The organism is Limobrevibacterium gyesilva (genome assembly GCF_025989185.1).
GTDB lineage: Bacteria > Pseudomonadota > Alphaproteobacteria > Acetobacterales > Acetobacteraceae > Limobrevibacterium > Limobrevibacterium gyesilva.
In genome coordinates this window covers 341,921-397,738 of record NZ_JAPDNT010000002.1, presented here as the reverse complement: position 1 = coordinate 397,738, position 55,818 = coordinate 341,921, and the positions used below count along the sequence as shown (strand labels likewise).

Annotated in this window: 52 protein-coding genes (1 of these 52 running past the window's edge); 30 read left to right on the top strand and 22 right to left on the bottom strand. The window is 68.9% G+C overall.

Translation table 11 applies throughout. The features are described 5' to 3' along the window. Positions 1-31: 31 nt before the first annotated feature. The 7 genes from OL599_RS05785 (at position 32) to OL599_RS05755 (ending at position 6,578) form a co-directional block, all read left to right on the top strand. Entirely contained in the window at positions 32-982 is a 951-nt protein-coding gene (locus OL599_RS05785; RefSeq protein WP_264712703.1) for an alpha/beta fold hydrolase, read from the top strand. A gap of 74 nt (positions 983-1,056) precedes the next feature. Continuing rightward, complete coding sequence (locus tag OL599_RS05780; RefSeq protein WP_264712702.1) at positions 1,057-1,689, top strand: GntR family transcriptional regulator; 633 nt, start codon at positions 1,057-1,059, stop codon at positions 1,687-1,689. A gap of 49 nt (positions 1,690-1,738) precedes the next feature. Further along, positions 1,739-2,953 carry an ABC transporter substrate-binding protein gene (locus OL599_RS05775; RefSeq protein WP_264712701.1) on the top strand — a complete coding sequence of 405 codons (1,215 nt, stop codon included), beginning with the start codon at positions 1,739-1,741 and terminating at the stop codon, positions 2,951-2,953. Positions 2,954-2,963: 10 nt separating this feature from the next. Beyond that, positions 2,964-3,842 carry a carbohydrate ABC transporter permease gene (locus tag OL599_RS05770; protein ID WP_264712700.1) on the top strand — a complete coding sequence of 293 codons (879 nt, stop codon included), beginning with the start codon at positions 2,964-2,966 and terminating at the stop codon, positions 3,840-3,842. Beyond that, on the top strand, positions 3,839-4,663 hold the full coding sequence (locus OL599_RS05765; protein WP_264712699.1) for a carbohydrate ABC transporter permease: 825 nt from the start codon (positions 3,839-3,841) through the stop codon (positions 4,661-4,663). The genes OL599_RS05770 and OL599_RS05765 overlap by 4 nt, the downstream gene beginning before the upstream one ends. Next, entirely contained in the window at positions 4,660-5,559 is a 900-nt protein-coding gene (locus OL599_RS05760; protein WP_264712698.1) for a sugar phosphate isomerase/epimerase family protein, read from the top strand. Before OL599_RS05765 ends, OL599_RS05760 begins: the two co-directional genes overlap by 4 nt. Next, positions 5,556-6,578 carry a Gfo/Idh/MocA family protein gene (locus OL599_RS05755; RefSeq protein ID WP_264712697.1) on the top strand — a complete coding sequence of 341 codons (1,023 nt, stop codon included), beginning with the start codon at positions 5,556-5,558 and terminating at the stop codon, positions 6,576-6,578. The genes OL599_RS05760 and OL599_RS05755 overlap by 4 nt, the downstream gene beginning before the upstream one ends. On the opposite strand, the gene OL599_RS05750 is transcribed toward OL599_RS05755, so the two are convergent. From OL599_RS05750 to OL599_RS05740, 3 genes are read right to left on the bottom strand one after another with little or no spacing between them, the layout of a single operon-like run. Continuing rightward, positions 6,562-7,332: an SDR family oxidoreductase gene (locus tag OL599_RS05750; RefSeq protein ID WP_264712696.1), complete on the bottom strand. Its 771-nt coding sequence runs from the start codon at positions 7,330-7,332 to the stop codon at positions 6,562-6,564. The two genes, OL599_RS05755 and OL599_RS05750, sit on opposite strands and share 17 nt — an antisense overlap. A 5-nt stretch (positions 7,333-7,337) precedes the next feature. Continuing rightward, positions 7,338-8,813, bottom strand: a complete 1,476-nt coding sequence (locus OL599_RS05745) for a M81 family metallopeptidase (RefSeq protein WP_264712695.1) — start codon at positions 8,811-8,813, stop codon at positions 7,338-7,340. 3 nt (positions 8,814-8,816) lie between these two features. Further along, positions 8,817-10,139 (bottom strand): aspartate aminotransferase family protein, encoded by a 1,323-nt coding sequence (locus tag OL599_RS05740; protein ID WP_264712694.1) that lies wholly within the window; start codon positions 10,137-10,139, stop codon positions 8,817-8,819. A gap of 84 nt (positions 10,140-10,223) precedes the next feature. On the opposite strand from OL599_RS05740, the gene OL599_RS05735 reads away from it, so the two are divergent. Next, positions 10,224-11,996: an adenine deaminase gene (locus OL599_RS05735; RefSeq protein ID WP_264712693.1), complete on the top strand. Its 1,773-nt coding sequence runs from the start codon at positions 10,224-10,226 to the stop codon at positions 11,994-11,996. Between the two features lie 9 nt (positions 11,997-12,005). On the opposite strand, the gene OL599_RS05730 is transcribed toward OL599_RS05735, so the two are convergent. From OL599_RS05730 to OL599_RS05720, 3 genes are all read right to left on the bottom strand, one after another. After that, a complete protein-coding gene (locus OL599_RS05730; protein ID WP_264712692.1) occupies positions 12,006-12,533 on the bottom strand; it encodes a GNAT family N-acetyltransferase in 528 nt (175 codons plus the stop codon). Between the two features lie 61 nt (positions 12,534-12,594). After that, positions 12,595-13,443, bottom strand: a complete 849-nt coding sequence (locus OL599_RS05725) for a DUF1217 domain-containing protein (RefSeq protein ID WP_264712691.1) — start codon at positions 13,441-13,443, stop codon at positions 12,595-12,597. Positions 13,444-13,541: 98 nt separating this feature from the next. After that, complete coding sequence (locus OL599_RS05720) at positions 13,542-13,778, bottom strand: hypothetical protein (protein WP_264712690.1); 237 nt, start codon at positions 13,776-13,778, stop codon at positions 13,542-13,544. Between OL599_RS05720 and OL599_RS05715 the strand changes: the two genes are divergently transcribed. Together OL599_RS05715 and OL599_RS05710 are read left to right on the top strand one after the other, a co-directional pair. Next, positions 13,777-14,133 carry a ComEA family DNA-binding protein gene (locus OL599_RS05715; RefSeq protein ID WP_264712689.1) on the top strand — a complete coding sequence of 119 codons (357 nt, stop codon included), beginning with the start codon at positions 13,777-13,779 and terminating at the stop codon, positions 14,131-14,133. The two genes, OL599_RS05720 and OL599_RS05715, sit on opposite strands and share 2 nt — an antisense overlap. Before the next feature lie 195 nt (positions 14,134-14,328). Beyond that, positions 14,329-15,654 carry an MFS transporter gene (locus tag OL599_RS05710; RefSeq protein ID WP_264712688.1) on the top strand — a complete coding sequence of 442 codons (1,326 nt, stop codon included), beginning with the start codon at positions 14,329-14,331 and terminating at the stop codon, positions 15,652-15,654. 36 nt (positions 15,655-15,690) lie between these two features. Here the strand turns inward: OL599_RS05710 and OL599_RS05705 are convergent, their stop codons facing one another. Beyond that, positions 15,691-16,554, bottom strand: a complete 864-nt coding sequence (locus OL599_RS05705) for an aldose 1-epimerase (protein WP_264712687.1) — start codon at positions 16,552-16,554, stop codon at positions 15,691-15,693. Between the two features lie 64 nt (positions 16,555-16,618). Beyond that, a complete protein-coding gene (locus OL599_RS05700; protein WP_264712686.1) occupies positions 16,619-18,952 on the bottom strand; it encodes a penicillin acylase family protein in 2,334 nt (777 codons plus the stop codon). Between the two features lie 112 nt (positions 18,953-19,064). Between OL599_RS05700 and OL599_RS05695 the strand changes: the two genes are divergently transcribed. The 7 genes from OL599_RS05695 (at position 19,065) to OL599_RS05665 (ending at position 27,054) form a co-directional block, all read left to right on the top strand. Next, complete coding sequence (locus OL599_RS05695) at positions 19,065-20,645, top strand: ABC transporter substrate-binding protein (protein WP_264712685.1); 1,581 nt, start codon at positions 19,065-19,067, stop codon at positions 20,643-20,645. Positions 20,646-20,652: 7 nt separating this feature from the next. Beyond that, entirely contained in the window at positions 20,653-21,654 is a 1,002-nt protein-coding gene (locus tag OL599_RS05690) for an ABC transporter permease (protein ID WP_264712684.1), read from the top strand. A 10-nt stretch (positions 21,655-21,664) separates the two neighbouring features. Next, positions 21,665-22,516 (top strand): ABC transporter permease, encoded by an 852-nt coding sequence (locus tag OL599_RS05685; protein WP_264712683.1) that lies wholly within the window; start codon positions 21,665-21,667, stop codon positions 22,514-22,516. Further along, complete coding sequence (locus tag OL599_RS05680; protein ID WP_264712682.1) at positions 22,506-23,504, top strand: ABC transporter ATP-binding protein; 999 nt, start codon at positions 22,506-22,508, stop codon at positions 23,502-23,504. Before OL599_RS05685 ends, OL599_RS05680 begins: the two co-directional genes overlap by 11 nt. A gap of 2 nt (positions 23,505-23,506) precedes the next feature. Then, positions 23,507-24,487, top strand: coding sequence for an ABC transporter ATP-binding protein (locus OL599_RS05675; protein WP_264712680.1), 981 nt, complete (start codon positions 23,507-23,509; stop codon positions 24,485-24,487). Beyond that, the gene (locus OL599_RS05670; RefSeq protein ID WP_264712679.1) at positions 24,484-25,227 is read left to right on the top strand and encodes an SDR family NAD(P)-dependent oxidoreductase; all 744 of its coding nucleotides are present in this window, start codon (positions 24,484-24,486) and stop codon (positions 25,225-25,227) included. Before OL599_RS05675 ends, OL599_RS05670 begins: the two co-directional genes overlap by 4 nt. A gap of 243 nt (positions 25,228-25,470) precedes the next feature. After that, positions 25,471-27,054, top strand: coding sequence for an ABC transporter substrate-binding protein (locus OL599_RS05665; protein WP_264712678.1), 1,584 nt, complete (start codon positions 25,471-25,473; stop codon positions 27,052-27,054). A gap of 103 nt (positions 27,055-27,157) precedes the next feature. Here OL599_RS05665 and OL599_RS05660 read toward each other — a convergent pair whose 3' ends face one another. From OL599_RS05660 to OL599_RS05640, 5 genes are read right to left on the bottom strand one after another with little or no spacing between them, the layout of a single operon-like run. Then, positions 27,158-28,639 (bottom strand): M81 family metallopeptidase, encoded by a 1,482-nt coding sequence (locus OL599_RS05660; protein ID WP_264712677.1) that lies wholly within the window; start codon positions 28,637-28,639, stop codon positions 27,158-27,160. Continuing rightward, positions 28,602-29,300 (bottom strand): DUF2161 domain-containing phosphodiesterase, encoded by a 699-nt coding sequence (locus tag OL599_RS05655; RefSeq protein WP_264712676.1) that lies wholly within the window; start codon positions 29,298-29,300, stop codon positions 28,602-28,604. The genes OL599_RS05660 and OL599_RS05655 overlap by 38 nt, the downstream gene beginning before the upstream one ends. Next, complete coding sequence (locus OL599_RS05650; RefSeq protein ID WP_264712675.1) at positions 29,301-30,806, bottom strand: ABC transporter substrate-binding protein; 1,506 nt, start codon at positions 30,804-30,806, stop codon at positions 29,301-29,303. 13 nt (positions 30,807-30,819) lie between these two features. Next, positions 30,820-31,635 carry an ABC transporter permease gene (locus OL599_RS05645; RefSeq protein WP_264712674.1) on the bottom strand — a complete coding sequence of 272 codons (816 nt, stop codon included), beginning with the start codon at positions 31,633-31,635 and terminating at the stop codon, positions 30,820-30,822. Beyond that, the gene (locus tag OL599_RS05640; protein WP_264712673.1) at positions 31,635-32,576 is read right to left on the bottom strand and encodes an ABC transporter permease; all 942 of its coding nucleotides are present in this window, start codon (positions 32,574-32,576) and stop codon (positions 31,635-31,637) included. Before OL599_RS05640 ends, OL599_RS05645 begins: the two co-directional genes overlap by 1 nt. Positions 32,577-32,671: 95 nt before the next feature. On the opposite strand from OL599_RS05640, the gene OL599_RS05635 reads away from it, so the two are divergent. The 9 genes from OL599_RS05635 (at position 32,672) to OL599_RS05595 (ending at position 43,242) form a co-directional block, all read left to right on the top strand. Continuing rightward, on the top strand, positions 32,672-33,517 hold the full coding sequence (locus tag OL599_RS05635; protein WP_264712672.1) for a BtpA/SgcQ family protein: 846 nt from the start codon (positions 32,672-32,674) through the stop codon (positions 33,515-33,517). Continuing rightward, positions 33,514-34,392, top strand: a complete 879-nt coding sequence (locus tag OL599_RS05630; RefSeq protein WP_264712671.1) for a PfkB family carbohydrate kinase — start codon at positions 33,514-33,516, stop codon at positions 34,390-34,392. Before OL599_RS05635 ends, OL599_RS05630 begins: the two co-directional genes overlap by 4 nt. 190 nt (positions 34,393-34,582) lie before the next feature. Beyond that, positions 34,583-35,332 (top strand): IclR family transcriptional regulator, encoded by a 750-nt coding sequence (locus OL599_RS05625; RefSeq protein WP_264712670.1) that lies wholly within the window; start codon positions 34,583-34,585, stop codon positions 35,330-35,332. 33 nt (positions 35,333-35,365) lie between these two features. Continuing rightward, positions 35,366-37,681, top strand: a complete 2,316-nt coding sequence (locus OL599_RS05620) for a xanthine dehydrogenase family protein molybdopterin-binding subunit (RefSeq protein WP_264712669.1) — start codon at positions 35,366-35,368, stop codon at positions 37,679-37,681. A 106-nt stretch (positions 37,682-37,787) separates the two neighbouring features. Further along, on the top strand, positions 37,788-39,401 hold the full coding sequence (locus OL599_RS05615; protein ID WP_264712668.1) for an ABC transporter substrate-binding protein: 1,614 nt from the start codon (positions 37,788-37,790) through the stop codon (positions 39,399-39,401). Positions 39,402-39,492: 91 nt separating this feature from the next. After that, entirely contained in the window at positions 39,493-40,431 is a 939-nt protein-coding gene (locus tag OL599_RS05610) for an ABC transporter permease (protein ID WP_264712667.1), read from the top strand. Continuing rightward, complete coding sequence (locus OL599_RS05605) at positions 40,431-41,264, top strand: ABC transporter permease (RefSeq protein WP_264712666.1); 834 nt, start codon at positions 40,431-40,433, stop codon at positions 41,262-41,264. Before OL599_RS05610 ends, OL599_RS05605 begins: the two co-directional genes overlap by 1 nt. Beyond that, positions 41,261-42,256: an ABC transporter ATP-binding protein gene (locus OL599_RS05600; protein WP_264712665.1), complete on the top strand. Its 996-nt coding sequence runs from the start codon at positions 41,261-41,263 to the stop codon at positions 42,254-42,256. The genes OL599_RS05605 and OL599_RS05600 overlap by 4 nt, the downstream gene beginning before the upstream one ends. Then, a complete protein-coding gene (locus OL599_RS05595; RefSeq protein WP_264712664.1) occupies positions 42,253-43,242 on the top strand; it encodes an ABC transporter ATP-binding protein in 990 nt (329 codons plus the stop codon). The genes OL599_RS05600 and OL599_RS05595 overlap by 4 nt, the downstream gene beginning before the upstream one ends. Before the next feature lie 29 nt (positions 43,243-43,271). Here the strand turns inward: OL599_RS05595 and OL599_RS05590 are convergent, their stop codons facing one another. From OL599_RS05590 to OL599_RS05580, 3 genes are all read right to left on the bottom strand, one after another. Next, positions 43,272-43,625 (bottom strand): YidB family protein, encoded by a 354-nt coding sequence (locus OL599_RS05590; protein ID WP_264712663.1) that lies wholly within the window; start codon positions 43,623-43,625, stop codon positions 43,272-43,274. Positions 43,626-43,765: 140 nt separating this feature from the next. Then, positions 43,766-44,899, bottom strand: a complete 1,134-nt coding sequence (locus tag OL599_RS05585) for a CaiB/BaiF CoA transferase family protein (RefSeq protein WP_264712662.1) — start codon at positions 44,897-44,899, stop codon at positions 43,766-43,768. A 24-nt stretch (positions 44,900-44,923) separates the two neighbouring features. Further along, complete coding sequence (locus tag OL599_RS05580) at positions 44,924-45,946, bottom strand: LacI family DNA-binding transcriptional regulator (protein ID WP_264712661.1); 1,023 nt, start codon at positions 45,944-45,946, stop codon at positions 44,924-44,926. A gap of 78 nt (positions 45,947-46,024) precedes the next feature. On the opposite strand from OL599_RS05580, the gene OL599_RS05575 reads away from it, so the two are divergent. Beyond that, a complete protein-coding gene (locus OL599_RS05575; RefSeq protein ID WP_264712660.1) occupies positions 46,025-47,203 on the top strand; it encodes an acyl-CoA dehydrogenase family protein in 1,179 nt (392 codons plus the stop codon). Between the two features lie 23 nt (positions 47,204-47,226). Here the strand turns inward: OL599_RS05575 and OL599_RS05570 are convergent, their stop codons facing one another. From OL599_RS05570 to OL599_RS05560, 3 genes are read right to left on the bottom strand one after another with little or no spacing between them, the layout of a single operon-like run. After that, positions 47,227-48,606 (bottom strand): MmgE/PrpD family protein, encoded by a 1,380-nt coding sequence (locus tag OL599_RS05570; RefSeq protein WP_264712659.1) that lies wholly within the window; start codon positions 48,604-48,606, stop codon positions 47,227-47,229. Then, positions 48,603-49,547, bottom strand: a complete 945-nt coding sequence (locus tag OL599_RS05565) for a hydroxymethylglutaryl-CoA lyase (RefSeq protein WP_264712658.1) — start codon at positions 49,545-49,547, stop codon at positions 48,603-48,605. Before OL599_RS05565 ends, OL599_RS05570 begins: the two co-directional genes overlap by 4 nt. Positions 49,548-49,549: 2 nt before the next feature. Further along, positions 49,550-50,353 carry an enoyl-CoA hydratase/isomerase family protein gene (locus tag OL599_RS05560; protein ID WP_264712657.1) on the bottom strand — a complete coding sequence of 268 codons (804 nt, stop codon included), beginning with the start codon at positions 50,351-50,353 and terminating at the stop codon, positions 49,550-49,552. Between the two features lie 80 nt (positions 50,354-50,433). On the opposite strand from OL599_RS05560, the gene OL599_RS05555 reads away from it, so the two are divergent. After that, on the top strand, positions 50,434-51,933 hold the full coding sequence (locus tag OL599_RS05555; RefSeq protein WP_264712656.1) for a class I adenylate-forming enzyme family protein: 1,500 nt from the start codon (positions 50,434-50,436) through the stop codon (positions 51,931-51,933). Further along, positions 51,933-53,153, top strand: coding sequence for a CaiB/BaiF CoA transferase family protein (locus OL599_RS05550; protein ID WP_264712655.1), 1,221 nt, complete (start codon positions 51,933-51,935; stop codon positions 53,151-53,153). Before OL599_RS05555 ends, OL599_RS05550 begins: the two co-directional genes overlap by 1 nt. A 29-nt stretch (positions 53,154-53,182) precedes the next feature. On the opposite strand, the gene msrA is transcribed toward OL599_RS05550, so the two are convergent. Continuing rightward, positions 53,183-53,731 carry a peptide-methionine (S)-S-oxide reductase MsrA gene (gene msrA / locus OL599_RS05545; protein WP_264712654.1) on the bottom strand — a complete coding sequence of 183 codons (549 nt, stop codon included), beginning with the start codon at positions 53,729-53,731 and terminating at the stop codon, positions 53,183-53,185. Between the two features lie 75 nt (positions 53,732-53,806). Between msrA and OL599_RS05540 the strand changes: the two genes are divergently transcribed. Beyond that, positions 53,807-54,598: an enoyl-CoA hydratase gene (locus OL599_RS05540; RefSeq protein ID WP_264712653.1), complete on the top strand. Its 792-nt coding sequence runs from the start codon at positions 53,807-53,809 to the stop codon at positions 54,596-54,598. Positions 54,599-54,677: 79 nt separating this feature from the next. Here OL599_RS05540 and OL599_RS05535 read toward each other — a convergent pair whose 3' ends face one another. Beyond that, positions 54,678-55,421: a hypothetical protein gene (locus tag OL599_RS05535; RefSeq protein ID WP_264712652.1), complete on the bottom strand. Its 744-nt coding sequence runs from the start codon at positions 55,419-55,421 to the stop codon at positions 54,678-54,680. A 62-nt stretch (positions 55,422-55,483) separates the two neighbouring features. Continuing rightward, positions 55,484-55,818 carry the 3' portion of a DUF350 domain-containing protein gene (locus OL599_RS05530; RefSeq protein ID WP_264712651.1) on the bottom strand. 106 nt of this gene lie beyond the right edge of the window, so the window shows 335 of its 441 coding nt (coding positions 107-441); the start codon falls outside the window, past its right edge — the gene reads right to left on this strand; the stop codon is at positions 55,484-55,486.

Here is a 55,818-nt window from a genome sequence, read left to right as displayed (position 1 = left end):
GGCCAGTCTGGCAGGCTTGGTCGATTCGGAGATGGTCCGAACCGGAGTGAAGGGTGGTTTGCCGGCCGGGCGCCTGCAGATCGGCGTGGCTTGGGAGGGCTGCATGGCGTTGTTCGAGGGATTTGCCGAACGCCGGATCGATACCGGCGAGGCCGTGATCAATTTGCGTATGGCCGGGAATGGCCCGCCGCTGCTGCTTTTGCATGGCTACCCGCAGACCCATGCGATGTGGCATAGGCTGGCGCCCGCACTGGCGCGGCGCTTCACCGTGGTGCTGCCGGACTTGCGCGGCTACGGCGATTCGTCGAAGCCGCCGGGCGGCGATGATCACGCGGGCTATGGCAAGCGCGCCATGGCGGACGATCAGGTGCGGGTGATGGAGGAGCTGGGCTTCACCCGGTTCCAGGCGGTGGGCCATGATCGCGGCGCCCGTGTTCTGCACCGCATGTGTCTGGATTATCCGGATCAGGTGACCCGCGCGGCGCTGCTGGACATCGTGCCCACCGCGTTGGCGTATGGGACCGCCGACCAGGCCTTCGCGACGGCGTATTTCCATTGGTTCTTCCTGATCCAGCGCCACGACCTGCCGGAGCGGCTGCTGGCGGCGGCGCCGGATGCGTGGATCGAGCGCATGCTCGGCCTTTCCGGGGCGGGATCGGAGGTGTTCGCGCCGGAAGCCGTGGCCGAATACAAGCGCTGCTTCCGCAATCCCGCGACCATCCACGCCAGCTGCGAGGATTACCGCGCCGCCGCGAGCACCGACCTCGCCGACGACGAGGAGGACGCCGATACCCGGATTGCCTGCCCGCTGCTGGTGCTGTGGGGCGGGAAAAGCGTGGTGGGGCGGCTGTACGACCCGCTCGCGATCTGGAAGGAGAAGGCCGCGGATGTGCGCGGGCAGGCGTTGCCGTGCGGGCATTTCCTGCCCGAGGAGGCGCCGGAGGAGACGCTGGCGGCGCTGGGGGCGTTCCTGGAGGGTTGATCGCGGGCTTGCTGGCTGGGAGGCATTGCGGTTAGCCTCGATTGGATATCGATAATAAATCGAGGAAGCCTCCCATGGCCGAAGGGCCGGCCTCCCGCGCAGTGGCGGAACTGCGGCGTCGCATCGTGATGAACGAGCTGACGCCCGGCACGTTGCTGACCGAGCTCGGCCTGGCGGGGGATCTTGCCTGCAGCCAGGCGGCGGTGCGCGAAGCGTTGCTGCGGCTGGAAGGCGAGGGGCTGGTGCTGCGGTCCGGCCGCCAGGGCACCACCGTGACCGACCTCGACGCCGATACCGCTGCGGAGATCCTGGACCTGCGCCGGCGGATCGAACTGCGCGGGGCGCGGCGCGGCGCCCGGCGGGCCGGCGCGGGCGACATCCTCGCGCTGCGCCGCATCCAGGCGGCGATGGAGCAGGCGGCGGCAGCGGGCGATGCCTGGGCGGTGCTGGAACGCGACATGGACCTGCATCTGGCGTTGTTCCGGCTGTCTGGCCTGCACGCCATGGGGCCGATCCTGGCGCGCTGCATATTGCACACGCATCGCTTCCGCCTGTGGGCGCCGTGGCATCGCCGTCCGCTGGGCGAGACGGCGCGGCGGCACGTGCCCATCCTGGAGGCGCTGGAGGCCGGGGATGCCGCGGCATTGGCGCGCGAACTGGCGGGTCATCTCGACACCATGGTCGATCGGGGGGTCGCTGCCGCCTGATGCTGCGTTCGCAACAAGAACAAGACAGGGAACGGGAGGAACGAACAAGATGAAACGTCGCACGCTGTTGGCTGGTGCCACGGTACTGGCCGCAACACCGCTGGCGCGGCCGCATGCGCAGAAGCCGGTGACGATCCGCTGGTGGTATCATTTCGATGACCCGAAGATGTCGCCGGCCGGACTGGTGGAGCAGTTCGAGAAGCAGAACCCCGGCATCAAGGTGCAGGCGGAGAACATCCCCTGGGGCGGCGGCGCCGATTACGACACGCGGCTGTACACGTCGATCATCGCCGGCATCGCGCCGGACGCGGCGATGGTGAAGTTCAACAACCTGCCGCGGCTGATGGAGATGGACGCGCTGGCGCCGCTGGACAAGCAGATCGACGCGTGGCCCGGCCGCAGCGACATCTCCGAAGATCTGTGGAAGCTGCATCGCGCGCCGGACGGCAAGCGCTACTACCTGCCGGTGCAGTTCGTGGTGCTCTACCTGTATGCCCGACAGGACTGGTTCGCGCAAAAGAACCTGAAGCTGCCTGCAACGTTCGCCGACTTCGAGGGCGCGGCCCAGGCGCTGACCGGCGGCGAACGCTGGGGCTTCGGGCTGCGCGGCGGCGCCGGCGGGCACGACCATTGGTGCAGCTTCGTGCTGGGCGGCGGCGCGCGCCTGGAGAAAGGCGGCCTGGTGTCGCCTGAGGCGCTGGCCGCCAATCGCTGGTTCATCGGCTTGTACACGCAGAAGCACCTGTTCCCGCCATCGGCGCCGAATGACGGATTCCAGCAGGTGATCGGCAACATGAAGGCCGGGCGCACGGCAATGACGATCCACCATATCGGCTCGGCCAACGAGATGACGGCCGCACTCGGTGACGCGATCACCGCGGTGCCGGTGCCGCGCGGGCCGCAGGGACGGGGATGGACCACCTTCGGCGACGGCTCCAACGCCATCCTGGCGCAGGGCAGCAACCAGGAGGCAGCGTGGAAGTGGATCTCGTTCCTGTCCACCGGCGAGGCCAATGTGGCGTTCAACAAGCTGTCGGGCCAGGTGACGGTCACGACCTCCGGCGCCCAACACTGGGCGTTCCAGCCGCAGCGCTTCATGGATGCCACCACGGCGTCGCTGCCGATCGCCGCGACGCTGCCGCCGACGCCGCAGACGGCCGACTTCACCCGCACGGTGTGGCCACAGACCACGCAGAAGGCGCTGCTGGGGCAGATCACGCCGGATGACATGATGCGCGTGTTCGAGAAACATTTCTTCGGATGACGCGCGCCCGATGAAGGTCGAAGGCCGCGCATTGCCGTGGCTGCTGCTGGCGCCGGCATTGGCAGCGACGGTGCTGCTGGTGCTGGCGCCGGTGATGGAGACGCTGTGGCTGTCGCTGCACGATGTCATCCTGTACCGGCCGCGGTCGCGCCCGTTCGTGGGGCTGGCGAATTACCTGGCCCTGTTGGACGACCCGGCGTTCTGGGAGAGCCTGGGCAACTCGGTGATCTGGGTGATCGCGGCGGTGTCGCTGCAGTTCCTGCTGGGGCTGGGGGCCGCGCTGCTGCTGAACCGGCAATTCGCGTGGCGCGGCATCGCGCGGGCGCTGGTGATCGTGCCCTGGGCGCTGCCCAGCGTAATCATCGGCCTGGTGTGGACGTGGATGCTGGACTTCAACCTGGGCATCCTCAACCAGGTGGGCGTGCGGCTCGGCCTGCTGGATGCGCCCGTGGCGTGGCTGGCGCGGCCGGATACCGCCATGGCGGCGGTCATCCTGGCGGTGGTGTGGCAGGGGTTTCCGTTCTTCACGGTGACGCTGCTCGCCGGATTGCAGGGGATTCCGCGCGAGCATTACGAGGCGGCGGCGATCGATGGCGCCGGGCGTTTCGCGAGCTTCAGGCATGTGACGCTGCCCGGGCTGGCGCCGGTGATCGCGACGGCGCTGCTGCTGCGCATGATCTGGGTGGCGAACTCGCTGGACCTGATCCTGGTGATGACCGGCGGCGGGCCCGGCACGGCCACGCAGACATTGCCGCTGTATGCGTTCCTGCGGGCGTGGTCGGGGGCCAATTACGGCTATGGCTCGGCGCTGGCGGTGGTGCTGACGCTGATGCTGCTGTCGGTGGTGGTGACCTATGCGGTGCGCAGCGCGCGGGAGCGGTCGGCATGAAGCGCCTGCGCCTGCTGCTGGGCACCGAGGTTCCGGTGGCCTGCATCCTGGCCTTCGCGTTGTTCCCATGGCTGTGGATGATGCTGTCCTCGTTCCGGCCGGATGAGGACCTGACCCGCTCGCCCGTGCGCATCATCCCCGGGGCGCTGACGCTGGTGCACCATATCGAGCTGCTGCAGCGCACGTCGTTCCTGGACAATCTGCGCGACAGCTTCGTGGTCGCGACCGGCGCCGTCATGCTGGGGCTGCTGCTGGCGCTGCCGGCGGCCTATGCGTTCTCGCGGTTCCGTTTCCCCGGACGGCGGGCGCTGCGCGTGCAGTTCCTGGTGGTGAACATGTTCCCGGTGGTGCTGCTGGTGCTGCCGCTGTTCATCGTGATGCGCACGCTCGGGCTGCTGGACACCTATCTGGCGCTGATCATGGGGCACGCGACCTTCACGCTGCCGTTCGCGATCTGGTTGATGACCAGCTATATCGACGGGATTCCCGGCGACCTCGACGAGGCCGCGATGATCGATGGCGCGACGCGCATGCAGGTGCTGCGCATGGTCATCCTGCCGCTCGTCGTGCCGGGCCTTGTGGCGGTGGGCATCTATCTGTTCATCGCGTCGTGGAACGAATACCTGTTCGCGCTGATGCTGGCCGGCCGCAACGTGCGTACCGTGACCGTGGCGCTGCAGATGTTCATTGGTGAGAACGAGATTCATTGGGGCCTGCTGACGGCGGGCGGAACGGTCGTGGCCCTGCCGGCCACGGTATTGTTCCTGCTGGTGCAACGGCGTCTGGTCGGCGGACTGACAGGAGGAGCGGTGAAGGGATGAGCACCATGGTCTGGACGCGGCCGCCGGTCGGCGTGATATCGATGGCGTATGCACGGCCGTTCACGGCGGAGCATGTTCCGCTGTTCGCGCGCATGCGCAAGGCCGGCATGGATTTCGTGGAGCTGCTGGTGCCGGAGGAAGGGGAGATCGACCCCGCACGGGCTGGCACCGCGGCACGCGAGGCCGGGCTGTTCGTGGCGCTGGCGGCGAGGGTGAACCTGCAGCGCGACCTGTCGTCTGACGATCCATCGTGCCACGCCGATGGCGTCGCCTATCTCAAGCGCTGCGTGGATGTTGCGGTGGCCATGGGGGCACGGATCGTCGGCGGGCCGCTTTATGGCGCGCCGCTGGTGTTCGCCGGACGCGCGCCGGCGCCGATCGACGAGGCGCGGCGCCAGGCGCGGGTGGAGCGCGTGGTGCGCGGGCTGAAGGAGGCGGGGGCGCATGCGGCGGCGCATGGCGTGGTGCTGGCAGTCGAGCCGCTCAACCGCTTCGAGACGGATTTCTGCAACACCGCGCGCCAGGCAGTGGAGCTGGCCCAGCTGGTCGGCAGCGCCGGCGTGGGCGTGATGCTGGATACGTTCCACATGAACATGGAGGAAGACGACCTGCCGCAGGCGATCCGCCAGACCGGCGCGCATCTGGTGCATTTCCAGGCGAACGAGAACCACCGTGGGTTCCTGGGCACCGGGCATGTCGACTGGCCGGCGATCTGCCGGGCGCTGTCGGACGTGTCCTATGCCGGGCCGATCACGCTGGAACCGTTCCGGCGCACGGACGACCGCTTGTCGGTGCCCCTGGCGCAATGGCGGCCGCCGGCGCATGACGAGGACGAGGACCTGGCGCATTCCGGCGCGTTCCTGCGCGCCTGCCTGCACACGGCGCACCGGTCATGATGCGGATCGGCTGGATCGGCTGCGGCACGCATGCCGGCGAGATGCTGCTGCCGCAACTGGTGCGCCTGCCGGTGCGGCTGGCAGCACTCGCGGATATCGACGCGCAGCGGCTGGCGACGATCGCCGACCGCTATGGCGTGGCGGCCCGTTTCGCCGACGGGCACGCCATGATCGAGGCCGGCGGGCTTGATGCCGTCGGCATCGCCGTCGGGCCGAAGCAGCACGCCGAGCTGGCGGCGGCGGCGCTGCGGCGTGGGCTGCCGGTGTTCATCGAGAAGCCGCCGGCGGCCACGTCGGCCGATGCGCAGGCGCTGGCGGATCTCGCCGCCCAGGTCGGCAAACCCTGCGTCGTCGGCTTCATGAAACGCTATTCCACGGCCAACCGCATCGCCGGGAACATCCTGCGCGACGCCGCGTTCGGTCCGCGCGCCAGCCTGTTGGGCGAGTACATGACCGCGCCCACCTATTTCGTCGGCAATCCCGATTATACCGGCTTCCTGCTGCATCACTGCGTGCATGCCATGGACCTGGTGCCCTGGCTGATGCGCGAGGACGTGGCGACGGTGCATGCCCGCAGCCATCAGATCGAGCCGGGCAAGCTGCTGCTGCATGTGGGGTTCGGCTTCGCCTCCGGCGCGCTGGCGACGGTGGTGATGGGAACGCACCAGTCGCGCGGCACGCCGATGGAGTGGTGGCAGGTGATGGGCGACCACAAGCGCGTGGAGGTGCGCAACGTGCATGAGGTGCGCTTCTATCGCGCGCCGCCGTTCAAGGCCGCCGATCCGGCGGCGACGCTGGACCCGACCACGGACACGCTGGTGTGGGAGCCGAACCTGACCGCGGCGGCGAACGAGGACCACAAAGGGTATCATGGCCTGCTGGCCGCGTTCGTCCGCGCCGTGCAGGGCGAACCGAACGATGCGCCGGACATTGCCGACGGCGCGCGGGCCATGCGTGTGCTGGAGGCGATGATGCGCTCGATGGAGTCGGGCGCGGTGGAGCCTATAGCGACGCGGTGAAGCCACCATCGACGGTAATGACCGTGCCTGTGACGTAGGAGGACGCCTCGCCGGCGAGGAACACCACCGCGCCGCCGAGCTCCGCGGGTTCGCCCCAGCGGCCCATGGGGGTCGAGGACACGACCCAGTCGTTGAGGGTGGGGTCGTCGCGCACGGGCTGGTTGGCTTCGGTGGGGAAATAGCCGGGGGCGATGGCGTTCACGGTGATGCCGTGTTTTGCGAACTCCACCGCGAGCGCGCGCACCAGTCCGTGCAGGCCGGTCTTGGCCGCGATGTAGGCGGGGATGGTCGGGCGGGCGAGATGGCCCATGATGGATGAGATCATGATGATCCGCCCGCGCCGCTGCGGCACCATCAGGCGGAGCGCCTCGCGCGACAGGCGGAAGCAGGCGGTGAGGTCGGCATCGATGACGCGCTGCCAGTCGTCGTCGGTGGTTTCCAGCACCGGCTTGCGCACGGTGGTGCCGGCGTTGTTGACGAGGATGTCCAGCCGGCCATGGGCTTCGCGCAGTTGCGCGAAAGCTTTGGCGACGGCAGGGCCGTCGGTGACGTCGAAGCGGAGCGTGCCGGCGGCCGGCGTTCCGCGTTCGGCAAGGCTGCGTGCTCGCGCTTCCAGGGCGGCGGCGTCGCGGCCGTGCAGGATCACGCTGGCGCCCGCCTCCGCCAGCGCCTGGGCGAATCCCCAGCCGAGGCCGCGCGACGACCCGGTGACGAGGGCAAGGCGGCCGGAAAGGTCGAAGCCGGGCGCTGGCATCCGCGTCAATCCGCGGCGGCGTCGAGCGGATAGAGCGGCCGGGTGACGTTCTTGAACACCAGCCGGTGCATGTTGCCGGTTGTGGTGTCAGGCGTGTCGGCGGCCAGCACGCGGTCGGCGTGCGGGGCGTAGGAGACGCGGAAATGCGAGGGCGATTTCACGAACACCAGCGCCGCGTGCCGCAGCGGCAGCCCCGCCGAGGTGAACAGGCCGGTGTCCCATTCCAGGAAACGCCGGGAGCGGATGGCGAGCCGGATGTCGCCGATCGCGATCACGGCGGTCAGGCCCATATCTGCCTCGGTGCCGTCGGCGCCCGCGTCGTGCATGGTGAACACGCCATCGGTGAGCGTGCGGACGCAGCCGGTGATGTCCAGCGGTTCGCCGTCGCGGCTCATCTTGTGGCCGACGCGCAGCGTGACGGTGGCGCCGACGCCGGCCGCCGCCGCCTGCCGGGCGGCGTCGGCGTCGCAGAGCGTGAGGTAGGTCAGCCGCCCGGCGCGATCCGCACCGGCAGCGAGCAGCGCGCGCAGCACGGCGGTGTTGTCGGCGGCCGCCCCGCTGCTGGGGGCGTCGCCGCCGTCGCCGACCACGGTGGTGCCGGGGCTGGTGAGGCCGATGCGGATGGCGTCGTCCAGCGGCGTGAGGTCGGGGGTGAATTCGTCGCGGGCCTGCCACGCCATGGCGGCGAGTTCGTCGGCGGCTGCTTGCGCCGCGCGCGCATCGCCGTCGGCGCAGACAAGGGCGCAGAAGCCGAGATCCGGCACGTCGATCCAGGGCTGCACGGGGAACAGCGAGGCGTGCAGCACGCGGCCGTCCTGCTCCATGCGGCGCGCCGCGGCGACGATGCGCGACAGTGGCGGCGTGTCGGTGCGGGCGTTGATGGGGCTCACCAGCAGGTGCTTCTTCGCCAGCGCCATTACCGGGCGGCGGCGTCCGGCCAGCACGTCGAGCATCAGCTGCGCGGTGCGTTCGCCGGCTTCGTACATGTCGATATGCGGGTATTCGCGGTAGCCGATCAGGAACGTGTTCGGCTGCAGCATGCGCGGCGTGATGTGTCCGTGCAGGTCGAGCGAGACGCCGATGGGGACATGCGCGGGAAGCTCGGCGCGCACGCGTTCCAGCAACTCGCCTTCGGCGTCGGGCTGGTCCTCCAGCACCATGGCGCCGTGCAAGGCCAGCAGCACGCCGTCCACAGGGCCGGCGTCGCGCAGGCGTTGCAGCAAGTCGCCCAGCAGCGCCTCGAAGGCGGCCCGCGAGACGGCGCCGGCGGCGCCGGCCATAGTGGCGAGCAGCGGCACCGGCTCCACGCCGGCGGCGCGCAGCACCGCGAGCATGCCCGGCACCTCCACCCGCGCCGCGCCATATCCGGTCAGCATCGCCTCGCCGCGGCGCAGATAGACGGATTCGAAGGTCGCGACCTCGGTCGGCACCGGCAGGAACGTGTTGGTCTCCTGCATGATGCCGCCGATGGCGATACGCATGCCTCAGATCTCCTGCACGGCCCGGCCCACGGCATCAAGGGTGGCGTCGATGACGGCGTCGTCGTGCTCGGTGGAGAGGAACCAGGCGCCGCGTTCCAGCGCGCGCACGCCGTGGCGCAGCAGCGCGGTGGTGAAGGCGATGTAGCGGGGACGGTCCATCCGGCGCAGCTCGGCCCAGTTCCGTGCGGGCTCGGTGAGGCCGATGGCGACGTGGAAGATCTCGGGGAAGCCGGTGACGGTGGCGACGATGCCGGCGCGGTCGAAGGCGGCCTGGATGCCCTGCATCAGCCGCGTCCCGCGCGTCTCCAGCGCGGCGAAGGTCGCGGGGTCCTGCAGGCGGCGCAAGGTGGCGACCGTGGCGGCCATCGCCACGGCCTGGCCGTTATAGGTGCCGCCATGCATCACGCCGTTCGCCATCAGCTCCATCAGGTCGGCGCGCCCGGCGATGGCGGCGACGGGGAAGCCGTTGGCGATGGCCTTGGCGAAGGTGGCGAGATCGGGCGTGACGCCGAGCCGCTTCTGGATGCCGCCGGGGCTGACGCGGAACCCGGTGATGACCTCGTCGAACACCAGGATGGTGCCGGTCTTGGTGCAGGCCTCGCGCACGCCTTCGAGGTAGCCGGGCAGCGGATGGATGGCGCCCTGGTTGCACATCGCCGCTTCCATGATGACCATGGCGACGTCGCCCTGCGCCAGCCGCTCGCGCAGCACGGCGAGGTCGTTCCAGGGCAGGACCGCGATGTCGATCCCGTTGTCGAGGATCTGGCCGCGGCTGCCGGGGACCGGGCCGGTGGCGTCGGCGGGCGGGGTGGTGGACCACAGGATGTTGTCGAACCAGCCGTGGTAGTGGCCCTCGAACTTCACCACCACGCGCCGTCCGGTGGCGGCGCGCGCCAGGCGCAGGGCGGTCTGCACCGCCTCGCTGCCGGAGGAGTTGAAGCGGATGCGTTCCGCGCAGGGAACCATCTCGCAGACCAGGCGGGCGGCCTCGGCCTCGATCGCGCTCTGGCCGCCGAACAGGATGCCCTTGGCGAGCTGCGCCTCGACCGCCGTGCGCACGTCCTGCGGCGTGTGGCCCAAAATCATCGGGCCCATGCCGAGATAGTAGTCGATCAGGCGGTTGCCGTCGGCGTCGAACAGATAGGCGCCGTCGCCGTGGTCGAGCACCAGCGGGGTGGGGGAGATGCCGAGGCGGAAATTGCTGGAGACGCCGCCGGCGAGCCACTGCGACGCTTCGGCGATGCGGCGGCGGGATTCGTCGAAGGACAGGGTGCCGTCACGCCAGTTGCGGCGATCCGCGGCGGTGACGTCGGACGATCCGGCCATGAGTTTCTCCCGTGCTCCTGCTTTCGCGGTAGGCTCCGGGATCGTGCCTTGCCTGTCAACGCGACATTGCCGACGGACCCTGCCATGAACGAGCCACAAGACCTGAACGATCCTGCCCTTCGCGACCGTGCGGTGCGCGCGGCACGGGGGCTCGCGCCCTTCGACGTGCTGATTACCGGCGCCATGCTGGTGGATGTCGCCACCAGCGAGACGCGGCCGGCCGATATCGGGCTGGTGGGCAAGCTGATCGCCAGCGTGCACGCGCCGGGTGCGCGGACGGACGCCGCCGAGACGGTCGATGCCAGCGGCTGCTTCATCGCGCCCGGGCTGATCGACACGCATATGCACATCGAAAGCTCGATGGTCACGCCCCGGCGCTATGCCGAGACGGTGGTGCCGCAGGGTACGACGACGTTGTGCTGGGACCCGCACGAGGTCGGCAACGTGCTGGGGCTCGACGGCGTGCGCTGGGCGGTGGCGGCGTCGCGCGACCTGCCGCTGCGCATCCTGGTGCTGGCGCCATCCTGCGTGCCCTCGGCCCCCGGGCTGGAGCTGGCGGGGGCGGCGTTCGAAGCAGCAGAGATGCGCGCCATGCTCGCCTGGCCGGACGTGGCGGGGGTGGCGGAGGTGATGGACATGCGCGGGGTGCTGGAGCGCAGCGCCCATATGCGGGGCATCGTCGGCGAGGGGCTGGCCAGCGGCAAACTGGTCTGCGGGCATGGGCGCGGCCTTGCCGGGGCCGAGCTGCAGGGGTTCGCCGCGGCCGGCATCCAGTCCGACCACGAGATCACCTCGGGCGAGGATCTGCTGGCGAAGCTGCGGGCCGGGTTCACGGTGGAGCTGCGGGGCTCGCACGACTACGTGCTGCCGGGAGCGGTGGCGGCGCTGCGCACGCTGTCGCAGGTGCCGCAGACATTGACGATCTGCACCGACGACATCTTCCCCGACGACCTCGTGCGCGTGGGCGGCATGATCGACGTGCTGCGCCGGCTGGTGCGCCACGGGATGCCGGCGATCGACGCGCTGCGGTGCGCCACGCTGAACGCGGCGATGCGGCTGGGGCGGCGTGATCTCGGCCTGGTGGCGCCGGGGCGGCGGGCGGACCTGGTGGTGCTGTCGGATCTGGCGGAGATGCGGGTGACGCAGGTGTTCGCGTCCGGCCGGCTGGTGGCGCGGGACGGACGCCTGACCGGCGCGCTGCGGCCCGACCCGGTGGGCCTGCCGCGGGGGACGATGAAGCTGGGGCCGGTGACGCCGGAGCAGTTCCGCCTGACAGTTGCAGGCACGCAGGCGCAGCTGCGCACAGTGGCTAAGCCGCGCTTCACCGAATGGGGCGAGATCACAGTGCCCGTGCGCGACAGTGCCGCGGTGCTGCCGGACGGCGCCATCCTGATGGCGGTGATCCATCGCCATGGCCGGGCGCCGGCCACGCCCGTGCTGGGCGTGCTGGACCAATGGAGCACGTGGCGCGGAGCGATCGCGACGACGGTCGCGCATGACAGCCACAATCTGGTGGTGTTCGGGCGCGAGGCGGAGGACATGGCGGCCGCCGCGAACGCGCTGATCGCCGCCGGCGGCGGCATGGCGGTCGCGGCCGGGGGGCAGGTGCAGGCGGTGCTGCCGCTGCCGGTGTGCGGGCTGCTGTCCGACGCGCCGGCCGAGGAGGTTGGCGCGGCCTTCGGTGCGCTGAAGCAGGCGGCGGACGGGATCGTGGACTGGCAGCCGCCGATCCTGACCTTCAAGGCGATCGTCGGCGCCAGCCTCGCTTGCAACCCCGGCCCGCACGTGACCGACCGTGGCATCGCCGACGGGACGACTGGCGAGGTGTTCGACACTGCATTGATCGCGGCGGGATGACACACCCGCTCAGGCCAGGGAGACGTCTTTGCGTCGTGGCCTCGCCTGAAGCCGGCACGTGTAGAGATGCCTGTTCATCGCGGGCACGAAGCGCTCTTGCACGAATCCCGCCTTTTCGAGGACGCGGCGCGACGCCGTGTTCTCGGGGTGCGCGAACGCGCTGACCGCAGTGAGCCCGAGCTGATGGCGCGCCATCCCCAGGCAGAAGCGCGTCAGTTCGCTCGCATATCCTTGGCCCCAGGCCGCCGGCGCGAAGAAGTAGCCGACCTCGACGCCCCAGCCAGGGTCGAACGGGTCCACATACAGGCCGCCGAACCCGATGACGGACTGGTCGGTCTTGCGGAGGATGACCCAGGGCGCGCACCCGATTTTCGCGCGCTGCCGCTCATGCGCCGCCAGGAAACGGCGGCACGCGCGAAGATCGGCGAGGCGATGCGTGAAACGCATGGCCTCGGCATCCCCGAGAAACGCGAATACGGCCGGCGCATCGCTCGGGCGTGGGGTGCGGAGGAGCAGACGGTCGGTTTGCAGGGCCATTTCTGCGGCAGTCTATCACCGCCGGCGGGTGGTTTGCCCGCGTGTCCGAATCCCGCGCCGTTCAGACCACCAGCCCGCGGGCCTGGCTGATCAGATCGTCCAGGCTGGGCATGGCGTTGGTGCTCGCCGCGGCACTGGCCTTGTTGAGCAGGTATTGCTGCGTCAGCGTGTCGACGAAATGGGCGTTCTTGAGCTTGCCAAGGTCGAGCCGTGTGCTGATCGCCCTTTCCTGTGCCGCGAGCGGCTGGAAGGCAATCTGCTGGGGGATGTTGAGGGCGGTGGTGACGACGTCGCGCAGCATGGGGTCGCCGAGGATCTGGTCGACGGAGGTGACGGTGCCGGCCTGCTGGCGGAACGACAGGGCGTTGGACAGGCCAGGCGTGGTCGCGTCCAGCGATTTGCGCCAGGTGACTTCGGCATAGGCGTTGGCGAGGGTGGACTGCACCTGGGGATTCTGCAGCACCGACAGGCCTTTGTTGGCGAAGTCGTAGGTCTGCGCGACCGATTTCCAGCGCGTGTCGGTCAGCTTATTGACCAGCGCATTGGAATCGGCGGCATTGGACAACAGCGCCTTCTGCGCCAGAGCGGGGTAGGTCGCCTGGTCGCCCAGGCCGTTCGCGGTGAGCAGCACTCTCAGCACGACGGGGTTCTTGAGCAGGCTCGCGGGGTCCTTCGCGGCGGTGACCGCGGACTGGAAGGCGGCGATGTCGCGAGCCACGTCCGGCTGCCTGGCGGTGGTGGCGATGCTTCTGGTCTGGGTCTTCTCGGCCAGTTGCAGGGCCTGCAGCGGGTTGCCGGATGTACCCGCCGCGGCACCGCTTCTGCCGCCGTACAAGGCGGTCAGCAGGTCGCTGCTCCCGCCGGCCGGGGGCGCGCCGAACAGAAGGCTGAAATTGATCGAGCCGCTCATCGCGCCGGGTCCTTCCAGGCGCAGACTGACGGTGCGGAATGAACGGGCGGTTAATCGCCGCGCCCGTCGAAAGAGGGGCGATAACGATTTCGTGCGATTCATATCCTTGCCTGTAAAAACATGGACTTCATGAAATAGAGGCGCAGGCACAGCGGGTCTGTGCCCGGCGCAGGGATTGATAACAATTGGGTTGGGTGGAGCTTTTTCGCTTCTAGGCGGCTGTGATTGCGCTCTATGCGATCACGCCAGCGGTTTTCGCAACGGGCAGCGGGATCTTTGGTTTCGCCTGCCCGCTCCGGCAGGGGATTGGTGCTTCCACACAGGAGATGCTCCATGTTCGCACGACGCTTCGTCATCGCCGCCGCGATTCTCGCCGTGTCGGCAATGCCCGCTTTGGCGCAGGGCACCGGTGCCGCGCCCAAACCCGCGGCGCCGGCGGCCACGGCGCCTCCCATGGCGCACCCAGCGACACCCGCCCCCGCCGCAGCCGCCAAGAAGGTGGATCTCAATACCGCGACAGCCGCCGAGCTCGACGCGCTGCCGGATGTCGGCAAGGCGCGCTCCAAGGCGATTCTGGACGAGCGGGCGAAAGGCAAGTTCAAGGATTGGGCCGATTTCGACCATCGCATGACCGGCACTTCGGTGAATGCCGGCGTGAAGGCGAAGATCAAGGATCACGTGACGTTCTGAGCCACGCCGGATTTCCAGCCTGCCCCGGCGCGGCCCCGGCAGCGGCGCGAGCGATGCCGGGGCCAGGGTCGACGGTGAGCGCGCCACAGCCGCCTTGCACCGGCGCGCGTGCCACCCGACACTGGCGGCAGGGGGACGGGCGGCACAGTGACGGAAATGATGGACGGGCTGCCTTTGGCGCAGCGACGGCGCGCCATGTTGACTTTGGCCTTGGCCATCAGCGTGTCCGTGCTCGGCAGTGCCGTGGCGAACATCGCGTTGCCGACCATCGCGCGCGACCTGGATGTGACTCCGGCCGCGTCGATCTGGGTGGTGAACGCCTTTCAGATCGCGGTGATGGTGACGCTGCTGCCCTGTTCCTCGCTGGGTGACATCTACGGCTACCGCCGCGTCTACGGCATCGGCCTCGCAGTGTTCACCGTGGCGTCGCTGGCCTGCGCTCTGGCGACGACGTTGCCGCTGCTGACGGCAGCGCGGATCCTGCAGGGGCTGGGCGGCGCCGGGTTGATGAGCGTGAACACGGCGCTGGTCCGCTACATCTTTCCGCGCGCGCAACTCGGCCGCGGGCTCGGGTTCAATGCGCTGGTGGTGGCGACCTCCTCGGCGGTCGGACCGTCGGTCGCGGCTGCGATCCTGTCGGTCGGAAGCTGGCCATGGCTGTTCGCGGTGAACGTGCCGGTGGGCGTGGTGGCGTTGCTGCTGCTCCGCTCGCTGCCGCGCACGCCGCTGTCCGACCATGGCTTCGATCTGCCGAGCGCGTTGCTGAACGCGGCCACGTTCGGGTTGTTCATCGCGGCACTGGATGCGCTGAGCCACGGCCGGGGCAGCATGCTGCCGATGCTGGAATTTGCCGGCGCATTGGCCGTCGGCGTGGTGTTCGTCCAGCGCCAGCTGACCTTGCCGGCGCCGATGCTGCCCGTGGACCTGTTCCGGCGCCCGATCTTCGCGCTGTCGGTCGCCACGTCGATCTGTTCGTTCGTGGCCCAGTCCTCCGCCTATGTCGCGCTGCCGTTCCTGTTGCAGAGCGTGGGCGGCATTTCCGAAATCGGCACCGGTCTGCTGATGACCCCGTGGCCGGCGACGGTGGCGGTGGTGGCGCCGCTGTCCGGCCGGCTGTCGGACCGGTTCCCGGCGGGACTGCTGGGCGGGATCGGCCTCGCGATCATGACCCTGGGGCTGCTGCTGGTGGGACTCCTGCCGGCACATCCAGCGTGGTGGGACGTGGCCTGGCGCATGGCGATGGCAGGGGCCGGGTTCTCGCTGTTCCAGGCGCCGAACAACCGCCTGTTGCTGAGCAGCGTTCCGCGTGAGCGCAGCGGTGCCGGCAGCGGCATGCTGTCGACATCGCGGCTGCTGGGACAGACCATCGGCGCCGCGCTTGTGGCCGTCTGCTTCGGGTTGACCGAGATCGATGGCGTGGGGCGCGGGGCAACGGTGGCGCTGCTGACCGGAACGGCGTTTGCCGCCGTCGCGGCAGTGCTGAGTTCATTGCGTCTGGTGCGCGCGGCCGCGTCGGACTGAGGCCCGCGCGCGGCGGTGGCTTTCCAGTGATGCGCGTCAGGCCGGCTCCACGCGGAACGTGATGCGGCCGGTACGGGCTTCGCCTGGGGCAAGGACGAACACGCCGTGATCGGTGACGCCGTCCATGCGGTTCAGTCCGTCGTTCATGTTGGAGACGGGCTCGACCGCAAGGAACGATTCTCCTGGCGGCACATACACCACGAGATGGCGGAACACCGGGTCGGCGGCGATGGACAGGGCGAAGCCGCGATCGGGATACAGCAGCCTGGCGTGGCCGCTCCATCCGGCGAAGCAGTTGTCCAGCGTGACGCTGCCCACCGGGCGGCCGTCGCGGTGGTCCCAGGCCGGCGGCACCGGCGTGAGCTCGGTGGGGATCATGTCGGCGCCGTTGTGCCAGACATGGGTGGCTGTGAATTGCAGGCTGGCCCGTGGGCTGCGCGGGAAATACGGGTGGAGGCCGAAACCGGCAGGCGCTGGCACGGTGTCGCGGTTCTCGACGCGCAGGTCGCAGACCAGCGCGTCCCCCAGCAGGGTGAAGCGCTGCTCCGCGTGGAAGGCGAACGGCCAGAGCGGGCCGGGTTGGTGGTCGAGCGTGAGGGTGGCCATGTTGCGGTCTTGTGCGGCCGTCCAGGGCCGTTGCCAACCGGCGCCGTGGATGGCGAAGCCGTTCATCAGGTCGGGCAGGTCATGCGTCACGCCGGCGAAAGTGAAGCGTCGCCCGGCCACGCGGTTGGAGTAGGGGAACAGCGGGTAGCTGGCGAGGCCACGCGGCGAGGCCTCGTCGAGCGCGCCGGGCAGGCTGGGACGGAACAGGGGCTCAGCGCCGCGCGTCCATGCGGCGATCGAGCCGCCGATTTCCGGCGCCAGCACCAGGTGCATGTCGCCGGAGGTCAGTATCATCAATGCTGTCATGGCCTGCACCGCCCTGGTTGCCTGCCGCCGATGGCTGAAACGCCGCCCCGCTTCAGCGCGGTGACAGGCGGATGCGCAGCCGCGCCGCCGCATCGACGGCGTCACGCGAATACAGCAGCGGCACATAATCCCCCGCCGCCCAGAGCGGCGCGAGATCGTCGTAATGCGGCGAGCGTGGGTCGCCGGATTGGCCGGGTGCATTGATGGCGCGGCTGTTGTCCCAGTTGCCGACATCCACGACCATGCGGAAGGACGCGCCGGTGGTGACACGGAAGTCCGACAGGCGATAGGACGCGGCCATCGGCGTGGAGCCCGATCCGCCCTTGGGCAGCGGCCCGACATCACGCATGCCCGGCGCCACGGGCGACAGTGGCGCCACGGGCGCCAGGGGATGCGGGAAATAGCCGTGATGCAGCCGGCCCCATGCCCAGCCGGACGCATCCGGCCCGAGCCGCTCCCGGCAATCCGCCACCGCTGCCACCAGCGTCCGCGCGAGCAGGGCGTCGCGATCGGGCAGCCGGTGGTCCGGCTGCTCCAGCAGCGCCAACAGCGTCTCCGTATCGCCGGGCACGAGCAGCGCGCGCACGACGGGGTCGGGCGCCAGCATGTCCAGCAGCGCCGGCCTCAGGTGCTTCGACCACCAGACTTCCTGCAGCGCGGCCGCCGCACTGTCACGGGCGAGATGGTGGTCCCAACCCAGCAGCAGGTCGCGGCCGAACGCTAGGTCGCCGTCGCTGGGCAGGGCGGCGAGCAGGGCGCCGAGCCGGCGCGCGGGGATGGACAGGTCGTCGGTCTGCAGCGCCATGGACTGTTCGACCGTGTGTGCGGGCTGCGCGTCCAGCACCGCGTGGATGCGCTCGGTGCGCGAGTGTTCAGCCCATTCGAAGCCGAGCTTGCGGTCCTGATAGGGGTAGTCGGGCGGCAGGTTCATCTCGTTTGCGGTGGCGACGAAGCCGCGTGCGGGATTGACGCTGCGCGGCAGGTCTTCCAGCGGATGGAAGCCGGCCCATTCATAGCGCCCGTCGCCGGGCACCGGCAGCAGCCCGTCCCAGTTCGGCCGGATCGGCGTCCGGCCGGCGGTGAACCAGGCGATGTTGCCGTCGCGATCGGCATAGACCTGGTTCACGGATGGCGCCGACCAGTGCTGCAGGGCCGCCGCGAACGCGTCGGGCGATGTGGCGTTCAGATAGGCGAGGCTGGTGAAATAGGCGGACGATCCCGGCTCGAACCACACCGAGCGGACCGCGAAGGCGCGCCGCGCCGTGGCGTCCTCGTGGATCACCGGGCCGTGGCGGGTGAATTTCAACACCACTTCCTGCGCTGGCGCGCCCTTCACCGCGACAAGCTCGCGCACGGTGCGCATGCGCTCCCAACCGTCACCGTAACGATACAGATCCGGGTCGTCAGGGTGCGTCTCGTAGACATACAGATCTTCCTGATCCATCGGGAAGATGGTCAGGCCGAACGCGGCGTGGCCGTTATGGCCGATGGAGACGCCGGGCAGGGCCGGTTCGCCGGCGCCGATGGCGTCGATGCCGGGGCCGGTCAGGTGCACGATGCGGCGCAGCGAGGGCAGGGCGTGGGCGCGATGCGGATCGCTCGCCAGGATCGGCCGCCCGGTGGCGGTGCGGCTGCCGGCGACGGCCCAGTTGTTCGAGCCCTCGGCGGTGACGTCGCCGAGATCGGAAACCTTGGTCCAGCGCCACGCATCGTCAAGTGTGGCGGCCAGCCGGTCCGGGCTGAAATCGAGCCGCACCGTCGCCAGCTTGAAGACGTCCAGCGCCGCGGCCGGAATGTCCCGCATATCAAGGCCTTCGGGCAGGATCGGGGTCCATGGCGGCTCGATCGAACGGCGCGCGAGATCGGTCTCCATGTCGGCACGCGCGATGACCTGGGCGCGGGTGGCTTCGGACAGCACGTTGCGCACCAGCCCGTGGCTGCGGATGCGCACGACATCAGCGGCGTCCCAGCGCTCCGGCCGCGTGCCCATGGCGGCGAATTCCGGCGCCAGCAGGTCCGGCTGCTCTTGCGTGAGCGCGATCCAGGCATTGATGCCCTGCACGAAGGCTTCGGTGATCGACTGTGCCTCCGGCGTGCCATAGGCACCCCATTCGGCCGCCATGTCGCCGCGATACAGGAACAAACGTGCGGCCCGGTCCTGCGCCAGGAAGCCCGGGCCGAAATCGGCGGCGAGGCGGCCGAGGCCGCGTTTGCGCCAGAGGTCGAGCTGCCACAGCCGGTCGCGCGCCGCGGCGAAGCCCTGAACGAAGAACACGTCGTGGCGCGTGTTCGCGCGGATATGCGGGATGCCCCAGTTGTCCACGACGATGTCGGCGGGTTGCTCCAGGCCGGGCACGCCGTGGTCGATCGTCTGAGAGTCGGGCATGAACGCATCCTCCGTGAAATTGCGCAGAGCCTTCCACGCCGATCTGCCATGGACAAGCGTGCAGGAAGAATGCCAACTAATCAGCTGGGAAGACTTCAGGTGGGAGTTCAGAATGCTGAACAAATTCGGACCGGCCGTCGGACGGCGCGCGATGATGGCGGGTGGTGCCGCGCTGGGCGTGTCCGCGGGTCTTCCGGACGCATGGGCGGCGGGGCGCACGCGTTTCGTGACCGCCAACAACAATCCCTATGACATTCTCGATCCGCACCAGGTCTTCGATATTGGCCGCATCGCCATCCGGCTGAACATGTACGACGCGCTGGTGCGCTGGGTGGACAATCCGCCGAAGCTCGACATGTGGCTGGCCGAGAAGGTGGATATCGCGCCGGACGGCAAGGTCTATACCTTCACGCTCAAGCCCGGCGTGAAATTCCACGATGGCAGCGCGCTGACGTCCGAGGACGTCGTGTACTCGATGGAACGCATCCTGGGGATGAAGAAGGGTGCGTACGGCCTGTTTTCCGATGTGGTGAAGCCGGGCACGACGAAGGCGCTGGATGCGCGCACCGTGCAGTTCAACCTCGCCAAGCCCTTCGCCGTGTTCATGGCGGTGCTGTCGGAGTTGTGGGTCGTCAATTCGAAAGTCGTGAAGCAGCACGAGAAGAACGGCGACTGGGGCGCGGAGTGGCTGACCCGCAACGAGGCGGGATCGGGCGGCTATCGCCTGCGCCGCTTCGATCCGGCCGTCGGGTTCCAGGCCGAGCGCTTCCAGGATCATTTCGCCGGCTGGAAGCCCGGCGCCGTCGACGACGCCGATTTCCGCGTTGCGATGGAGACGGCCACGCGCGTGCTCGGCGTGATCAAGGGCGAGTTCAATACCACCGACGGCTTCCTGCCGGCCGAGCAGGTGGCGCGCATGCGCGAATCCGGCAAGGTCAATTTCGTCGAGGCGGAGAGCATCCGCACCTTCTACTTCATCATCAACAACGCCAAGGCGCCGCTGAACGACGTGAACATGCGTCGCGCGCTGTGCTGCATGTTCGACTATGACGGCTTCATCAACAACATCCTGGGCGGCACGGTGGTGCGCAACACCGGCATCATTCCCAATCCGATGTGGGGCGCGCCGAAGGACCTCAAGGGCTATACCTATGACCTCGACAAGGCGAAATGGTACCTGAGCCAGGTGAAGGAGAAGCTGCGTCCGCTGCAGATCGGCGCGATGTCGGGATATCCGCAGAGCGAGCAGGGCGCGCAGATGTTGCAGGCGGGCGCCGCCAAGATCGGGTTCGATATCAAGGTGGTCACCGAGCCCTACACCACGATCTCGCCGAAGCTGGACGACCCCGACCGCGCCCATGACCTGGTGCCGTTGTGGCGCAGCGCCTACTTCGCGGATCCGCACAACTGGACCGGCTACATCTATAACAGCCGCAACTTCAAGTCGGGCAACTCCAGCTTCTACAAGAACGAGCGGGTGGACGAGCTGACCGACAAGGCGCTGCTGCTGACCGACCAGGAGCAGCGGCGGCCGCTTTACGAGGAGGCCTCGCGCATCCTGTCGGAAGATGCCGCAGGGCTGTTCGTCTACAACACCAAGTACTACGGCCCGTTCACCAAGAACGTGAAGTCCGTGCGCTTCTGCCCGATCGGCGATGCGCAGGACCTGCGATGGATCGCCATGGAATCGTGATCCGCTGATGCGTCTGTTGGCCCTGGCGGCGCGGCGGTGCCTGTGGATGCCGCCGACGCTGCTGGGATTGACCCTGATCGTCTTCTCCATCTCGCATATCATCCCGTCCGATCCGGCGCGGGTGCTGGCGGGCGAGAACGCGCCGATCGAACAGGTGGAGGCGCTGCGCCGCAAGTTCGGGCTCGACCTGCCGCTGCCGCAGCAGTTCTTCCGCTACGTTACCGACGTGGTGTCCGGCAACATGGGGATCAGCCTCTACACCCAGCGGCCGGTGGCCGACGACCTGCTGGAGCGGCTGCCGGCGACGTTCGAGCTGGCAATCTATGCGATGATCCTGGCGGTGCTGCTGGGGCTGCCGCTGGGCGTGGTGTCGGCGCTGCGCCGCAACTCGCTGCTGGACCATGCCGTGCGGGTGGTGACGATCTCGGGCCTGGCCATGGCCGCGTTCTGGCTGGCGATTCTGCTGCAGTTGCTGTTCTCGATGAAACTGAACCTGACGCCGGTGCAGGGCCGCATCGATGGCTGGGGCCCTGATCCGATCACCGGGTTCTACACCCTGGACGCCGTGTTGCGCGGTGATTGGGAGATGCTCGGCAGTTCGTTGCGGTATCTCGCTCTGCCGGTGATGCCGCTGGCCATTCCCGCAATGGCCACCATCGTGCGCTTCACCCGAGCCGGGGTGCTGAACGTGATGTCCAGCAATTTCGTGTTCTACCAGAACGCGATGGGTCTGCCGCGGCGGGTGGTGATCTGGAAATACATCCTGCGCAGCGCCCTGATCGGCACGTTGACGCAGATCGGCCTCGTGTTCGGCAACCTGCTGGCGGGTGCGGTGGTGGTGGAGGCGGTGTTCTCCTGGCCGGGGCTGGGCACCTACGCCTACAACTCGATCCTGCAATCCGACTATAACGCCATCATGGGATTCACGTTGTTCACCGGCACGGTCTTCATCTGCGTCAACCTGCTGGTCGATATCGCCCAGGCCGTTCTGGATCCGCGTGGACGATGAGGGGCCGGCGATGAAAAGCCTGCGCCGCATGCTGCGTGACCGGGCGCTGCTGACCGGGCTCGTCATCGTGACGCTGCTGGTGCTGGCGGCCGTGTTCGCGTCACCGCTGTCCACCTTCCCCGAGCACGTCACGAGCTTCGATCCCAGCCAGCGGCTGAAGCCGCCGGGCGAGCGGTTCTGGCTCGGCACCGACCGCATGGGTGCGGACATCTATAGCCGGCTGCTGTTCGGCGCGCGCCTGACCATTCTCGTGGCCGTGGTGGCAACGACATTTGCCGTGGTGATCGGCGTGCCGATCGGCCTGGTCGCCGGCTATTACCGCAACTGGTTCAGCGACCTGCTGATGCGCGTGTCAGACGTGTTCCTGGCGGTGCCGCAGATCGTGCTGGCCATTGCTATCGCGCAGACGCTGGGCCCGGCGATCCAGAACGTGATCCTGGCGCTGTCGGTGACCTACTGGCCGTTCTGGGCGCGACTGGTCTATGCGGAGACGCGCAGCCTGCGCAACGAGGTGTTCATCGAGGCCGCGATCGCCATGGGAGCATCGCCGCTGCGGGTGATGGTGCTGCATGTCGTGCCGTCCATTGCTTCCTCCATCATCGTGCGCACCACGATCGGCATGGGCGCCACCATTCTGGCGGCTGCGTCGCTGGGCTTCCTCGGCCTCGGCGCACCGCCGCCGGCGCCGGAATGGGGCCGCATGATCGCGGAAAGCCGGGAGTTCCTGCCGGATGCCTGGTGGTACGCGACGGCGCCGGGCGTCGCCATCCTGCTGGTGGTGATGGGGTTCAACCTGCTGGGCGACGGGCTGCGCGACGTGCTCGACCCGCGCATCCGCCGGGGAGGCCAGCGTGGCGGATGAGTTCCTGTCTGTCCACGACCTGTCGGTGTCGTTCGGCACCGAAGGCGGCGTGGCGCGCGTGCTGGACCAGGTGAGTCTGTCGATGCGCGCCGGCGAGATCATGGGGCTGGTGGGCGAATCGGGTTGCGGCAAGACGACGCTTGCGCGTGCCATCCTGGGCGTTCTGCCGGACAATGCGCTGATCGACAGCGGCACGCTGACATTCGACGGCGCCGATCTCCTGCACGCCGGCGCCACCGAGCACATTCGTGGCCGCGCGATCACGTTCGTGCCACAGGACCCGTTCGGCTCGTTCAGCCCGCTGTTCACCGTGGGCGACCAGATTGCCGAGCTGATGCGCTGGAAGTCGCCGGATCGCTCGCCGGGGGAACGCTTCTACGCGCGTGCCCGCCGGAGCGCGGACATGGAGCGGACGCTGGCACTGCTGCGCGCCGTGCAACTGCCGGAGCCCGAACGGCTGCTGCGCAAATACCCGCACGAACTCTCAGGCGGGCAGCGCCAGCGGGTGATGATCGCGATGGCCTTGCTGCCGGAACCCAAGCTCGTGATCGCCGACGAGCCGACCACCGCGCTCGACGTCACCATCCAGGCGCAGATCCTGAAGCTGCTTCGCCGCCTGGCGACCGAGCGCGGCGCCTCCGTGCTGTTCACCACGCATGATCTCGGAACCGCCTGGGAGATCTGTGATCGCGTCACCGTGATGTATGCCGGCCAGGAAGCCGAGACGGCGGAGGTCGTGGATTTTTTCGGCCGCCCCCGCCATCCCTACACCCGCATGCTGCTGGACAGCCTGCCGACGCAGGGTGCGGCCTTGCGCGGCATCCCCGGCGAGGTTCCCAGCCCCTACGCACCGCCGCCCGGCTGCCGGTTCCACCCGCGTTGCCCCCGGGCGACCGCGATCTGTCAGGACAGCCACAACGCGGCGGTCGAGCCTGTCGCGGGGCATTCGGTGCGGTGCCACCATCCGCATGAGTGGGCGGCGACATGACGATGACCGGCCCCATCCTCGAACTGCGTGATCTGCACTGTCATTTCCCCGTCCGCAATGTCTGGGGCCGCCGCACCGGCTGGCTGCGCGCGCTGGACGGCGTGTCGCTCTCGATGGCACGCGGCGAGATCCTCGGCGTGGTCGGCGAGTCCGGTTGCGGCAAATCAACGCTGGGCAAGACCATCGCCGGCATCAATCCGCCGAGTTCCGGCGAGGTGCTGTTCGAAGGCAATGCAATCGGCGCGTTGTCTCCCAGTGCCGGGCGCGTGGTGCGGCGCAACCTGCAATACTGCTATCAGGATCCTGGCGCTTCGCTGGATCCGCGCTGGAAGATCGCCACCTCGCTCGCCGAGCCGCTGATCGTGCACACCGCCATGAGCCGGGGCGAACGCGCGGCGCGGGTGCAGGAGGTGTTGCACGCGGTCGGGCTGCCGGAGCGGCATCTGGACTTGTATCCGCACGAGATCAGCGGGGGCCAGCAGCGCCGCGTCGGGCTCGCGCGCATTCTCATGCTGCGGCCCAGCCTGGTGATTCTGGACGAACCGACCTCCGGCCTCGACGTTTCCGTGCAGGCCACGGTGCTGAACCTGTTTCTGGAGCTGCGTGCGCAGTTCGATCTGACCTACATGTTCATCAGCCACGACCTTTCTGTCGTGCGCCTGTTCAGCCAGCGCATCGCGGTGATGTACCTGGGCCGCGTGGTCGAGATCGGCGCCACCGCGGATGTGTTCGCGGCGCCCAAGCATCCCTACACCCAGTCGCTGCTGGCCGCCGTTCCGGTGATCGGCGGGCGGCGGGTGACGCAGGATTTCTGGCTGGAAGGCGAGCCGCCGAGCCCAGGCCAGTTGCCCGGCGGCTGCCGCTTCCGCCCACGTTGCCCGCGCGCCGATGCGCGCTGCGCCGCCGAGGATCCCACGCCGCGGCCGCTGCCTGACGGGCGCCTGGTCGCCTGTCATCACGTCGAGCATGAGGAAGTCGCATGACCAGGACTGCTATCGTCACCGGCGGCGCACGCGGCATTGGCCGCGGCTGCGCCCATGCGTTGGCCGAGAAGGGCCTGGACATCGCGCTGGTGGACATGCTGGTGCCGGAGATGGAGCGCACCGCCGGCGAACTGCGGGACATGGGCCGGCAGGTGCGGATCTACCAGGCGGATGTGGCGCAGTTCAGCCGCGCCGCCGAAGTGGTGGCGCAGGTGCGCGACGATTTCGGCCGCATCGACGTATTGGTGAACAATGCCGGCCGCGGCAACCCCAAGGGCATCACCGAGATCACCGAGGACGAGTTCGACCGCACCATGGCGGTGAACCTCAAGAGCTGCTTCAACTTCATCCACGCCGCCGTGCCGGTCATGCTGGCGGGCGGGGGCGGGCGCATCGTGTCGATGTCCTCGCTCAACGCGCTTTCGGGCGGGGTGACCAGCGCCGTTTCCAAATTCTCCTATGCTGCGGCGAAAGCCGGGATTCTCGGCATGACCCGGGCGTTGGCGAAGGAGCTCGGCCCGAGCATCGCCATCAATGCGATCTGCCCCGGCGTGATCGAGACGGAACTCGGCAACTCGCTGACCAAGGCGCGCGGGCCGGAGCTGATGAAGGGAATTGCCCTGGGCCGGTTGGGCACGCCGCAGGACGTGGCCCAGCTTGTGGCATTCCTGGCAACGGTGGAACCGAACTTCATCACCGGCCAGCACTTCGTGATCGACGGCTTCCAGTGGGTGTGCTGACCGACGGCCGCCAGCCGGTGTGGGCAGTTGCTTGATCCATCGGATTGTCGCGACAACGCCGTGACGACGCCGGGGCGGCAGGCGTGAAGCCGGGCTGCCGCCTGCAGTGCGTCGTCACGGTGGCCTGCGGCCAGGATAATCCGCTCCAAAGGCAGTCGAGATGGTCCTTCGACCTTCAGAGATGGACGGATGAGCCATCTATATGGGAGATATTAGCTAATATACATACGAAGGAGAAGAGGAATGATTGGGCGTAGGAACATTCTACTTGGCGGAGGCGCGGCGCTGGCCGCGGGAAGCCAGCTTGCGCGCCCGGCACTGGCGCAGGCCGCAAGGGTGCTGAAGTTCGTGCCGCAGGCCAACCTCGCCAATCCGGATCCGATCTGGACATCGGCGACTGTTGCCCACATTCATGGCCATATGGTCTGGGAGATGCTCTATGGCATCGATGACCAACTGATCCCTCGGCCGCAGATGGTGGCGGGCCACGAGCTTTCATCGGACAGCCTCACCTGGCGCCTCACGTTGCGCGACGGGTTGAAATTCCACGACAATGAGCCGGTTCGTGCGATCGACTGCATCACGTCGATCAATCGCTGGAGCAAGCGCAACGGCTTCGGCCAGCAGCTGGCGTCGCAGCTGGCGGAAATGAAGGTGCTGGACGACAAGCGCTTCGAGATCCGCCTGACCAGTCCGTTCCCGCATCTTCCCTACGCGCTCGGTGCGGCGGCCTGCTTCATCATGCCCGAACGCATCGCCAAGACCGACGCGTTTACCCAGATCCCTGACTATGTGGGCAGCGGGCCGTTCCGGTTCCTGCGCAACGAATGGGTGGCGGGCGCGTCGGCTGCCTATGCGAGATTCGAGGGTTACGTGCCGCGGCAGGAGCCCCCGAGCTTCTGGTCTGGCGGCAAGGTCGCGCATTTCGACCGTGTGGAATGGCAGGTGCTGCCCGACCCGTCGACGGCCGCAGCCGCCCTGCAGCGCGGTGAGGTCGACTGGGTGGAGCAGCCACTGTTCGATCTCGTTCCCACGCTGCGCAAGTCGCCCGGAATAAAGATCGATGCGCTGGACAGGCTTGGCAACGTTGCGATGATCGTACCCAACCACGTCCAGCCGCCCTTCGATAACCCCAAGCTGCTGCGGGCGCTGCTGCCGATCGTAAACCAGGAAGACTTCGTGCAGGCCGTGGTGGGCGACCAGGCCGATCTCGGCGCCACCGGCGTGGGTGTGTTCACGCCCCGCACGCCGTCCGCCAACACGGCCGGAATGGAAGTGCTGACCAGCAAGCGGGACCTCGCCCTGGCCAAGAAGCTGATTGCTGAATCCGGCTACAAGGGCGAGCCGATCCTGTTGATGTCGCCGTCCGATCAACCGGCGCTTGCAACCATGGCGCAGGTGACGGAGGCGCTGTTCAAGTCCGTGGGCCTGAACGTGCAGTTTGCCAGCATGGACTGGGGCACACTGGTGCAACGCCGTACTAGCAAAGAGCTTCCTGAGAAGGGCGGCTGGAGCTGCTATTGCACGACATGGGCCGGGCTTTCGGTGTCCAACCCCGGCAGCCACACGCCGCTGCGAGGCAACGGGCTGGGTGGTCATTTCGGCTGGCCGACCGACCCGAAGATGGAAGAAATGCGCAGCGCGTGGTTCCAGGCCCCTGACGCGGCGGCCCAGAAGAAGCTGTGCGAAGAGATGCAGCTTCAGGTATTCAAGAACGTGCCGTTCATTCCGGTAGGGCAGTGGTTCTATCCCACCGCATACCGCTCGAACCTCAGTGGCTTCGTGCGCACGTCCTCTCCGGTATTCTGGAACGTGCGCCGCACCTGACGGATGGCGGGGCGTCGCATCGCGCGGCGCCCCTACGGCCTGATCGGTGCTGGCAGCAGCACCGATCCGGGTCAGGCTTATTGTTGCGGATGCCGCAATTGCTCTAATCCAGCGGATCGAGCGGCCAGATCGGCCGGCGCACCTTGGTGAAGCCGGCTTTCCGCCAGATCACCGACCCCAGTCCGCCGCCATCGACGGTGATGACCTCGCGCCCGATCGGCTGGAAGGCCGCGCGGAAATGGTGGTTGGATTTCACCGCAACGGTGTTCTTGCGCGTGGGGTCCACGCCCAGCGAGGTGAGTTGCGCGGTGTCAACTGCCTGGCCGTTGTTCGAGATCACCACGATGTCGATGCCGCCGACACGCAGCAGCATGGACAGGCCGTAATCGCGCCAGACGCCACCGCCCATCGGGCCGAATGTCTGGAAGTGCCCGTCGGTGAGAGCGACGACGTGCCCCGTCAGAGTCAGCGGTTCTCCGCCGGCTTGCGGGTCGTGCTTGCCGCCAAGTGTGATCGCGCCGCTGTTGCCGACGCCGATCCGCGCCCCCTCGCGCGCGGCCTGCGGGTCGTAGATGGCGTAGAATGCCGTGTTCTGCAGGTCGGCTGCGATCATGGCGCGCAGCAGGTTGGTGGCGTCGCCGTAATGGCCGCTGCCGGGGTTGTCGGTCACGTCGGCCATGATCAACGGCCGGTCGTGCTTGCCTTCGCCTTCCTTGGCGTGGCGCACCGCGTCGTCGATCGACCAGTGGGTGACGCTGGCGAAGTCGCGCGTCTTCCAGGCGTAATCCATGAACTCCTCGGCGATGGCGCGGCCGGCTGCGTCGTCGCCATCGGTCGTCACGGTCACGCTCGGGCCGATATCGTGGATGTCGGCAGCGGTGAAGCCGGAGCAGATGCTGACGACCAGGGCGCGGCCATCGCGCTCCAGCTGTTCGCCGCGGTCGATCAGCTCGCGCATCGGTCCCGTCTGCGTGCGGCCGCCATCGAGGCCGCGCAGCATCGGCCGCCGGGCGATGACGGTGCGCGGGCGAATTTCGCCCTTCATGGCGCGTTGCAGAAGCTCCGCGCCCTGCCAGGCACGTTCGTAGTAGTCGACATGCGGATAGGTGCGCACCGCGATCAGCGCATTGGCGCAGGTGGCCATCAGCTCGGTGATGTTGCCGTGCAGATCCAGCGTCACGACGACCGGCACGTCCGGGCCGACCTTCGCGCGCAGCCGCCGCAGCAGCTCGCCTTCGCCGTCCTCGTGGCTGTCGGTCACCATGGCGCCGTGCAGATGCAGCAATGCGCCATCGATGCCGCCATCGGCGCCTGACAGCAGCATGTCCGCCAGTGTTTCGAATGCCTCGTCCGTCACCCGGCCGGAGGGGTTGGCCGAGGCGGCGACGGGGTAGGACAGCGTCCAGCCGAATTTCTCGGCCGCCTCGAACGTGGCGCCGAGATCGGAGCGCGTCCCGCGCCGTGCGCCGGGGATCTCGTTCGCGGTCAGGAACACGCGGCGCCGGAACGCCTCCAGCCCCGTGGGCACCTTGCTGAACGTGTTGGTCTCATGCGCGATTTCGGCGGTCAGGACCCGGTAGCTCATCTGCGTCTCCTCGTATATGCGCCGCCCAGGTTTTCAGCGCGTCCTGGCCGAGCGGTCCAAGACTGTAGACGCCGTATTGCACCCGTTCAAACCAGCCATAGACGTTCCGCAGCAGGATCTTCGGCGCCTCCGGCGCGATCGGGCGCAGATCGCGCGGACGCTTCGGCCCGTCTTGCAGCGCGACGGCGCAGGCTAATGCCTGCTGACGGTACGCCGTCATGATCGGCCGGCGGGTGGAGCCGCCCTGCGCGGGGTCGCCCCGGCGGCGCGTGAATTCCCGCAGCAGCAGGCCGCGCTTGCGCCGGTTGGTCCGCGGCCGGTAGGGCGCGGGCTCCACCAGGATCTCGACGTTGTCGCGCGCGGCATTGACCGCCAGCAGGCCGATGCCGAGCAGCCGGCACAGCCGGTGCGCGCGGCGATCGCGGTCGCGCCCGCGGCGCGTCGCCGGCACCGCGAGCCACACCTCGTCCGCCGTCTGCATGCGGTCCACCGCCTGCAGCAGAAGCTCCAGGGAGAATCCCAGCTTCAGCTCGGCGATCACCACCAGCGGCGGCTCGCCGTCGCGCACCGCCACCACGTCGCACCCGCGCAGCTCGCCCTTCACCGCGAAGCCCAGGCGTTCCAGGAACGCCTTGACCGGGCGGTAGAGCGAAACCTCCATCTATCCGATCCGGGCGTCGTACAGCCGCCAGGCGGCGTCGGGGTACTGCGTCCATTTCAGGTTCGCCGCCGACGCCTGCAGGATCGCGTCGAAATGCAGGAACAGCATGGGCGCGTCCTCGGCCAGCAGGTTCTGGGCTTCGTGGTACAGGCGCACCCGCTCGGCGCGGTCGGTGGCGGAGCGTGCCTGGGTCAGCAACCCGGTCATGCGGTCGCTGTCGTAGCCCGGGAAATTGTTCGGCCCGCCCTTGGTGAAATAGAAGAACATGTTGCCGTCGGGATCGTAGCGGCCGCTCCAGGGCGACATGCAGACGTCGAAATCGCGCTGGCGTAGCACGGTGATCAGGCTGGTGGGGTCGATCTGCTTCACCGTCACCTGGAACCCGGCGTCGGCCGCCTGCGCCTGGATGATCTGGGCGATGCGGACCATCTGCGGCGAGTTGGTCACGGTGATCGTCACCGGCAGCGGCGACGGCGCGCCCGCCTCGGCCAGAAGCTGCCTGGCGCGCTTCGGATTGTGGCCGGGCGGATTGAAATCCGGATCGAACGCCCAGGCGACTGCCGGCGACAGCGGCCCACGGCCGACGCGGCCGGTGCCGAAATACACCACGCGGTGGATCACCTCGGGATCGACCGCGGCCAGGAAGGCGCGCCGCACCCGGGCATCGCTGAACGGTGCGCGGGTGCAGTTCAGCGACCAGCCGTTGAAGCCCAGGCTTGGCATCTGCGCCACCTTCACCGCCGGCTCGCGCCCAAGCTGCCCGACGGCTTGCGGCGGCACGCTGTCGATCAGTTGCAGCGTGCCGCTGCGCAGATTGGCCAGGCGCACGGTCTCGTCGGGGATCGGGCGATACACCAGGTGGTCGAAGCCGTGGTCGGCGCCGCGCCAGTAGCCCGCGAACTTCTCCAGCACCAGCTCGGCATTCTTGGTCCAGGACGCGAGCTTGTAGGGGCCTGCGCCCACGGCCCTTGTCGCGAAATCGGCGCCCATCGTGGCGACGGCCTTGGGTGAGACCAGCATGCCGGCACGATTGGTCAGCACCAGCGGCAGCGGCGCATACGGCGCGGACAGCTTGATGGTGAAGACCAGCTTGTCCGTGACCTCCACGCCGGAGGTGGGCCCGTAATCGGCGCGGCGAATGGAGCCCACGGCGGGATCGAGGTAGCGGTCGATATTCGCCTTGGCCGCGGCGGCGTCGATCGGCGTGCCGTCGTGAAAGGTGAGGTTCGGCTTCAGCGTGAAGACGTAGGTCAGCGCATTCTTCATTTCGCAACTGGCGAGGCCGGGCACCACCTGGCCGTCGGGCTGCGCCACCAGCAGCGTCTCGTGCAGGTTGTAGAACACCTGGTTCTCGAAAAAGCTGCCGGAGAAGGCCGGGTCCAGCGTCACCGGGTCCGACACCACGCCGAGTGTCAAGGTGCGCGGCTGCGCCAGGGCGTTGCGGGCCGGAAGCAGCGCGGGTGCCGCGAGGCCGGCGGCCAGCAGGGTGCGGCGGCGAAGGGTCATGGGCGTCTCCTCATCATGCTGTCTTTGCGCTTCGGGGATCGAGACGGTCGCGCAGCCCGTCGCCGAGCAGGTTGAAGCCGAGAACGGTCAGGAAGATCGCGATCCCCGGAAACCAGGCGAGCCAGCTTGCCTGGTCGAGGAAGCCGACGGCGTCGTGCAGCATGTTGCCCCAGGTGGGTGTGGGGGGCTGCACGCCGAGGCCGAGGAAGGACAGGTAGGATTCGGTGATGATGGACGACGCCAGCAGCAGCGACGCCTGCACCAGGATCGGCGAAAGCGCGTTCGGCGCGATGCAGGTGAGCAGGATCGCACGCTCGGACAGGCCGACGGCACGCCCCGCCGCTACGTAGTCCATCGCGGCGACAAGCTGCGCCTGCGCCCGCGCGATGCGTGCGAACACCGGCAGGTTGACCAGCGCGATTGCCAGCGCCGCGTTCGTCGCCGAAGCGCCCAATGCCGCGGTCACACCCAGGGCGAGCAGGATGCCGGGGAAGGCCAGCAGCACGTCCATGCAGCGCATGAGCACACGGTCGAGCCAGCCGCCGAACGCACCGCATACCAGGCCGACCGGGGCGCCGATGGCGCAGGCGCCCGCGACGCTGCCAAAGCCCACCAGCAGCGACACCCGCGCGCCGGTGAGGATGCGCGACAACACGTCGCGGCCCAGATCGTCGGTGCCGAGCGGATGCAACGACGATGGCGGCGACAGCGTGGCCGCGAAATCCGGCTGCTCCGGCCCGAACGGCGTCAGCGCCGGGCCGGCGAGCGCCGCCGCCACCACGATCGCCACCAGCGCCACGCCCAGCGCGTTGCGGGGATCCCGCCGCATCAGCCGGCCCGCTGGCGCGGATCGAGGGCCACGCAGACGATGTCGGTGGCGAGGTTGATCAGCACGAACAATGTGGCGGTGACCAGGATCGCACCCTGCACCACCGGGTAGTCGCGGGCGAAGATGGCGTCCACCGTCAGCTTGCCGATCCCCGGCCAGGAGAACACCGTCTCGGTGACGACCACGCCGCCCAGCAACTGGCCGAGCTGGATGCCCACGAGTGTCACGATCGGGATCAGCGCATTGCGCAGCGCATGCCGCCACACCACCCGGCGCGGTGTCAGGCCCTTGGCTTCGGCGGTGCGGATGTAGTCGGCCGGCAGCACTTCCAGCATTGCCGCCCGCGTCATGCGCATGGTCGCGGCAGCCAGCGCCACGCCCAGGGTCGCGGCCGGCAAAGCGAGATGATGCAGTGCCTGCAGGGGATCGGCGGTGAACGCGGCGTAGCCGGAGGAGGGGAACAACGGCACGCCGATCGACAGGCCCAGGATCAGCAGGATCGCCAGCCAGAAGCTTGGCAGCGACAGGCCGCATAGGGCGGCGATGGACACGGCGAAATCCGCCGCCCGGTTGCGCCGCGTGGCGGCGACGATGCCGGCCGGCAGGGCGATGCACAGCGACACCACCAGCGCGGCGGCGGCCAGCTCCAGCGTCGGCCCGAGCGCCACGGCAACCATGCCCAGCACCGGGCGTCCGGTCTGGATGGAACGGCCGAGATCGCCCTGCAGCACGTGCAGCATCCAGGCGCCGAAGCGCACGGGGAAGGGCTGGTCCAGCGCGAACTTGGCCCGCAACGTGGCAACGGCGGCAGGGTCGGCCTCCAGGCCCAGCATGGCGGTCACGGGATCGCCAGGCACCAGGGCCAGCAGCGTGAAGGACAGCAGCGACAGGCCGAACAGGATCGGCAACAGCGCCAGCACGCGGCCCACGAGTGCGCGCATCAGGCTGGGCCGCTCCAGAACCGATTGCAGGACATGCGATTGAGCATCTTCCGGGGGCGGGATAGCGTCAACCAGCCCTAACCGAGCGAGATCCCATGGCCGCCAAGCCCGTCTTCCGTTCCAAGCCCAACGCCGTGCAGGCATTGTTCGGCCGCCGCCGTGCGGTGATCGGCGTGATCCATTCCCGGCCGTTGCCGGGCTCGCCCGACTATGACGGCGAGGACATGGAGGACATCATCGGATTCGCGCTCGCCGAAGCCGAGCGCTATCGCGCCGGCGGGGTCGACGGGCTGATCGTGGAGAACCACGGCGACATCCCGTTCGCCAAGCCCGAGCGGCTGGGCCCGGAGACCGCTGCCTGCATGGCCGTGATGACGCGGGCCGTGCGCCAGTCGAGCGGGCTGCCGGTCGGCGTGAACGTGCTGGCCAACGGCGCGATCTCCGCGCTGGCGGTGGCCAAGGCGGCCGGCGCCGCGTTCGTGCGGGTGAACCAGTGGGCCAATGCCTATGTCGCCAACGAAGGCATCATCGAAGGGCCGGCCGGCGAGGCCGCGCGCTACCGGGCTTGGCTGCGCGCGCGCAACGTGCGCATCTTCGCCGACGTGCATGTGAAGCACGGCGCGCACGCCATCGTCGCCGACCGCGCCATCGACGAGATGGCCCGCGATGCCGAATTCTTCGATGCCGACGTGGCCATCGCGACCGGCCAGCGCACCGGCGACGCCGCGACCATGGACGAGCTGCGCCACATCGCCCAGGGCACGTCGCTGCCGGTGGTGGTGGGCAGCGGCGTCAATCCCGACAATGTCGGCGACATCTTCTCGGTGGCCGACGGCGTGATCGTGGCGAGCTGGCTGAAGGTGGACGGCGTGTGGTGGAACCAGGTGGATCCCGACCGCCTCAGCGTGTTCATGCAGGCGGTGGAACGCGCGCGCGGATGAGCCGCGTCTTCGTTCTCGGCAACGCCTCGATCGACGTGACGCTGCCGGTGCCGCGGTTGCCGGCGCCGGGCGAAACGCTGATGGCCAGCGGCATCGCGCGCGCGCCGGGCGGCAAGGGGCTGAACCAGGCGGTGGTGGCGGCGCGCGCCGGCGTTGCGGTGCATTTCTGCGCGCCGCTGGGGCGCGAGCCGGAAACGGCGATGATCCGGACCGCGCTGGCGGCGGAGCGGTTCGCGGACCTCGTGCTGCCGGATGTCGGCCAGCCCACCGACCTCTCGACGCTGCTGGTCGCCGATGACGCCGAGAACTGCATCGTCAGCACGGGCGCCTGTGCCGAGGCGCTGCCGGTGTCAGTCGCCGAGGCGTTCGTCGTGGCGATGGCGCCGGACGACATCCTGCTGCTGCAGGGCAACCTGTCGGAGGCCGCCACCCGCGCAGCGGCCGCCCGTGCAGCGCACGTGGTGGTCAACACCGCGCCGATCCGCTGGCCGATGCGCGATGTGCTGCGGCATGCCACGGTGGCCGTGGCGAATCGCTCCGAGGCCGAACAGGTCACCGGCCGTGCCGACCCGGAACGGGCGGCGCTGGATCTTTGCCGCGGCGTGAGCATCGTCACGCTGGGTGGCGAAGGCTGCGTCGTCGCTGCGGCCGGGAGCGTGGTCCGCCATCCGGCGCCGCGCGTGCAGGCGGTGGACACGACCGGCGCCGGCGACACCTTCTGCGGCATGCTGGCCGCGTCGCTGGCGCGGGGCATGACGCTCGCCGCCGCGGTGGCGGTCGCGCAACAGGCCGCCGCCTTGGCGGTCAGCCGCCGCGGTTGTTTCACGGCATTGCCGACGCGCGTAGAGCTGGCATCGCTGCTCGGCTCGTCCTGAAGTGCCGTCTCGGCCCCATCGGGCTTCATGCCGCAGATCGGGGGGCGAGGCGGCAACCTTGTCATTGCGGTTTGGCTCATGCGTATGATGCGCGAACAGCACTGGCCGAAAACCACGGCCGGACCGGAACGGAGCGCGATGAAAGCAACACGGAGTTCAGGATGTTGAACAAGACCCGTCTGGCCCGCGCGTGAGCGAGGTCCGGTCGGCGGCCCGGGTCCTGGATCTGCTGGAGCATTTGCAGGCGCATCCCGAGCCGCAAACGCTGAGCACCATCGCCGCCGCCTTGCTGCTGCCGAAGAGCAGCACGCTGCTGCTGCTGCGCACACTGGTCGGCCGGGGCTATGCCGCCCGCACCGAGGACGACCGCTACCGTCTGTGCGACCGCGCCGGCGCTGGCCCGGACATGGCGACGCGGCTGCGCGAGGCGGCGCTGCCGGTGATGCAGGACCTGCGTGCCAGGGTGAAGGAGACCATCCTTCTGGGTGTGCTGGCCCAAGGCAGCCGCGTCCGCGCGCTGGCCAAGGAGGTGAGCCCGCTGGAGCTGCGCTACGACGCCGATCTCGGCCATCTGCGCCCGGCCTATTGCACCGCCATGGGCCGGCTGCTGCTGGCGCATCTGCCGCCGGCGCAATGGCGCCGCGCGCTGCTCGGACGCAAGCTGCGGGCGTTGACGCCGCACACGGTCACGGATTCCGCGGCGCTGGAGGCGATCCTCGCCCGGGTGCGCCAGGACGGCTACGCCACGATCGAGCAGCAATATGTCCTTGGCGGTTCCGGCGTGGCCGCACCGGTCGTGGATGCGGAAGGGCAGGTGGTGGCGGCGCTGAACATCGCTTCGGTATCGTCGCGCTTCGACCACGGGCGGGATCGCCTGATCCAGGGTGCCGTCGAGGCCGCAAGGCGGGTTTCGCGCCGGCTTCATGATGCGGGGCAATAAGCGTACTCTGCTGGTTCGAAACGGGGAGCGGTGATGGGATCGAACGCGTTCGGGCAGCCGATGCTGCGCAAGGAAGACACGCGGCTGCTGACCGGGCGGGGCCGCTTTACCGCGAACATGCTGCGCCCGGACATGGCGCATGCCGCGATGATCCGCAGCCCCCATGCGCATGCCCGCATCCTGGGCATCGACACCGCGGCGGCCCGGGCCATGCCCGGCGTGCTGGTGGTGCTGACCGGCGAGGACTACGCGGCTGACGGCCTGGGCGGCATCCCCGCGGGCAGCGACCTGATCCGGCTGCCCGGAACGCCGGCGGATCAGGATTTCGCCTTCCGCCCGGAACATCCGGCGCTGGCGCGCAGCCGCGTGCGCTTCGTCGGCGACAGCGTTGCCGTCGTGGTGGCGCAGACCGCCCAGCAGGCGCGCGACGCCGCCGAGGCCGTGATGGTGGAATACGACCCGTTGCCGGCCGTCACCGGCACCGCCGAGGCCGCGGCGCCCGGCGCGGCGCTGGTGTGGGACGAGGCGCCGAGAAATATCTGCTTCCGCTGGTCCGCCGGCGACGAAGCGGCGGTGGCTGCAGCCTTCGCCCGGGCCGCGCGCGTGGTGCGTCTGCCGGCCATCAACAACCGCATCCATGTCGGATCGCTCGAGACCCGTGGCGCCATCGGCGCCTTCGCGGACGGCCGCTACACCCTGTCCACCGGCACACAGATGCCGCACGGTCTCAAGACGGCGTTGGCCGAGAGCGTGTTCCGCGTCCCCGAGGATCGGGTGCGCGTGACGGTGGCCGATGTCGGCGGCAGTTTCGGCATCAAGAACGCGCTGTATCCCGAGCAGGTCGTCGTTCTTTGGGCGGCACGCCGCACCGGCCGTAGCGTCGCCTGGGTGGGCGAGCGGGCCGACGGGTTCCTGTCCGACTACCAGGCCCGCGACAACGTCTACACCGCCGATCTGGCGCTTGATTCCAACGCCCACTTCCTCGCGCTGCGGGTGAAATCCACTGCTGCCGTGGGGGCTTATCTGGCGCCAAAGGGGCAGCTTTCGCCGACCTCGAACATGCCGGCGCTGGCGGGTGTCTACCGGCTGCCCTGCATCCATGTCGCCGTGACCGGCGTGTTCAGCAACACCGCACCCACCGAGGTCTATCGCGGCGCCGGGCGGCCGGAGGCGGTGTATCTGCTGGAGCGGCTGGTGGACCACGCCGCGCGCGTGCTCGGCATGGACCGGCTGGAGTTGCGCCGCCGCAATCTGCTGTCCCCCGCGGACATGCCTTACGCCACCGGGCTTGGCCTGCGCTATGACAGCGGCGACTTCCCGGCGATGCTCGATACCGGCCTGCAGCGCGCGGATGCCGCGGGTTTTCCCACCCGCCGGGACACGGCGGCGCAGCGCGGCCGGCTGCGGGGCCTGGGCTGGGCGCATTACTGCGAGCGTGTCGCGGGCTCCTGGGCCGAGCATGCGTGGCTGGAGCTGAACCCCGACGGGCGCGTGACCGTGCTGATCGGCACCATGTCCAACGGTCAGGGGCACGAAACCGCCTATGCCCAGCTCGTGGCCGATCAGCTCGGCATCGATCCCGCGGACATCGACGTGGTGCAGGGCGACACCGACCGTATCCCCTCGGGCCATGGCACCGGCGGCTCGGCATCGATCGCAATCGGCGGTGCAGCGCTGGCCGACGCCTCCGTGGACCTGATCCGCAAGGCCACGCCGCTGGCCGCCGACGCGCTGGAGGCGGCCGAGGCGGACGTGGTGTTTGAGGACGGGGCGTTCCGGATCGTCGGCACCGACCGCAAGGTGGCACTGCAGGCAGTGGCGCGGCGGCTGGGACAGCACGGCGCGCCTGCATTGCTGGCGGCCAACGGGTTCTGGAACCCCTCCGGCCCGACCTTCCCGAACGGGTGCCATGTTGCCGAGGTCGAGGTCGACCCGGACACCGGCGTCTGGACATTGGCCAGTTACACCATGTTGCACGATTTCGGCCGTGTGCTGAACCCGAAGCTGCTGGAAGGCCAGTTGCAGGGCGGCGTGACCCAGGGGATCGGCCAGGCGGCGTGCGAGCGCGTTGTGCACGATGCCGAGTCCGGCCAGGTGTTGACGGGATCGTTCATGGACTATCAGATCCCGCGCGCCGATGAATTGCCGCCGCTGGTGCTGGAAACGCTCCCCACGCCTGCGCCCAGCCATCCGCTCGGCGTGAAGGGCTGCGGGGAGGCGGGGGCGGCCGGTGGGGCGCCGGCGGTGATGAACGCCTTGCTGGACGCGCTGGCGCCGCTCGGGGTGAAAGTACTGGATATGCCGGCCACGCCGGAGCGTGTATGGCAGGCGATCCGAAATGCCAGGTGACCGGCCGGGAACGCTGCCATTGCGGCCCGTTGACAGGCTGAGCCGCGAGCAAGAGGGTACCAGCTAGCGCACTTAACGATTCCAAGCAAAAAACAGGGGGGACTTGATGGACAACGGATCTTCGGTCGGCCGCCGCTTCGTTCTCGGGGGGGGCGTGGGCCTGGCCACGCTGGCGACAATGGGCATGCCGACTGCGGCCAGGGCGGCCGCCGTTCGGGGCGGCAGGATGGTCTATGCGCGTTATGCCGACAGCCTGTTCCTCGACCCCGTGTTGAGCGACGCCAATGTCGACATCTGGGTGATGAACAGCATCTACGACACGCTGTTGATGCCCACGCCAGAGGGCATCGGCGTGCAGGAGGGCCTGGCAACCAAATGGGTGCTGGGCGACGGCGGCAAGGCGCTGACGCTGACGCTGCGCGAGGGCGTGAAATTCAGCGACGGCACGCCGCTGAAGGCGAGCGACGTGAAGTGGTCGCTGGATCGCGCGCGCAACCCGAAGAACGGCGCGTGGAACGAGATGATTGCCTCGATCGACGCGGTCGAGATCACCGATCCGTCCACGGTGGTGCTGAAACTGAAGCACCCCGACCCGACGCTGCTGCCGGCTCTGGCGATGTTCAACACCGGCATCTTGCCGCAGGCGGCGTTCGCCGCGGCGCCGGGCGCCACCGAGGACGAGAAGGCCAAGGCCTTCGCCGAGAAGCCGATCGGCACCGGCCCGTTCATGCTGACGGAATGGCAGCGCGGCCAGCGCATGCTGCTGAAGCGCAACCCGCATTACTGGAAGAAGGCGCCGGACGGGCAGCCGTTGCCGTATCTCGACGAGCTCGAATTCGCCATCATTCCCGACGACGCCACGCGCATCCTGAAGCTGAAGGCCGGCGAGATCCACGGCACCGAGTTCGTGCCGTATTCGCGGGTAAAGGAACTGCAGGCCGACAAGAATCTGCGCATGGAGCTGTGGCCGTCCACGCGCGTCGCCTACCTGACGCTGTATGTGCGCGACAAGCTGAAGAACGGCCAGGACAACCCGCTTTCCAACGTGAAGGTGCGGCAGGCGCTGAACTACGCCGTGAACAAGGACGCGGTGATCGCCATCACCACGCTCGGGCTGGGCAAGCCGCTGCAGTCGTTCATGTCGTCGTCCACGCCGCTGTCGCGCAAGGACGGGCCGGTCTATCGCTACGACCCCGCGAAGGCGAAGGCGCTGCTGGCCGAGGCGGGGTTCGCCAACGGCCTGGAACTGTCCTGCATCGCGCTGGCGGGCAACCAGGACGAGATGAACAACCTGACGACCGTGCAGCAGATGTGGGCGCAGATCGGCGTGCGGCTGAAGATCGAGCTGCTGGACAACCCGACGCGCACGGCGCGCTACCGCGCCGAGGATTTCCAGATGCGGACGGCTGCCTGGACGGACGACATCGCCGACCCGAGCGAGATTACCTCGTATTTCGCCTACTACCCGAACATCCACGCGCTGCACTCCGGCTGGGAGGAAAAGCGCGTGAACGAGCTGTTCCTGCAGAGCCAGCAGGAGGTCGATCCGGCCAAGCGGCAGGCGCAGTACGCCGAGCTGCAGAAGATCTACGTCGACGCCGCGCCGATCCTGTTCCTGTACGAAACGCCGTATCCGGTGGCGTTCCGCGGCAATGCCAAGGGATTCGTGCAGATCCCGCTTGGCAACAACTACTTCGAGGCGGCCTACGTCGAGAAGTGATGCGGCCAATGGCGCGCATGAGCCCGGCCAAGGTTGGCCAGCCCCCTCCCGCATCGGGAGGGGGCATGCGGCCATGCACTGAGGCCGTCAGATGAGCCGCGGAGCCTGGCTGGTATCGCGGTTGTTGCAGATGGTGCCGACCTTCCTTCTGATCGGGCTGGCGGTGTTCGTGCTGGCGCGACTGCTGCCCGGCAACGCCGTGATGGCGCTGCTGGGGGACCGCGGCAGCGACGAGGCCGTGGCGCGGCTGACCCGTCAGCTCGGCCTGGACCAGTCGATCGGCATGCAGTTGCTGGCGTTCCTGGAGTCGGTGCTGCGCGGCCAGTTCGGCACCTCGCTGGCGTTCCGCATTCCCGTGACCCGGCTGATCGCCGAACGGCTGCCGGTGACGCTGATGCTGACGGGGATGGCCATCGTGATCGCGCTGGCGCTGGCGCTGCCGCTCGCTTTCGTGGCCGCGCTGAAAGTCAATCGCTGGCCGGACCTGTTGATCCGCGGGGTGTTCCAGGTGGGACTGTCCTCGCCGATCTTCTATGTGGGCCTGGTACTGCTGACGGTGTTCGCGGCATGGCTGCGGATCTTTCCCGTCGGCGGCTACGGCGACACTTTTGCTGAGCATATCTATCATCTTTTCCTGCCGGCGGTGACGCTCGCCTTCAGCCTCTCCGCGATCGTCATGCGCAACCTCCGCGCCTCCATCCTGTCGGTGATCCGCGCGGAATACGTGGATTTCGCCCGCGCCAAGGGGCTGCGATCGCGTGTCGTGCTGCTGCGGCATGTGCTGCGCAATGCGCTGATCGCCACCGTGACGCTGGTGGGGTTGCATATCGGGTCGCTGCTGGGCGGCGCCGTCATCACCGAGACGGTGTTCGCGGTTCCCGGCGTCGGGAGGCTGATGGTGGATTCGATCTTCGCCCGCGATTACCCGGTGATCCAGGCGCTCACGCTGGTGCTGGCAGTGCTGGTCTCCCTGGCGTTCCTGGTCACCGATCTCGTGCAGATGTGGCTTGATCCGCGGGTGGGGCGCTGATGCGGGCGGTGCTCGCGCGCATTGCGTCGCGGCCGCTTCCGGCGCCGTTGCTCGGCGGCCTCGCGCTGCTGGCCGTCATGGTGGCGTTCACGGTCTCGCCCGGGACGTTCGCGCCCTATGACCCGCTGGCCTTCGACTACAACGCCCTGCTGTCGCCGCCGAGTGCTGCGCACCTGTTCGGCACCGACCAGTTCGGCCGCGACATCCTTTCGCGCACCATCGCGGCTGCGGCCGTGGATCTGCAGATCGCGCTGTTCGCCACCATCTTCCCGGGCCTGCTCGGCAGCCTCATCGGGTTGTTCGTCGGCTGGTACGGCGGCGTGGCCGACGCGGTGTTCGGGCGCCTTGTCGATCTCGTCGTGACCTTCCCGTTCCTGGTGCTGGTCATCGCCATCGTCGCGATCCTCGGGCCCGGGCTCGCGAACATGTATATCGCAGTGACTGCAGTGGGCTGGGTGTTCTATGCCCGGCTCATGCGCGGCGAGGTGCTGGTGCAGAAGAGCGGCGAATACGTCGCCGCCGCGCGGGTGCTCGGCTATTCCACGCCGCGCATCATCTTCCGCCACATCCTGCCCAACGCCGTGCGCCCGGTGCTGGTCTATGCCGTCACCGACATGGCGCTGGCGATTCTGCTCGGCTCGAGCCTGGGTTATCTGGGCCTGGGCGCGCAGCCGCCGACCGCCGAGTGGGGCGTGCTGATCGCCGACGGCAAGAACTTCTTCACCACGGCGCCCTGGATCGTGCTGTTTCCCGGCGCGGCGATCGTGCTGGCCGGGCTGGGGTTCAGCCTGACCGGCGATGGGCTCGCGGACCTGCTGGAGGTTCGCCGGTGAACACGCCGCTGCTGCAGGTGCAGGACCTGCGCGTGACCTTCACGACCGGACGCGGCGCGGTGCATGCGGTGGACGGCGTCACCTTCGATGTCGGCGCCGGGGAAGTGCTGGGACTCGTGGGCGAGAGCGGCTCGGGCAAGAGTGTCACGCTGCGCGCCATCCCACGGCTGTTGCACGACAACGCCGCCGTGTCCGGCCGGGTGCTGTGGCACGGGCAGGATCTGCTGACCATCCCCGATGAGCGCCTGCGCGCCATACGCGGCGGCCAGGTGGCGATGGTGTTCCAGGAGCCGATGTCGGCCCTGAACCCGGTGCTGCCCATCGGCATGCAGATCGACGAGGTGCTGGTCGCGCATACCGACATGGATCGCGCGGCCCGGCGCCGCCGCGCGATCGAACTGCTGGGCCTGGTCGGCATCGCTTCGGCGGCGACGCGGCTCGACCAGTATCCGCACGAATTCTCCGGCGGCATGCGCCAGCGTGCGATGATCGCGATCTCGCTGGCCGCGCAGCCGGCGCTGCTGCTGGCCGACGAGCCGACGACCGCGCTGGACGTGACCATCCAGGACCAGATCCTGACATTGCTGTTGCAGCTGGTGAGCGAGCTGGGGATGGCGATGGTTCTGGTGACGCACGACCTCGGCGTGGTGGCGGAGACCTGCGACCGGGTGGCGGTGATGTATGCCGGGCGGCTGTGCGAAACCGGGCCGGTCGAGCTGGTGTTCAACCGCCCGCGCCATGCCTACACCGATGCGCTGCTGCGCTCGATGCCCGGCGATGGCGCCGCCGGGGCGATGCTGACGCCGATCCCAGGCCAGCCGCCGCGGATCGACTCGCCGGTTCCGGGTTGCGCCTTCGCGCCGCGCTGTAGTTATGCCGAGCCACGCTGCACCACCGAGCGGCCGGTGCTGACGGCGTATGCGCCAGGGCATGACAGCGCCTGCTACGCGGCAACACGCCTGCCGGCCAGGGTAGAGGAGGGTGCGGCATGACGCTGCTCGCAGTCGAGGGCGTCTCCAAGCGGTTTCCCGCCCGTCGTGGCCTGGTCGACGTGCTGAGCGGCCGCCCGCGGCAAGCGGTGCATGCGGTCGAGCAGGTGAGCCTGGAGGTGCGCCGCGGCGAAACGCTGGGGATCGTGGGCGAGTCCGGCTGCGGCAAATCCACCTTCGCGCGCTGCTTGGTGCGGCTGTACGAGCCGGACGAAGGCGCGATCCGCTTCGAAGGCGCGGATGTGCTGGCGCTGCAGGGCGATGCACGCCGGAACTTCAACCGCCATGTGCAGATGGTGTTCCAGGACCCGTACGGCTCGCTCAATCCGCGCATGACCGTGGGCGACACGCTGGCGGAAGCGCTGTCCGTGCATGCCGTGGTTGCCCGCGCGCAAGTTCCCGCGCGGGTGCGCGAGCTTCTCGACCTCGTGCACCTGCCGGCCGATGCGGCCGAGCGCTATCCGCACGAGTTCTCCGGCGGCCAGCGACAGCGCATCGGCATCGCCCGGGCGCTGGCGGTGGAGCCGTCGCTGATCATTGCCGACGAGCCGGTGTCGGCCCTGGACGTGTCCGTCCAGGCCTCGATCGTGAACCTGTTCCTGGAGCTGCAGGCGCGGCTCGGTTTGACCCTGGTGTTCATCACCCACGACCTGCGTCTGGTGAAGCACATGACGCATCGCGTGGCCGTGATGTATCTCGGCCGCATCGTGGAGGTCGGGCCGACGGCGGACCTGTTCGCGGCACCCCGGCACCCGTACACCCAGGCGCTGATCCGCGCGGTGCCGCATGTGAAGCCCGCCGCGCGCGAAGCCAGGCGCAACCGCCAAGCTGCGGTGACCGGCGAGTTGCCGAGCCCGCTGAAGCCGCCGCCCGGCTGCGCGTTCCATCCCCGTTGCCCGATCGCTCAGCCCGCCTGCGCACAAGCCGTGCCGGCGCTGGAGGACCGCGGCGGCGCGTGGCCGGTGGCCTGCATCCGCGTCTCCGGCTGACACCAGGGCACAGGAGTGTCCGAACGGCGTCAGTCCGGCAGCTGGCCGCCCGGCGTGAGGTGATTGATGACGGCGGGCAGATGTTCACTGAGTTCGGCCAGCACCTCGTCTTCCGTGAGGCCCGAACGGTCGATCGTCCCGCGCAGGATCTCCGGGCCGAGCACCTGCCGCAACTGCTGCGGCGAGATCGGCAGGTTGGGGCCCTTGCCGAGCCAGGACCGGGCGATGTCACCCAGTCCGGCCGCTTCCATGCGCCGGATCAGCTCCTTCACGCCGATGCCATCGGCGCCGCCGGTCAGCAGGCCGCGGATCGTCTTGGCAAGCCAAGGCGAAGCCGACTCGGGGCCGACGAGCTGCTGGACGATGGTGTCGAGTACGCTCATTCACGGCCTCCTTCAACGGTCGTCGGGGGCAGGAGCGCTGATACAACCAGGCTTACCTCCTGCCTGATTCGAGATATGCGTGGCCGGACCGGACTACAACCCGGCCGCGGTGGGTTGTCTGACCCGGACAGGCGAAGTTGTTATCCAAGAACCTCCGCATTGTGCGCGCCGAGCGCCGGAGCCATGCGCTCATACGGCGGACGCACGCCGTCGAAGCTCAGCGGCAGGCCCATGGTGCGCAGGCCGCCTTCGGGGCCGGTCTGCAGCATGCCCATTGCCTCGGTCTGCGGATGCCCAACCACCTGATCGAGTGTCTGCACGGGACCGCTGGGGACGCCGACGGCTTCCAGTTTCGCGACCCAGGCGGCAACGCCGTCGCGCGCGAATTCCTGGGCGAGCTGGCCGATCAGTTCCGGGCGATGGGCAACCCGGCCGGCATTCGTCTCGAAGCGCGGGTCGGCGGCGAGGTCGGGGCGGTGCAGCGCGCCGCAGAGCCTGCGGAACAGCCCGTCATTGCCCGCGGCAACCATGATGTAGCCGTCGGTCGCCGCGTAGGCCTGGTACGGCACGATCTCCTGCACGCCGGACCCGGCGCGCGCCGGCAGCTTGCCGGACGCGAGATAGGAGGCGATGGGAATGCCCATCCAGGCGCAGGAGGTCTCGAACAGGGAGGCGTCGATGATGCCGCCCTTGCCGGTGCGCTGGCGTTCGGCCTGGGCCGCCAGGATGCCGATGACGGACCACATGCCCGTGGCCAGGTCCATGATGGAGACAGACACGCGCACGGGTGGCCGGCCATCCTCGCCGAGCATGGACATCAGGCCGCCGAAAGCCTGCATCAACGGGTCGTAGCCCGGCCGGTGCTTCAGCGGGCCACGCGCGCCGAATGCACCGATATTGCAGAAGATCAGCGCAGGCTTGTCGGCCAGCAGGCCTTCGGCGCCGAGCCCGAGGCGGTCGAGCGCGCCGGGCTTGAGGTTGTGCAGAACCACGTCCATGTCGTCGATGATCAGCCGGCGCAGACGGGTGCGCTGCGCTGTGTCCTTCAGATCCACGGCGATGCCGCGCTTGGCGCGGTTCATCGCCTGGAACATGGTCGCGGTGCCGAGCGAGAACGGCGGGCCCCAGCCGCGCGCATAGTCGCCGCCGCCGGGATTCTCCAGCTTGACCACGTCCGCTCCGAGCTCGCCCAGAATCATGCCGGCATAAGGAGCTGCGATGGAGTGGCCGATTTCCAGCACCTTCAGGCCGGCCAGCGGGCGCGGTGTCGCCATATCGATGTCTCCGAAAGAAACGTTTCAGCAATGCTGTCGCGAGGGGGGAGCGCAGCTGCCGCGGCTGATGAACTCGGTAGGAAAAAGGATCTGCCGCGGCGGCAGGGCGGCGCCGCCGGACAGCCGGTCGATCAGCAGCCGCGCGCCGGCGCGGCCGAGCTCCGCATAGTCCCAGCGCACCACGGTGACGGGTGGCGAGGCCAGCATGGCGAGATCGGTGTCGGCCGAGCCGATGACGGAGATGTCGCGCGGCACCGCGAACCCACGCGCCTGGATCGCGCGCAGCACGCCGGACAGCATGTCGATGCCGCCGGCGACAATGGCGGTGGGCGGGTCGGGGCGGCCGAGCAGGGCAGAGGCTTCGAGGAACCCGGACTGGTCGGTGAAGCTGCCGGTGCGCAGGCAGGTGGGGTCGATGGCCACGCCGGCGGCCGCATGCGCGTCCCGGAAGCCTTGCACGCGGGCGCGGGCGGGATGGACGCCGGTGGCGCCGGTGATGAGCGCGATGCGGCGGTGCCCAAGGCGCAGCAAATGCTCCACCGCCTGCCGCATGCCCTCGCGATGGTCGAGCAGCAGCGCATCGAACGCGCCAGGTGGGGTGCGGTCCAGCATGACCACGGGCATGGGCAGCGCGGCCCGCACGGCTGCCAGCTCGGCGTCGTCCTCGGCCGCGGTGGTCATGATCACGCCGTCCATGCGGCGCTGCGACAGCAGGCGCAGCAACTCCAACTCATGATCGCGCCGGTCGCCGGAGCAGGCAATCAGCAGAGCGTAGCCTTCGTCATGCAGTGCCTGCTGCGCTGCCTGCACGAAGCTGGCCAGCGCCGGCACGGTGATGTCGCGCACGATCGCGCCGATGGTGCGGGTGGAGCGCCGGCGCATCGACTGCGCGACGGCGTCGGGCTGGTAGCGCAGGGCGGCAATGGCGTCCTGCACCTTGCGGCGGATGGCGGGATCGACCGAGGTGTTGGCGTTGATGACGCGCGACGCCGTGCCGAGCGACACGCCGGCGGCCTTCGCCACGTCCTTGATCGTCACGCGCCGCATGCGCCTCTTCCGGAAACGTTTCATTGACCCTAGCGCTGCGCCTTCGCTAGGAAAAGTCCGGAAGAGCGGAGGGCGGAAATGGGCGACGATCTGACGCTGGTGGCGGCGGGCGAGGACTATCCCGAGCTGCGCGAAGCGGTGCGGCGCATCTGCGTGAAATATCCCGGCGAATACTGGCGCGGGCTGGAGGAGCAGGAGGCGTACCCGACGGCGTTCGTGACCGAGCTGACCGAAGCCGGCTTCCTGGCGTCGCTGATCCCCGAGGAATATGGCGGCACCGGGCTGCCGCTGCGCGCGGCCGCGGTGATCCTGGAAGAGATCAACGCCAGCGGCTGCACGGCCAGCCAGGGCCACGCGCAGATGTACATCATGGGCACGCTGCTGCGGCACGGCAGCGAGGCGCAGAAGCGGCATTACCTCCCGAAGATTGCCTCAGGCGCGATGCGGCTGCAGGCCTTCGGCGTGACCGAGCCGACCAGCGGCACGGACACGACCTCGCTGCGAACCCGCGCGGTGCGCGACGGCGAGCATTACGTGGTGAACGGCCAGAAGGTCTGGACCAGCCGCGCCGCGCATTCCGACCTGATGCTGCTGTTGGCGCGCACGACGCCGCTCGATCAGGTCAAGCGCAAGTCGGACGGACTGTCGGTGTTCCTGGTTGATCTGCGCGCAGCCCGCGGCAACGGCCTGGAGATCCACCCCATCAAGGCGATGATCAACCACAACACCACCGAGATCTTCATGGACAATCTGCGCATTCCCGCCGACAGCCTGATCGGCGAAGAGGGGCGCGGCTTCCGCTACATCCTCGATGGCATGAATGCCGAGCGCATCCTGGTGGCATCGGAATGCGTGGGCGACGGCAAGTGGTTCGTGAAGAAGGCCACCGCCTATGCCAACGAACGCCATGTGTTCGGCCGGCCGATCGGGCAGAACCAGGCGATCCAGTTCCCGATCGCACGCGCCTGGGCAGAGCTGGAAGCCGCCGACATGATCTGCCGGCGCGCGGCGGCGCTGTTCGAGGGCGGCAAGGAATGCGGTGCGGACGCGAACATCGCGAAGATGCTCGCCTCCGAAGCGACGTGGAAAGCGGCCGAGGCAGCCATGCAGACGCATGGCGGCTTCAGCTATGCCCGCGAATACGACATCGAACGGAAATGGCGCGAAGCGCGGCTGTACCAGATCGCCCCGATCTCCACCAACCTCGTGCTGGCCTTCGTCGGCCGGCACGTGCTGGGGATGCCGCGCAGCTATTGATCCGCCGTGGACTGCGCCGGCGATTATTCGGCGGCCTGCCGTGCGGTTCCCTCGGGAACCCACAGCGTCGAGATGGCGGACAGGGAGGGCGCGTCCTCCATCCCCGCGATGGCATCCACCAGCGCCGGCGCGCGCGAATCGCCCAGCACGGGGGTGACGAGGCCCAGGAACTTCTCCTCCAGGCGGCGGCCCTGCTCGGGAATATCGGCGGCCGGGACGCCGGAATCATGGACGGCGCGCAGCGTGGTCTGATCCGCGAGGCGGATGTCGACTTCTGCACGTGTGGTGGGCCAGCCGGACTGGAAATCCACCACCACACGGTCGCGCAGTGCCACCAGCGTGGGGTCGGTGGCCGTGGTCTCGTTGTAGGCGTCCAGCCGTCCGGTGTCGCGGCCGGCCAGTGCCATCGCGGTGGTCAGCCGCAGGCTGAACTTCGCCTCCAGGCCGGTGCGCGGTTCGGCGATGTTGCAGACGCGATCGGTGGCCTTGTCGACACGAAGGGTGATGGCGGCAATCGCGTCAGGCGCCACATGATGCGCCTCGCGCAGCGTCCGGGCGGCCTCGATACCGGCATGGGTGAGGTAGCAGGCAGCATGATACTTGAACAGGTTGTGGCGGATGTGCCAACCCCCGGCGGGGTCATCCAGTGCCGCGCTGGGGTTGAAGTCCGGACTGTGGGTGCGCGCGAAGCCCTGGGCGCATTCCAGGCTGTCCGGCCGCGCTGTGAAGCCGCGTGCCGCCAGCCGGGCGGCGAGCAGCCCGTTATAGGCCGCGCGGCCGGCGTGCAGCGGCTTGCACATGGTTCCGAACATGGATTTCAGCCCGGCCGCCTGGGTGGCGGCGATGCCCAGCGCGTGCACGGTCTTTTCCAAATCGAGCCCGAGCAGATGCGCGCAGCCGGCGGCGGCGCCGAACGTGCCGACCGTGCCGGTGGCATGGAAGCCCAGGCCGTCATAATGGCCGGGCGCGAGCAGCTTGCCGACGCGGCATGCGGTCTCATAGCCGGCCACGAACGCGGCGATCACGGCCGCCCCACCGGCACCGCGCTCCTCGGCGAGGGCCAGCACCGCCGGCAGCACGGCGACCGACGGATGCCCGGGCATGAACAGGTTCACGTCGTCGTAGTCGAGCGCATGCGATGCCGTGCCGTTCAGCAGCGCCGCCGACAGCGTGGGCAGCCGCAGGGCGCTGCCGATAATCCCGGCGGCCGGCGCGCCACCTTGCTCGGCCAGTTCTTCCGCAAGAATGCGCGTCAGCGAATCATCCCGGCCCGCGATGGCCGCACCGAGCGTATCGAGCACGCATTGGCGCGCGAGCATGCGGATGTCGTCCGGCAGATCTGCATGCCGCACGGCGAGGGCGCGGCGCGCGATCTCGCGGGTCAGTCCGTCGGTGGTGCTCATTGTGCGGCCTCCGTCTGTGCGCGCTGGCGTGCGGGCACGAAATGCTTCGGCAAGCCCGCCTTGGCGAGGTTCCCGAGCAGCGCTGTATCCTGCAGGTTCGCCGCCAGGATCGGCCGCACCCGCACCAACCTCTCGATGTCGATGCCGGTGTCGTAGCCCAGCGTCTCGCACAGGAAGGCGGTGTCCTCGGTGACGATGTTGCCGGTGGCCCCCGGCGCGAACGGGCAGCCGCCCAGTCCGGCCAGCGACGCGTCGAAATGCCGGACGCCCATCTCCAGCGCCGCCTGCACATTGGCGATGCCCAGGCCGCGCGTGTCGTGGAAATGCGCGCCGACGACCATGTCGCCAACTTCCTGCTTCACCGCTGCGAACACCCGGCGGACGGCGGCCGGATCGCCGTAGCCGACGGTATCCGCCAGCACCAGTTCGTCCGCCCCCGCGGCAGCAAGCTCGCCGGCCAGGCGACGCACACGATCCTCGTCGACGGCGCCCTCGATCGTGCAGCCGAAGCTGGTGGCGAGGCCCGCGCACAGGATCGGGCGGTTCGCGGCGCCACGCGCGGCCGCGACGATGCGGGCGAAATCATCCACGCTTTCCTGCGTGCTCCGGCGCACATTGTTGCGGTTGTGACTCTCGCTGGCCGACAGCACGTAGTTCAGCTTGTGCACGCCCAGCGCCAGCCCGCGCTCGGCGCCGCGCAGGTTCGGGATCAGTGCGGAGACGGTGAGGCCAGGGAGGGTGAGGGCGTATTGCACCACCTGCTCGGCATCCGCGAATTGCGGCAGCAGCTTCGGCGGCACGAACGAGGAAACCTCGATCTCGTTGACGCCCGCTGCATGTTCGGCGGCGATCCAGGCGCACTTGGCCGCCGTCGGCATGAACTGCGCCAGGCTCTGCAGCCCGTCGCGCAATCCCACTTCGCGCAACACAACATGGTGCATGGTCAGCGCCCCCTGAACACCGGCTTGCGTTTCTCATTGAAGGCCCGCACGCCTTCCAGGCGATCCTCGGTCGGAACCATGCGGTTATAGGCCTCGATCTCGAACATCAGCGCGCTGGCGAGATCCATCTGCATGCCGACATTCACGGAATGCTTGATCTGGCGCGTGGACAAGGGTGCGTTGCCGGCGATGCGGGTGGCGGTGTCCAGCACGTCGGCCATCAACCGGTCAGGGGCGCACAGCCTGTTCACCAGCCCCCAGTCCAGCGCCTGCTGCGCGTCGAACGGGCGGCCGGTCAGCAGGATCTCCTTGGCGCGGCGAACGCCCACGGTGCGCGGCAGGTTCTGCGTGCCGCCGGCGCCGGGCATGATGCCCAGCGTCACCTCGGTCAGCGCGAAGCGGGCATGGGTGGCGGCATAGGCGAAGTCGCAGCACAGCGTCATCTCCAGCCCGCCGGCATAGGCCGCGCCGTTCACGGCCGCGATCATCGGGATCGGGCAGGCGAGCATCGCGCGCACCTGGCGCTCGAAGACCAGATGCTGCGCCTGCCATGCTTCGTCGGTCATGCCGTTGCGCTGCTTCAGGTCGCCCCCCGCACAGAACGCCTTCTCGCCGGCGCCGGTCAGGATGATGCAGCGATACGCGGCGGGGTCGGCGCACAGCCCGTCGAACACCGCCCGCATGTCGAGGCCCATCTGCGTGTTCATGGCGTTGGACACGTGAGGCCGGTTCAGCGTGACCTGCAGCACATGCTCGGCCGCTTCCTGCAGGTGCACCGTTTCGTATTCGCGGATTTCGAATGGCATCGTATCGGGCGCTTCCCGTCGGTTGCGCGCAAAGGCTACCGGGCCTAGGAATCGCCGTCAATGAAACGATTCACGCGCAAATGATGCCGCTGATCAACTGGGGCGCCGTGCAGGCGACACTGGTGCACCGCTTTGGCCCGCGCGTCGCCGTCCGCGACGCCGCGGGAGACGCCACCTATGCCGAGGTCTTCGCCGCCGCTGCCGGGCTCGGCCGGCGGTTGATCGAAGCCGGGGTGCGGCCGGGCGAACATGTGGCGACGTTCCTGCGCAACGGCAGGGCGGCGGTGTCCGCTGCCTACGGCACGCAGCTGGCGGGCGCGGCGGAAACGCCGCTGAACATCTCGTACACCGAAGCCGAGCTGGCCGGGGCGCTGGGCCTGGCGGGATGCCGCCACGTCGTATGCGGGCGCGAGCACGCGGCCCTGTTCGGCGATCTCGGCCTGTCCGTGCATGTCATGGAGAACGTCGCGCCGGAACCCCTGGCGGCATCGCGCTTCCCGTCCGTCGCATCGGAGTTGCCCGGCCGGCTTGCCTTCACCTCCGGCACCACGGGCCTGCCGAAGGCGATCGTCTACAGCCAGCGCGCCCGCTTCCTCGCCAACCTGCTGCTGCAGGCGAGCCTGCCATGGCTGCCGGGGCCGGGCAGCCGCATGCTGATGATGACGCCGTTCGCGCACGGCGCCTCGCTGCAGACCTTCGCCTGGCTGGACCAGGGCGGCGAGGCCGTGCTGCTGGACGGGGTCCAGCCCGACCGGGTGGAAAAGCTGCTGGCGGACGGCGCGCCGGAAGGTCTGTTCGCCGCGCCCACCGTTCTGGCGAAACTGACGGTCGCGTTCGCTGGACGCCACTTCCCAGGCGTACGCACGATCTTCACCGGTACCGCGCCGTTGCCGCCGCTGCTGTATGAACGCGTGCGCGCCATGTTCGGCCCGGTCGTTCGGCTGACCTACGGCAAGAGCGAGGTCTTCAACCCGATCACCGTGCTGCAGCAAGCGGCCACCGACGCCTACTACGCCGCCGGCGGCGGCCATGACGGCCGCAGCTGCGTCGGCTGGCCCGCCGCCGGTGTCGAACTCGCGATCGAGGACGGCGAAGTGCTGATCCGCGCCCAGCACATGTCCGAGGGCTGGATCGACGCGTCCGGCTTCCATTCCTGGCGCGCGGACGGCTTCCACGCCACCGGCGATATCGGCGAGATCGACGCACATGGGCGGCTGTTCCTGACCGCCCGGCTGTCGGACGCCATGAAGACCGGCGGCTACAAGGTGTATCCGCAGGAGATCGAGCGCACCGCGGCCCCCGCCGCGCCCGGCAGCGAGATTGCCGTGGTCGGCTTCCCCTCGGAGTACTGGGGCGAGATCATCATCGCGGTGGCCGAGAACCCGCCCGACGGATGGGAGGCGGCGGCGCGCGCGACCTGTGCGGGGCTGGCGCCGTTCAAGCGGCCGCGCTTCTATGTCGCCGTAGACGCGCTGCCGCGCAACGGCCAGGGCAAGATGGTCCGCCGGCAATTGCTGGCGGAGTTGCAGGCGCGCTACCGGCTGACGGACGGACCGCGGCCGGCGATCGAGAGGATCTGATGGTCAAGCAACGTGACTTCGCGCCACAGGCGCGCCCGCCGCTGTCCGGGCTGCGCGTGATCGACATGTCGCGCCTGGTGGCCGGCAACATGGTCAGCCTGCAGCTGGCCGATCACGGCGCCGAGGTCATCAAGATCGAGGACCCGCAGAAGGGCGACCCGTTGCGGGCCTGGCGCGTCGGCGGGCACTCGATCCACTGGAAGGTCTACGCGCGCAACAAGAAAAGCCTCGCGCTCAGCCTGCGCCATCCCGACGGCCTCGCGCTGCTGCGCGACCTGATCGCCACGGCCGACGTGCTGATCGAGAATTTCCGCCCAGGCACGATGGAGGAGATGGGGCTGGCGCCGGACGCATTGTGGGAAACGAACCCGAAGCTGATCGTGGTGCGCATCTCCGGCTTCGGCCAGGACGGGCCGTACCGCGAGCGCCCCGGTTTCGGCTCGCTGGTCGAAGGCATGTCCGGCTTCGCGGCAATGAACGGTTTCGCCGACCGGGAACCGGTGCTGCCGCCGCTGGCACTCGCGGACATGATCGCCGGGCTCTACGGCGCCTATGCCGTCATGATCGCCCGGCGCGAGGTCGAGCACGGCGGCGCCGGCCAGGTGATCGACCTGCCGCTGCTCGATCCCATCGTCTCCATCCTCGGCCCGCAGGCCGAAAGTTTCCGCACCTCCGGCGCGTTGCCGCAGCGCACCGGCAGCCGCTCCCAGACCACCAGCCCGCGCAACGTCTTCCGCACCCGCGACGGTCGCTGGATCGCCATTTCGGCCTCCATCCAGACCATGGCGGAACGGCTCCTGCGCGTCGTCGGGCGGGAAGACATGATCGCCGACCCGCGCTTTGCCACCAACACCGCGCGGGTGCAGAACGCCGAGGCCTGCGAGCAGCCGATCGTGGATTTCATTGCCGCGCGCACCTTCGCCGACGTGATGGACATCTTCGAGCGCGAGCAGATCACCGCCGCCCCCGTCTACGACGTCGACCAGTTGATCGCCGACCCGCATGTGGTCGAGCGGGAAGTGCTGGTCGACCTGCCGGATGCCGAGATGGGCCAGGTGATGATGCACAATGTGGTGCCCCGCCTGTCCGCGACCCCCGGCGCCATCCGCACGCCGGCGCCGAAGCTGGGTGAGCACACCCGCGCGCTCCTGTCCGCACTCGGCTGCGACTCGGCAAGGCTTGAGGCGCTGGCAGCGCGGGGCGTCATCCGCGCGGGATAGGCGCCGGATGCCGCCGCAGCGCGGCCGGCTCAGGCGGCGGACGCCTTCAGCCGATCGGCGAAGGCCTTGCGGAACTTCAACACCTTCGGCGCGATCACGGCGCGGCAATAGCCGCTCCAGGGATTGCGGTTGAAGTAGTTGTCGTGCTCGGACTCGGCCGGCCAGAACGTCTCCAGCGGCTCGACCGCGGTCATGATCGGGTCCGGCCAGATCCCGGCGGCCGCGATCTCGGCCATCACGCGCGCGGCGGTGGCGTGCTGGGCCTCGTCGTGGGTCAGGATGATCGAGCGGTATTGCGGCCCGATATCGTTGCCCTGCCGGTCCCTGGTGGTCGGGTCGTGGATGGTGAAGAACACGCGCAGCAGGTCCTCGTAGGACAGCTCGGCGGGATCGAAGGCGATCTGCACGACCTCGGCATGACCCGTCTGCTTTCCGCAGACCTCCTCATAGCTGGGGTTCGCCACATGACCGCCGGAATACCCGGATGTCACGCTGACGACGCCGCGCAGGCCGAGATAGACGGCCTCCAGGCACCAGAAGCATCCGCCGCCCAAGGTCGCCAGCTGTTGATCCGCCATGGTCGTTCTCCTCTGTTGCCGCCTAGATTGGGACGGACGGGCGCGATGTCCAGCGCCGCCGGAGGGAATGGTCCGATGACGCAGCATATCGAAGTGGCAACACTATCGCGCGAAGGCGGGCGCGTGGCACGCGTGACCGTCTGCAATCCCGCCAGGCTCAATGTCATCGGCACGCCGCTGATGGACGGGCTGATCGACGCGTTCACAAGTCTGGCCGTCCAGGAGGACCTGCGCGTCGTGGTGCTGGCGGGCGAGGGGCCGCGCGCCATGATCGGCGGCGCCGACATCAACGAGATGGCCGGGCTCGATCCCGCGCGCGGCCGCGCCTTCATCACCCGGCTGCACGCGGTCTGCACCGCGGTGCGGTCGCTGCCGGTGCCGGTGATCGCGCGCATGCAAGGCTACAGCCTCGGCGGCGGGCTGGAGATCGCGGCCGCCTGCGACCTGCGGATCGCCGCCGCCGCCGCCAAATTCGGCATGCCCGAGGTGAAGATCGGCATTCCCAGCGTCATCGAGGCGGCCTTGCTGCCGCAACTCATCGGCTGGGGGCGAACACGCCGGCTGCTCTACACCGGCGAGACGATCGACGCGCCGACCGCGCTGGCCTGGGGACTGGTGGAAGAGGTGGTGGCCGATGCCGAACTGGACGCGGCCATCGAGCGGGTCGTGGCAGACATCCTGGCCTGCGGCCCGCGCGCGATCCGCCTGCAGAAGGCGCTGATCCGCGAATGGGAGGACCTGACGCCGGCGCACGCCATCGAACGGGGCATCGACTGCTTCGAGGAAGCATGGCGCAGCGACGAGCCAACGCAGCGCATGGCCGCCTTCCTGGCGGCCAGGAAGCGGCGTCACACCAGCGGCCCTTGATGGTGGAAGAGTCATCATCAAGGGCCGCTGGCACCGCGCGCCTGTCGCAAGGCCTGGCGGACGGCATCACGGCGCGTTGCTACGCCAGCTTCGCTTTCAGGGCCGCCAACCGATTGGCGATACCGACTGGCGCCGGTCCCTGGCCCGACGCCGCTTCCATCGCGGCGGCAATGTTGGGATCATCCTTCTCGGGGCGTGTCGGCGCCAGCAGCTTCGCCTTGGCCGCCGCGGCGTCAGCCGACGCCAGGTCCTTCGCGGCGTTCTCATTCATTGCCTTGAGCGCGATGTTGAGGCTGTTGGTGGTCTGCGACAGGCCGGCCGCCTGGCGCGCCGCCTCGGCCTGCCGCTGCGCCACTTCGCGCCGTTGCGCGGCGCGGGCCATGTCACGCTGGGCACTGTCGAGTTCGCTGCGTGCGGTCTTCAACTTGCCGCCGGCTTCGGCGTAGGCGGCCTCGATCTGCTCCAGGAACAGTTTGGCGTCAGCCGCCTCGTGGGCCTCGCGATCCACGTCCGGGGCCATCTTCTCCATCATGTCGAGCAGCGTTGTCAGGCTCTTCTCCAGGGCGGCTTTGCGCGCCGGGTCGGTTTCGCCGTTGGCCTGGTTCTGCAGCGCCTCGGCCGCGGCCATTCGCTGGTGTGACAGCGCCTGGATGGCATCGGCCTCCTTCTGCTCGCGGTCGTAGTTCTGCCGGGCCTGGGCAACTTGCATGCCGAGTTCGTCCAGATGCTGCTCCATGGTGCGCAGCTCCGCCTCGGTGGCGCCCTGGGGATCCCAACGGACCAGCGCCTCGATACCTGCGTTGAACGCGCGGTTGGCCTTCACGCCCAGCAGGTTGCCAATGAATTGCAGAACCATGGTGTTGCGTCTCCCTAGCTAGGTTGTGATCAGTTGGGGATCATGACGGCGGCGTTGAGCAGGGCCACCGCAAGTTGCGTGCCCGCCAGCGTCAGCGCGGCGGCGACATTGCCATGCTGGATCGTCGCACGAAGGCGGTGGAACACCAATGACACGCCGACGATGATGAGCAGTTGCAGAAGCACCGCCACGCCGCCCCAGACGATGACGTCGAGCACAAGCGCGCTGGTGGCCAGCGTTGCCGCGATCGGGATCGCCATCGCCAGGATCGCGCCGGCCAGCACCACGCCGGCCGCGGCATTGCCCTGCGCGATCAGCTCGCGTTCGCGGAATGGTGTGGCCGCCATATAGATCGCGACCCCCA

Bases quoted from the DNA above. Each gene is read 5' to 3' on its own strand.
- OL599_RS05720 (WP_264712690.1), bottom strand. From the start codon at position 13,778: ATGGAGCATCTCCTGTGTGGAAGCACCAATCCCCTGCCGGAGCGGGCA.
- OL599_RS05745 (WP_264712695.1), bottom strand. From the start codon at position 8,813: ATGCGTATCGCCATCGGCGGCATCATGCAGGAGACCAACACGTTCCTG.
- OL599_RS05650 (WP_264712675.1), bottom strand. From the start codon at position 30,806: ATGACCCTTCGCCGCCGCACCCTGCTGGCCGCCGGCCTCGCGGCACCC.
- OL599_RS05670 (WP_264712679.1), top strand. From the start codon at position 24,484: ATGACCAGGACTGCTATCGTCACCGGCGGCGCACGCGGCATTGGCCGC.
- OL599_RS05605 (WP_264712666.1), top strand. From the start codon at position 40,431: ATGCGGGCGGTGCTCGCGCGCATTGCGTCGCGGCCGCTTCCGGCGCCG.
- OL599_RS05655 (WP_264712676.1), bottom strand. From the start codon at position 29,300: ATGGAGGTTTCGCTCTACCGCCCGGTCAAGGCGTTCCTGGAACGCCTG.
- OL599_RS05690 (WP_264712684.1), top strand. From the start codon at position 20,653: ATGCGTCTGTTGGCCCTGGCGGCGCGGCGGTGCCTGTGGATGCCGCCG.
- OL599_RS05775 (WP_264712701.1), top strand. From the start codon at position 1,739: ATGAAACGTCGCACGCTGTTGGCTGGTGCCACGGTACTGGCCGCAACA.
- OL599_RS05635 (WP_264712672.1), top strand. From the start codon at position 32,672: ATGGCCGCCAAGCCCGTCTTCCGTTCCAAGCCCAACGCCGTGCAGGCA.
- OL599_RS05555 (WP_264712656.1), top strand. From the start codon at position 50,434: ATGATGCCGCTGATCAACTGGGGCGCCGTGCAGGCGACACTGGTGCAC.
- OL599_RS05540 (WP_264712653.1), top strand. From the start codon at position 53,807: ATGACGCAGCATATCGAAGTGGCAACACTATCGCGCGAAGGCGGGCGC.
- OL599_RS05550 (WP_264712655.1), top strand. From the start codon at position 51,933: ATGGTCAAGCAACGTGACTTCGCGCCACAGGCGCGCCCGCCGCTGTCC.
- OL599_RS05675 (WP_264712680.1), top strand. From the start codon at position 23,507: ATGACCGGCCCCATCCTCGAACTGCGTGATCTGCACTGTCATTTCCCC.
- OL599_RS05705 (WP_264712687.1), bottom strand. From the start codon at position 16,554: ATGATACTGACCTCCGGCGACATGCACCTGGTGCTGGCGCCGGAAATC.
- OL599_RS05570 (WP_264712659.1), bottom strand. From the start codon at position 48,606: ATGAGCACCACCGACGGACTGACCCGCGAGATCGCGCGCCGCGCCCTC.
- msrA (WP_264712654.1), bottom strand. From the start codon at position 53,731: ATGGCGGATCAACAGCTGGCGACCTTGGGCGGCGGATGCTTCTGGTGC.
- OL599_RS05780 (WP_264712702.1), top strand. From the start codon at position 1,057: ATGGCCGAAGGGCCGGCCTCCCGCGCAGTGGCGGAACTGCGGCGTCGC.
- OL599_RS05630 (WP_264712671.1), top strand. From the start codon at position 33,514: ATGAGCCGCGTCTTCGTTCTCGGCAACGCCTCGATCGACGTGACGCTG.
- OL599_RS05620 (WP_264712669.1), top strand. From the start codon at position 35,366: ATGGGATCGAACGCGTTCGGGCAGCCGATGCTGCGCAAGGAAGACACG.
- OL599_RS05615 (WP_264712668.1), top strand. From the start codon at position 37,788: ATGGACAACGGATCTTCGGTCGGCCGCCGCTTCGTTCTCGGGGGGGGC.
- OL599_RS05770 (WP_264712700.1), top strand. From the start codon at position 2,964: ATGAAGGTCGAAGGCCGCGCATTGCCGTGGCTGCTGCTGGCGCCGGCA.
- OL599_RS05700 (WP_264712686.1), bottom strand. From the start codon at position 18,952: ATGCCCGACTCTCAGACGATCGACCACGGCGTGCCCGGCCTGGAGCAA.
- OL599_RS05580 (WP_264712661.1), bottom strand. From the start codon at position 45,946: ATGCGGCGCGTGACGATCAAGGACGTGGCGAAGGCCGCCGGCGTGTCG.
- OL599_RS05565 (WP_264712658.1), bottom strand. From the start codon at position 49,547: ATGCACCATGTTGTGTTGCGCGAAGTGGGATTGCGCGACGGGCTGCAG.
- OL599_RS05755 (WP_264712697.1), top strand. From the start codon at position 5,556: ATGATGCGGATCGGCTGGATCGGCTGCGGCACGCATGCCGGCGAGATG.
- OL599_RS05760 (WP_264712698.1), top strand. From the start codon at position 4,660: ATGAGCACCATGGTCTGGACGCGGCCGCCGGTCGGCGTGATATCGATG.
- OL599_RS05610 (WP_264712667.1), top strand. From the start codon at position 39,493: ATGAGCCGCGGAGCCTGGCTGGTATCGCGGTTGTTGCAGATGGTGCCG.
- OL599_RS05640 (WP_264712673.1), bottom strand. From the start codon at position 32,576: ATGCGCGCACTCGTGGGCCGCGTGCTGGCGCTGTTGCCGATCCTGTTC.
- OL599_RS05710 (WP_264712688.1), top strand. From the start codon at position 14,329: ATGTTGACTTTGGCCTTGGCCATCAGCGTGTCCGTGCTCGGCAGTGCC.
- OL599_RS05750 (WP_264712696.1), bottom strand. From the start codon at position 7,332: ATGCCAGCGCCCGGCTTCGACCTTTCCGGCCGCCTTGCCCTCGTCACC.
- OL599_RS05585 (WP_264712662.1), bottom strand. From the start codon at position 44,899: ATGGCGACACCGCGCCCGCTGGCCGGCCTGAAGGTGCTGGAAATCGGC.
- OL599_RS05715 (WP_264712689.1), top strand. From the start codon at position 13,777: ATGTTCGCACGACGCTTCGTCATCGCCGCCGCGATTCTCGCCGTGTCG.
- OL599_RS05730 (WP_264712692.1), bottom strand. From the start codon at position 12,533: ATGGCCCTGCAAACCGACCGTCTGCTCCTCCGCACCCCACGCCCGAGC.
- OL599_RS05590 (WP_264712663.1), bottom strand. From the start codon at position 43,625: ATGAGCGTACTCGACACCATCGTCCAGCAGCTCGTCGGCCCCGAGTCG.
- OL599_RS05560 (WP_264712657.1), bottom strand. From the start codon at position 50,353: ATGCCATTCGAAATCCGCGAATACGAAACGGTGCACCTGCAGGAAGCG.
- OL599_RS05740 (WP_264712694.1), bottom strand. From the start codon at position 10,139: ATGGCCGGATCGTCCGACGTCACCGCCGCGGATCGCCGCAACTGGCGT.
- OL599_RS05725 (WP_264712691.1), bottom strand. From the start codon at position 13,443: ATGAGCGGCTCGATCAATTTCAGCCTTCTGTTCGGCGCGCCCCCGGCC.
- OL599_RS05695 (WP_264712685.1), top strand. From the start codon at position 19,065: ATGCTGAACAAATTCGGACCGGCCGTCGGACGGCGCGCGATGATGGCG.
- OL599_RS05685 (WP_264712683.1), top strand. From the start codon at position 21,665: ATGAAAAGCCTGCGCCGCATGCTGCGTGACCGGGCGCTGCTGACCGGG.
- OL599_RS05785 (WP_264712703.1), top strand. From the start codon at position 32: ATGGTCCGAACCGGAGTGAAGGGTGGTTTGCCGGCCGGGCGCCTGCAG.
- OL599_RS05645 (WP_264712674.1), bottom strand. From the start codon at position 31,635: ATGCGGCGGGATCCCCGCAACGCGCTGGGCGTGGCGCTGGTGGCGATC.
- OL599_RS05660 (WP_264712677.1), bottom strand. From the start codon at position 28,639: ATGAGCTACCGGGTCCTGACCGCCGAAATCGCGCATGAGACCAACACG.
- OL599_RS05765 (WP_264712699.1), top strand. From the start codon at position 3,839: ATGAAGCGCCTGCGCCTGCTGCTGGGCACCGAGGTTCCGGTGGCCTGC.
- OL599_RS05595 (WP_264712664.1), top strand. From the start codon at position 42,253: ATGACGCTGCTCGCAGTCGAGGGCGTCTCCAAGCGGTTTCCCGCCCGT.
- OL599_RS05575 (WP_264712660.1), top strand. From the start codon at position 46,025: ATGGGCGACGATCTGACGCTGGTGGCGGCGGGCGAGGACTATCCCGAG.
- OL599_RS05735 (WP_264712693.1), top strand. From the start codon at position 10,224: ATGAACGAGCCACAAGACCTGAACGATCCTGCCCTTCGCGACCGTGCG.
- OL599_RS05665 (WP_264712678.1), top strand. From the start codon at position 25,471: ATGATTGGGCGTAGGAACATTCTACTTGGCGGAGGCGCGGCGCTGGCC.